Source organism: Citrobacter portucalensis (genome assembly GCF_023374935.1).
Lineage (GTDB): Bacteria > Pseudomonadota > Gammaproteobacteria > Enterobacterales > Enterobacteriaceae > Citrobacter > Citrobacter portucalensis.
Genome location: NZ_CP092466.1, coordinates 3164187 through 3221857, shown reverse-complemented (window position 1 = coordinate 3221857; position 57671 = coordinate 3164187). Strand labels below are relative to the sequence as shown.

Annotated in this window: 60 protein-coding genes and 1 tRNA gene (2 of these 61 cut by a window edge); 37 read left to right on the top strand and 24 right to left on the bottom strand. The window is 50.9% G+C overall.

The window, feature by feature from the left end; all coding sequences use genetic code 11:
- Positions 1-322, top strand: the end of a protein-coding gene (locus tag LY264_RS15780) for a DMT family transporter (protein WP_003832060.1). The gene continues 593 nt to the left of window position 1, outside the view; only the last 322 of its 915 coding nucleotides appear in the window; its start codon lies off the left edge, out of view; the stop codon is at positions 320-322.
- A gap of 58 nt (positions 323-380) precedes the next feature.
- A complete protein-coding gene (gene rutR, locus LY264_RS15775; protein ID WP_003036026.1) occupies positions 381-1019 on the top strand; it encodes an HTH-type transcriptional regulator RutR in 639 nt (212 codons plus the stop codon).
- Here rutR and LY264_RS15770 read toward each other — a convergent pair.
- Positions 1016-1411, bottom strand: a complete 396-nt coding sequence (locus LY264_RS15770; RefSeq protein ID WP_008784323.1) for a lysozyme inhibitor LprI family protein — start codon at positions 1409-1411, stop codon at positions 1016-1018. The genes rutR and LY264_RS15770 overlap by 4 nt on opposite strands.
- A gap of 59 nt (positions 1412-1470) precedes the next feature.
- Positions 1471-5433 carry a trifunctional transcriptional regulator/proline dehydrogenase/L-glutamate gamma-semialdehyde dehydrogenase gene (putA, locus tag LY264_RS15765; RefSeq protein ID WP_048227000.1) on the bottom strand — a complete coding sequence of 1321 codons (3963 nt, stop codon included), beginning with the start codon at positions 5431-5433 and terminating at the stop codon, positions 1471-1473.
- A 422-nt stretch (positions 5434-5855) separates the two neighbouring features.
- On the opposite strand from putA, the gene putP reads away from it, so the two are divergent.
- The 5 genes from putP to phoH all read left to right on the top strand — a co-directional run bounded on the left by putP (position 5856) and on the right by phoH (position 12197).
- Positions 5856-7364, top strand: coding sequence for a sodium/proline symporter PutP (gene putP, locus LY264_RS15760; RefSeq protein ID WP_032942939.1), 1509 nt, complete (start codon positions 5856-5858; stop codon positions 7362-7364).
- A 213-nt stretch (positions 7365-7577) separates the two neighbouring features.
- The gene (gene efeU, locus LY264_RS15755) at positions 7578-8411 is read left to right on the top strand and encodes an iron uptake transporter permease EfeU (RefSeq protein ID WP_003036041.1); all 834 of its coding nucleotides are present in this window, start codon (positions 7578-7580) and stop codon (positions 8409-8411) included.
- A gap of 58 nt (positions 8412-8469) precedes the next feature.
- Positions 8470-9597, top strand: coding sequence for an iron uptake system protein EfeO (efeO, locus tag LY264_RS15750; protein ID WP_048226999.1), 1128 nt, complete (start codon positions 8470-8472; stop codon positions 9595-9597).
- Between the two features lie 5 nt (positions 9598-9602).
- A complete protein-coding gene (gene efeB, locus LY264_RS15745) occupies positions 9603-10886 on the top strand; it encodes an iron uptake transporter deferrochelatase/peroxidase subunit (protein ID WP_048226998.1) in 1284 nt (427 codons plus the stop codon).
- Positions 10887-11408: 522 nt separating this feature from the next.
- Positions 11409-12197: a phosphate starvation-inducible protein PhoH gene (phoH, locus tag LY264_RS15740; protein ID WP_003832078.1), complete on the top strand. Its 789-nt coding sequence runs from the start codon at positions 11409-11411 to the stop codon at positions 12195-12197.
- Between the two features lie 507 nt (positions 12198-12704).
- Here phoH and LY264_RS15735 read toward each other — a convergent pair.
- Positions 12705-12792: transfer RNA gene (locus tag LY264_RS15735), tRNA-Ser, on the bottom strand.
- A gap of 236 nt (positions 12793-13028) precedes the next feature.
- On the opposite strand from LY264_RS15735, the gene ghrA reads away from it, so the two are divergent.
- From ghrA to LY264_RS15715, 4 genes are all read left to right on the top strand, one after another.
- Positions 13029-13967, top strand: coding sequence for a glyoxylate/hydroxypyruvate reductase GhrA (gene ghrA, locus LY264_RS15730; RefSeq protein ID WP_048226997.1), 939 nt, complete (start codon positions 13029-13031; stop codon positions 13965-13967).
- Between the two features lie 210 nt (positions 13968-14177).
- Entirely contained in the window at positions 14178-14915 is a 738-nt protein-coding gene (locus LY264_RS15725) for a phosphatase (RefSeq protein WP_008784332.1), read from the top strand.
- Between the two features lie 23 nt (positions 14916-14938).
- Positions 14939-15493, top strand: a complete 555-nt coding sequence (locus LY264_RS15720; RefSeq protein WP_003832084.1) for a TorD/DmsD family molecular chaperone — start codon at positions 14939-14941, stop codon at positions 15491-15493.
- 101 nt (positions 15494-15594) lie between these two features.
- Positions 15595-16077: a DUF1097 domain-containing protein gene (locus tag LY264_RS15715; protein WP_032934412.1), complete on the top strand. Its 483-nt coding sequence runs from the start codon at positions 15595-15597 to the stop codon at positions 16075-16077.
- 46 nt (positions 16078-16123) lie between these two features.
- Here the strand turns inward: LY264_RS15715 and csgG are convergent, their stop codons facing one another.
- Genes csgG through csgD form a run of 4 tightly spaced genes read right to left on the bottom strand, consistent with a single transcriptional unit; the run spans position 16124 to position 18475 of the window.
- Positions 16124-16957 carry a curli production assembly/transport protein CsgG gene (gene csgG / locus LY264_RS15710; RefSeq protein ID WP_003036082.1) on the bottom strand — a complete coding sequence of 278 codons (834 nt, stop codon included), beginning with the start codon at positions 16955-16957 and terminating at the stop codon, positions 16124-16126.
- Between the two features lie 25 nt (positions 16958-16982).
- Entirely contained in the window at positions 16983-17396 is a 414-nt protein-coding gene (csgF, locus tag LY264_RS15705; protein ID WP_003832089.1) for a curli production assembly/transport protein CsgF, read from the bottom strand.
- A 25-nt stretch (positions 17397-17421) separates the two neighbouring features.
- A complete protein-coding gene (gene csgE / locus LY264_RS15700) occupies positions 17422-17820 on the bottom strand; it encodes a curli production assembly/transport protein CsgE (protein ID WP_003832091.1) in 399 nt (132 codons plus the stop codon).
- A gap of 4 nt (positions 17821-17824) precedes the next feature.
- Complete coding sequence (gene csgD / locus LY264_RS15695) at positions 17825-18475, bottom strand: biofilm master transcriptional regulator CsgD (protein WP_003832092.1); 651 nt, start codon at positions 18473-18475, stop codon at positions 17825-17827.
- 760 nt (positions 18476-19235) lie between these two features.
- Between csgD and csgB the strand changes: the two genes are divergently transcribed.
- The 6 genes from csgB (at position 19236) to LY264_RS15665 (ending at position 23111) form a co-directional block, all read left to right on the top strand.
- Positions 19236-19691: a curli minor subunit CsgB gene (gene csgB / locus LY264_RS15690; RefSeq protein WP_003832095.1), complete on the top strand. Its 456-nt coding sequence runs from the start codon at positions 19236-19238 to the stop codon at positions 19689-19691.
- Between the two features lie 40 nt (positions 19692-19731).
- Positions 19732-20181 carry a curli major subunit CsgA gene (gene csgA / locus LY264_RS15685; protein WP_008784338.1) on the top strand — a complete coding sequence of 150 codons (450 nt, stop codon included), beginning with the start codon at positions 19732-19734 and terminating at the stop codon, positions 20179-20181.
- A 60-nt stretch (positions 20182-20241) separates the two neighbouring features.
- Complete coding sequence (csgC, locus tag LY264_RS15680) at positions 20242-20574, top strand: curli assembly chaperone CsgC (protein WP_048226994.1); 333 nt, start codon at positions 20242-20244, stop codon at positions 20572-20574.
- 150 nt (positions 20575-20724) lie between these two features.
- Positions 20725-21045, top strand: coding sequence for a type 1 fimbrial protein (locus LY264_RS15675; RefSeq protein ID WP_071692200.1), 321 nt, complete (start codon positions 20725-20727; stop codon positions 21043-21045).
- 100 nt (positions 21046-21145) lie between these two features.
- Positions 21146-21688 (top strand): O-acetyl-ADP-ribose deacetylase, encoded by a 543-nt coding sequence (gene ymdB, locus LY264_RS15670; protein ID WP_003832103.1) that lies wholly within the window; start codon positions 21146-21148, stop codon positions 21686-21688.
- Complete coding sequence (locus LY264_RS15665) at positions 21621-23111, top strand: phospholipase D family protein (protein ID WP_375293801.1); 1491 nt, start codon at positions 21621-21623, stop codon at positions 23109-23111. The genes ymdB and LY264_RS15665 overlap by 68 nt, the downstream gene beginning before the upstream one ends.
- 19 nt (positions 23112-23130) lie before the next feature.
- Here LY264_RS15665 and mdoC read toward each other — a convergent pair whose 3' ends face one another.
- Positions 23131-24291: a glucans biosynthesis protein MdoC gene (mdoC, locus tag LY264_RS15660; protein WP_008784343.1), complete on the bottom strand. Its 1161-nt coding sequence runs from the start codon at positions 24289-24291 to the stop codon at positions 23131-23133.
- A 271-nt stretch (positions 24292-24562) separates the two neighbouring features.
- Between mdoC and mdoG the strand changes: the two genes are divergently transcribed.
- The 3 genes from mdoG (at position 24563) to LY264_RS15645 (ending at position 28923) form a co-directional block, all read left to right on the top strand.
- Positions 24563-26098 carry a glucans biosynthesis protein MdoG gene (gene mdoG, locus LY264_RS15655; protein ID WP_103014639.1) on the top strand — a complete coding sequence of 512 codons (1536 nt, stop codon included), beginning with the start codon at positions 24563-24565 and terminating at the stop codon, positions 26096-26098.
- On the top strand, positions 26091-28619 hold the full coding sequence (gene mdoH, locus LY264_RS15650) for a glucans biosynthesis glucosyltransferase MdoH (RefSeq protein ID WP_032941800.1): 2529 nt from the start codon (positions 26091-26093) through the stop codon (positions 28617-28619). Before mdoG ends, mdoH begins: the two co-directional genes overlap by 8 nt.
- Before the next feature lie 100 nt (positions 28620-28719).
- Complete coding sequence (locus LY264_RS15645; protein WP_003036125.1) at positions 28720-28923, top strand: YceK/YidQ family lipoprotein; 204 nt, start codon at positions 28720-28722, stop codon at positions 28921-28923.
- On the opposite strand, the gene LY264_RS15640 is transcribed toward LY264_RS15645, so the two are convergent.
- Positions 28924-29301: a MysB family protein gene (locus LY264_RS15640; protein ID WP_048227052.1), complete on the bottom strand. Its 378-nt coding sequence runs from the start codon at positions 29299-29301 to the stop codon at positions 28924-28926. It lies immediately after the preceding gene.
- 602 nt (positions 29302-29903) lie between these two features.
- Here LY264_RS15640 and LY264_RS15635 point away from each other — a divergent pair.
- The gene (locus LY264_RS15635; RefSeq protein WP_081365273.1) at positions 29904-31325 is read left to right on the top strand and encodes a sensor domain-containing diguanylate cyclase; all 1422 of its coding nucleotides are present in this window, start codon (positions 29904-29906) and stop codon (positions 31323-31325) included.
- Positions 31326-31389: 64 nt separating this feature from the next.
- On the opposite strand, the gene mdtG is transcribed toward LY264_RS15635, so the two are convergent.
- Both mdtG and LY264_RS15625 read right to left on the bottom strand, forming a co-directional pair.
- Positions 31390-32610, bottom strand: coding sequence for a multidrug efflux MFS transporter MdtG (gene mdtG / locus LY264_RS15630; RefSeq protein WP_048226982.1), 1221 nt, complete (start codon positions 32608-32610; stop codon positions 31390-31392).
- Between the two features lie 155 nt (positions 32611-32765).
- The gene (locus LY264_RS15625; protein ID WP_003036136.1) at positions 32766-33686 is read right to left on the bottom strand and encodes a Kdo(2)-lipid IV(A) acyltransferase; all 921 of its coding nucleotides are present in this window, start codon (positions 33684-33686) and stop codon (positions 32766-32768) included.
- Positions 33687-33906: 220 nt separating this feature from the next.
- Here LY264_RS15625 and trhO point away from each other — a divergent pair, with 220 nt between their 5' ends.
- On the top strand, positions 33907-34959 hold the full coding sequence (gene trhO, locus LY264_RS15620) for an oxygen-dependent tRNA uridine(34) hydroxylase TrhO (protein WP_048226980.1): 1053 nt from the start codon (positions 33907-33909) through the stop codon (positions 34957-34959).
- A 45-nt stretch (positions 34960-35004) separates the two neighbouring features.
- On the opposite strand, the gene LY264_RS15615 is transcribed toward trhO, so the two are convergent.
- The 9 genes from LY264_RS15615 to mdtH all read right to left on the bottom strand — a co-directional run bounded on the left by LY264_RS15615 (position 35005) and on the right by mdtH (position 41750).
- Entirely contained in the window at positions 35005-35580 is a 576-nt protein-coding gene (locus LY264_RS15615; RefSeq protein WP_003832130.1) for a YceI family protein, read from the bottom strand.
- Position 35581: 1 nt separating this feature from the next.
- Complete coding sequence (locus LY264_RS15610) at positions 35582-36148, bottom strand: cytochrome b (RefSeq protein ID WP_048226978.1); 567 nt, start codon at positions 36146-36148, stop codon at positions 35582-35584.
- A gap of 262 nt (positions 36149-36410) precedes the next feature.
- Positions 36411-36524 (bottom strand): YceO family protein, encoded by a 114-nt coding sequence (locus LY264_RS15605; protein ID WP_003036148.1) that lies wholly within the window; start codon positions 36522-36524, stop codon positions 36411-36413.
- 55 nt (positions 36525-36579) lie between these two features.
- On the bottom strand, positions 36580-37695 hold the full coding sequence (solA, locus tag LY264_RS15600) for an N-methyl-L-tryptophan oxidase (protein WP_048226976.1): 1116 nt from the start codon (positions 37693-37695) through the stop codon (positions 36580-36582).
- A 113-nt stretch (positions 37696-37808) separates the two neighbouring features.
- Complete coding sequence (bssS, locus tag LY264_RS15595; protein WP_003036154.1) at positions 37809-38063, bottom strand: biofilm formation regulator BssS; 255 nt, start codon at positions 38061-38063, stop codon at positions 37809-37811.
- A gap of 340 nt (positions 38064-38403) precedes the next feature.
- A complete protein-coding gene (gene dinI / locus LY264_RS15590; protein WP_003036157.1) occupies positions 38404-38649 on the bottom strand; it encodes a DNA damage-inducible protein I in 246 nt (81 codons plus the stop codon).
- 65 nt (positions 38650-38714) lie between these two features.
- The gene (gene pyrC, locus LY264_RS15585) at positions 38715-39761 is read right to left on the bottom strand and encodes a dihydroorotase (RefSeq protein WP_048226973.1); all 1047 of its coding nucleotides are present in this window, start codon (positions 39759-39761) and stop codon (positions 38715-38717) included.
- A gap of 105 nt (positions 39762-39866) precedes the next feature.
- A complete protein-coding gene (locus tag LY264_RS15580; protein WP_020996498.1) occupies positions 39867-40427 on the bottom strand; it encodes a lipoprotein in 561 nt (186 codons plus the stop codon).
- 114 nt (positions 40428-40541) lie between these two features.
- Positions 40542-41750 carry a multidrug efflux MFS transporter MdtH gene (gene mdtH / locus LY264_RS15575; RefSeq protein ID WP_071692202.1) on the bottom strand — a complete coding sequence of 403 codons (1209 nt, stop codon included), beginning with the start codon at positions 41748-41750 and terminating at the stop codon, positions 40542-40544.
- A 262-nt stretch (positions 41751-42012) separates the two neighbouring features.
- Between mdtH and rimJ the strand changes: the two genes are divergently transcribed.
- The 4 genes from rimJ to murJ all read left to right on the top strand — a co-directional run bounded on the left by rimJ (position 42013) and on the right by murJ (position 45962).
- Positions 42013-42597, top strand: coding sequence for a ribosomal protein S5-alanine N-acetyltransferase (rimJ, locus tag LY264_RS15570; RefSeq protein WP_003832145.1), 585 nt, complete (start codon positions 42013-42015; stop codon positions 42595-42597).
- A gap of 34 nt (positions 42598-42631) precedes the next feature.
- Complete coding sequence (locus LY264_RS15565) at positions 42632-43279, top strand: YceH family protein (protein ID WP_048226971.1); 648 nt, start codon at positions 42632-42634, stop codon at positions 43277-43279.
- A 1-nt stretch (position 43280) separates the two neighbouring features.
- A complete protein-coding gene (locus tag LY264_RS15560; protein WP_048226969.1) occupies positions 43281-44204 on the top strand; it encodes a Gfo/Idh/MocA family protein in 924 nt (307 codons plus the stop codon).
- A 222-nt stretch (positions 44205-44426) separates the two neighbouring features.
- A complete protein-coding gene (murJ, locus tag LY264_RS15555) occupies positions 44427-45962 on the top strand; it encodes a murein biosynthesis integral membrane protein MurJ (protein ID WP_003832150.1) in 1536 nt (511 codons plus the stop codon).
- 85 nt (positions 45963-46047) lie between these two features.
- Here murJ and flgN read toward each other — a convergent pair whose 3' ends face one another.
- From flgN to flgA, 3 genes are all read right to left on the bottom strand, one after another.
- Complete coding sequence (gene flgN, locus LY264_RS15550; protein ID WP_048214470.1) at positions 46048-46470, bottom strand: flagella biosynthesis chaperone FlgN; 423 nt, start codon at positions 46468-46470, stop codon at positions 46048-46050.
- A 3-nt stretch (positions 46471-46473) separates the two neighbouring features.
- Entirely contained in the window at positions 46474-46767 is a 294-nt protein-coding gene (flgM, locus tag LY264_RS15545) for a flagellar biosynthesis anti-sigma factor FlgM (protein WP_048214469.1), read from the bottom strand.
- 93 nt (positions 46768-46860) lie between these two features.
- Positions 46861-47520 (bottom strand): flagellar basal body P-ring formation chaperone FlgA, encoded by a 660-nt coding sequence (gene flgA, locus LY264_RS15540; RefSeq protein ID WP_048227050.1) that lies wholly within the window; start codon positions 47518-47520, stop codon positions 46861-46863.
- A gap of 157 nt (positions 47521-47677) precedes the next feature.
- Between flgA and flgB the strand changes: the two genes are divergently transcribed.
- From flgB to flgL, 11 genes are all read left to right on the top strand, one after another.
- A complete protein-coding gene (gene flgB, locus LY264_RS15535; RefSeq protein ID WP_003036189.1) occupies positions 47678-48094 on the top strand; it encodes a flagellar basal body rod protein FlgB in 417 nt (138 codons plus the stop codon).
- 3 nt (positions 48095-48097) lie between these two features.
- A complete protein-coding gene (gene flgC / locus LY264_RS15530; protein WP_003036191.1) occupies positions 48098-48502 on the top strand; it encodes a flagellar basal body rod protein FlgC in 405 nt (134 codons plus the stop codon).
- Between the two features lie 11 nt (positions 48503-48513).
- A complete protein-coding gene (flgD, locus tag LY264_RS15525) occupies positions 48514-49212 on the top strand; it encodes a flagellar hook assembly protein FlgD (protein ID WP_003832158.1) in 699 nt (232 codons plus the stop codon).
- A 26-nt stretch (positions 49213-49238) separates the two neighbouring features.
- Positions 49239-50492, top strand: coding sequence for a flagellar hook protein FlgE (gene flgE, locus LY264_RS15520; RefSeq protein WP_048214467.1), 1254 nt, complete (start codon positions 49239-49241; stop codon positions 50490-50492).
- A 20-nt stretch (positions 50493-50512) separates the two neighbouring features.
- Positions 50513-51268 carry a flagellar basal body rod protein FlgF gene (locus tag LY264_RS15515; protein WP_003832161.1) on the top strand — a complete coding sequence of 252 codons (756 nt, stop codon included), beginning with the start codon at positions 50513-50515 and terminating at the stop codon, positions 51266-51268.
- Positions 51269-51281: 13 nt separating this feature from the next.
- The gene (gene flgG / locus LY264_RS15510) at positions 51282-52064 is read left to right on the top strand and encodes a flagellar basal-body rod protein FlgG (RefSeq protein ID WP_003036202.1); all 783 of its coding nucleotides are present in this window, start codon (positions 51282-51284) and stop codon (positions 52062-52064) included.
- 57 nt (positions 52065-52121) lie between these two features.
- Positions 52122-52820, top strand: coding sequence for a flagellar basal body L-ring protein FlgH (flgH, locus tag LY264_RS15505; RefSeq protein WP_016152630.1), 699 nt, complete (start codon positions 52122-52124; stop codon positions 52818-52820).
- A gap of 33 nt (positions 52821-52853) precedes the next feature.
- Entirely contained in the window at positions 52854-53930 is a 1077-nt protein-coding gene (locus tag LY264_RS15500) for a flagellar basal body P-ring protein FlgI (protein WP_032934416.1), read from the top strand.
- Positions 53930-54880 (top strand): flagellar assembly peptidoglycan hydrolase FlgJ, encoded by a 951-nt coding sequence (gene flgJ, locus LY264_RS15495; protein ID WP_016152632.1) that lies wholly within the window; start codon positions 53930-53932, stop codon positions 54878-54880. Before LY264_RS15500 ends, flgJ begins: the two co-directional genes overlap by 1 nt.
- A 64-nt stretch (positions 54881-54944) precedes the next feature.
- Positions 54945-56603 (top strand): flagellar hook-associated protein FlgK, encoded by a 1659-nt coding sequence (gene flgK / locus LY264_RS15490; protein WP_048214465.1) that lies wholly within the window; start codon positions 54945-54947, stop codon positions 56601-56603.
- Positions 56604-56617: 14 nt separating this feature from the next.
- The gene (flgL, locus tag LY264_RS15485; protein ID WP_048226966.1) at positions 56618-57571 is read left to right on the top strand and encodes a flagellar hook-associated protein FlgL; all 954 of its coding nucleotides are present in this window, start codon (positions 56618-56620) and stop codon (positions 57569-57571) included.
- Positions 57572-57647: 76 nt separating this feature from the next.
- Here the strand turns inward: flgL and LY264_RS15480 are convergent, their stop codons facing one another.
- Positions 57648-57671 carry the final stretch of an MFS transporter gene (locus LY264_RS15480; protein ID WP_048226964.1) on the bottom strand. 1176 nt of this gene lie beyond the right edge of the window, so the window shows 24 of its 1200 coding nt (coding positions 1177-1200); its start codon lies beyond the right edge, outside the window — the gene reads right to left on this strand; it ends in the stop codon at positions 57648-57650.

The following is a 57671-nucleotide window of genomic DNA, read 5'->3' as shown; positions in this document are numbered from 1 at the left end:
TATGGCGATGGGACCGGCCGGAGAGACCGTACCACCAATGTCTACCGGATTGCTGGTGGTGGCGCTGGGGCTGGGGATTTTTAGCGCGATTATTCAGGTCACCATGAACTGGGCGCAGCGCAGCGTTTCGCCGACGCGCGCGACGGTTATTTATACCGGTGAACCGGTGTGGGCGGGGATCTTTGGCCGTCTGGCGGGTGAACGCTTACCGCTACTTGCATTGCTTGGTGCGGCATTCATTATTGTTGGCGTACTGGTCAGCGAGCTGAAGTTCAAAAAGAAAAAAGCGCTTGGACAAGAGGCGCCGCCGGAATCGCTTTAATTTAACCATTCACCGCGTGATTTGGTATGCTGACGCCCTCACAAGAAGGAGAGGGCGCATGGTCCAACGCGCAGAGAAAAAAACAGGTAAGCGCTCGCAGGCCGTCAGTGCAAAACGCCAGGCCATCTTAACCGCGGCATTAAATATCTTCTCCCAATATGGGATCCACGGCACGCGCCTGGAGCAGGTGGCAGAGCAGGCGGGCGTGTCAAAAACCAATCTACTTTATTACTACCCGTCAAAAGAGGTGCTTTATATCGCCGTTTTACGGCAGATCCTCGACATCTGGCTAGCTCCATTGAAAGCTTTTCGCGAAGACTTTGCGCCGCTGGTGGCCATTAAAGAATACATCCGCCTTAAGCTGGAAGTGTCGCGCGATTACCCTCAGGCCTCACGGCTGTTTTGTATGGAGATGCTGGCCGGAGCGCCTTTATTGATGGCAGAACTGGAGGGGGATCTCAAAACGCTAATTGATGAGAAATCCGCGCTGATTGCCGGTTGGATCAAAAGCGGAAAACTGGCTCCGGTCGATCCGCATCATCTGATTTTTATGATTTGGGCTTCAACTCAGCACTACGCCGATTTTGCCCCACAGGTAGAGGCGGTGACGGGCGCAACGCTGCGTGATGAAGCCTTTTTTAACCAAACGGTGGAGAGCGTACAGCGGATGATTATTGAAGGGATCCGCGTGCGTTAACTGGCCGGCGGTAACGGGCAGCTTAAATCGCCTTCTTCACACTGCAAGAGCGAGGCGAGAAACGCTTCGCGCTCGTTGGTCTTATCCGTCAGGCACTGGCTGGAAATCATCGCCTGAACGCTACCGCCTTCAGTGCCAGAACTGATTAACGCACAGTCCGCATCGCGCAAAGTTATCCAGGATACTTGCGCTTTTTTCAGTAAATCGCGCTGGGTTGGGGCGGCGCGCTTCAGCGCATTCTGATAAGTTTCATTAAGTTTGGCGTCGGCCGCTTTATACTGCTCTGCCGCACAGGTGTTCATCTCAATCTGCGTGTTCGCGTTGGCGCAGTCATCCGCCAGCGCCTGGCCGCTCAGCAGCAGCGCTGCACATGTCAGTACGATTCGTTTCATGCTTCCCTCTGGCTTCATAAAAAAAGGCCCCGTTACCGGAGCCTTAATTAACCACAACCTTAGCCGATTGTCATCAGGCTGGCGTTCCCCCCAGCAGCGGCGGTATTGACGCTCAGGGAGCGCTCAATATACAACCTTTCCAGCAGGATATTGCTTTCGCCGCGGGCAAAGCCCTGGACCGACACAATCGCCCCTTCGCGGGCCGCCACCGCTTCACACAGTGCGCGAAGCTGATCGGAATCACCGTGGAATATAACCGCATCAAACGGCTGTGTAGTGATGTTGTCCGCTTTGGCAAACTGGATGCGCCCGGAAACTACTGCTGGCAGGCGTTTTGCCAGGTCGCGATGGAATGTATCATCTGGCCACAGGATTAAGCTACCAACGGAAGTTACAGCGGCAACCTGTACCAGCGCATCCTGTTCATCATCGGCGATACACAGCACGCGTTCGCGCGGCAACAGCGTCCAGGTATTGCGCTCGCCGGTGGGTCCTGGCAGCAGGCGTTGCGTTCCGGCCTGCGCCAGTTCACCAAACTGCTGGCAGAGCGCACGCAGTGCTGGACGATCGGTTGCCCATTCGCTAAGCGCTTGCAGCGGCTGAACGAGCGCCGTTTTAAGCTGTGCATCGACAGGGTATTCGGCATCCTGACGGGCAAGCGTAATGCCTAACGCATTTTCCGGACGGTTTGCCAGCAGGCGGTACAGATACAGCGGTCCACCCGCTTTTGGCCCGGTTCCTGACAAGCCTTCACCACCGAATGGCTGCACTCCGACGACGGCGCCGACCATATTGCGGTTAACATACAGGTTCCCCACATGTGCCGAACCCGTGACCTGGGCGATGGTTTCATCGATACGGGTGTGCACGCCCAGCGTCAGGCCATAGCCGGAGGCATTAATTTGCTCAATCAGACTGCCCAGATTGTTGCGGGTGTAACGCACAACGTGCAGTACCGGACCGAACACCTCTTTTTGCAATTCGTCGAAGCTTTCCAGCTCGATAAGCGTCGGCGCGATAAAGGTACCGGTTTGCCATTCACGCGCATCGTCGCTGTTTTCGCGCGCGGCCTGGAACACCGGACGCCCTTTGGCGCGCATGGCCTGAATATGGCGCTCAATATTGGCTTTTGCTTCTTCATCGATTACCGGTCCAATATCGGTGGTCAGGCGGCCCGGGTTACCCATGCGGCATTCCGCCATTGCGCCACGCAGCATTTTCAGCGTATGGTCGGCGACATCGTCCTGCAGACACAGGACGCGAAGCGCGGAGCAGCGCTGTCCGGCGCTGTCAAAGGCAGAAGCCAGAACATCGACCACAACCTGTTCCGTTAACGCAGAAGAGTCGACGATCATGGCGTTCATCCCGCCGGTTTCGGCGATAAGCGGGATTGGACGCCCCTGAGCATCGAGGCGGGTCGCGATATTACGTTGCAACAGCGTGGCGACTTCCGTTGAGCCGGTAAACATGACGCCGCGTACGCGCTCATCGGAAGTGAGCTGTGCCCCGACCGTTTCACCTTGACCAGGCAACAGTTGCACCACGCCTGGCGGCACACCTGCTTCGAGTAAAATGGCAATACCCTGGGCGGCAATCAGCGGAGTTTGTTCCGCGGGTTTTGCCAACACGCTGTTGCCCGCCGCCAGCGCAGCGGCAATCTGCCCGGTGAAAATGGCCAGCGGGAAGTTCCAGGGGCTGATACAGACCACCGGCCCTAACGGACGATGGGTTTCATTATCGAAGTCATCGCGGACCTGACCGGCATAATAGTGCAGGAAGTCTACCGCTTCGCGCACTTCCGCAATGGCGTTGCTGAAGGTTTTGCCCGCTTCGCGCACCAGAATGCCAATTAACTGCTGCATCTGGCCTTCCATCAGAACGGCGGCGCGATGCAAAATAGCGGCGCGCTCTTGTGGCGGTGTGGCGAACCAGATCGGCGCGTTATTTACCGCGTTCTGCAGTGCCTGTTCCACTTCGCTGTGGGTTGCTTCACGCACGTAACCGACAATGTCTTTCGGTTCGGCCGGGTTGACGACTGGGGTCATTTCACCGTCAGCAACCGGATGTTCGAGCATCGGTTTAGCGTGCCATTTTTGCAGCGCGCTGTTGAGCAGGGCGGAGGACAGTGAGGCCAGACGATGTTCGTTCGCTAAATCCAGTCCGCCTGAGTTTTCGCGGCCTTTACCGTACAGGTCACGCGGCAGGGCAATCTTCGGATGTGGCAGACCAGCCTGGCCTTCCTGCTGCGCCAGTTTTTCAACGGCTTCGACCGGATCGGCTACCAGTTCATCCAGCGGCAAGGTGGTGTCAGCAATGCGGTTGACGAATGAAGTGTTGGCGCCGTTTTCCAGCAGACGACGCACCAGATACGCCAGCAGGGTTTCGTGTGTACCTACCGGCGCATAAATACGGCATGGACGGTTCAGCTTACCATCCGCTACTTTGCCCGTAACCTGCTCGTACAGGGGTTCGCCCATACCGTGCAGGCACTGGAACTCATACTGACCAGGATAATAGTTTTGCCCCGCTAACTGATAAATCGCCGCCAGCGTGTGGGCGTTATGGGTGGCGAACTGCGGGTAGATCAGATTCGGTACCGCAAGCAGTTTTTTCGCACAGGCCAGATAGGAAACGTCGGTGTAGACCTTACGGGTATAGACCGGATAACCTTCCAGGCCATCCATCTGGGCACGTTTGATTTCGCTATCCCAGTAGGCGCCCTTAACCAGACGGATCATCAGGCGACGGCGGCTGCGCGTGGCGAGATCAATCAGGTAGTCGATGACATACGGGCAGCGCTTCTGGTAGGCCTGAATAACAAAGCCGATACCGTTCCAGCCCGCCAGTTCAGGTTCAAAGCACAGTTTTTCCAGCAGATCGAGGGAGATCTCCAGTCGGTCGGCCTCTTCAGCATCGATATTGATACCGATGTCGTACTGGCGGGCCAGCAGAGTAAGCGACTTCAGACGCGGATAGAGTTCATCCATCACGCGGTCATACTGCGCGCGGCTATAACGCGGATGCAGCGCCGACAGCTTGATAGAAATGCCCGGCCCTTCATAGATGCCGCGACCATTTGAGGCTTTACCAATGGCGTGGATTGCCTGTTGGTACGAAACCATATAAGCCTGCGCATCGGCGGCAGTCAGAGCTGCTTCGCCCAGCATGTCGTAAGAGTAGCGGAAACCTTTTTCTTCCAGTTTACGGGCGTTAGCCAGCGCTTCGGCGATAGTCTCTCCGGTGACGAACTGCTCGCCCATCAGGCGCATTGCCATGTCGACGCCTTTACGCACCAGTGGTTCACCGCTCTTGCCGATAATACGGTTGAGTGAGCGTGAAAGGCTGGCTTCATTATGCGTAGAAACCAGACGACCGGTAAACAACAGCCCCCAGGTCGCCGCGTTGACGAACAGGGACGGGCTGCGTCCAATGTGCGACTGCCAGTTGCCGTTGCTGATTTTGTCGCGGATCAACGCATCGCGGGTTGCCTTATCTGGAATACGCAACAGGGCTTCGGCCAGGCACATCAGCGCGACCCCTTCCTGCGAAGAAAGTGAGAATTCCTGCAATAAACCCTGTACCATCCCGGCGCGGCCGCTGGCGGTCTTTTGGTTACGCAGTTTGTCAGCCAGATCGTACGCCAGCTTGTGCGCTTGCTCCGCGATGGGTTGCGGCAGACGAGCCTGCTCCATCAGCATCGGCACAGCATCGGTTTCGGCTCGGCGGTACGCGGCGGTGATTGCTGCGCGGGAAACTGACTGCGGCAGGATTTGTTCGGCAAATTCCAGGAAAGGTTGATGCGCTTCATTCTGCGGCGTGGTTGACTCCTCACCCTCATTCGCGGCACCCGCCAGCAGGGCCGGCAGTTCAGGAAGCGCGTCGTCATTTTCCAGTCTTTCGAGATAATTAAAGATGGCTTGCTTGATCAGCCAATGTGGCGTGCGATCGATTCGTGATGCTGCTGTTTTAATGCGCTCGCGAGTGGCGTCATCCAGTTTAACCCCCATCGTGGTGGTTCCCATGCCGTTTACTCCTGTTGTACTGAAATACGGGTCTGATAGTTACCGAGAAATATCCACTATGTTGCAACTTTGTGCAACCGTGTTAAATGTGACTTGGTTTACAAGCTTGGAAATGAATGAAATGTTAATAAATATGAGTCTTATGATGTGGGCTGTAAAAATTACAGAATCTTTTTCTCTGCGGTAGTTAACACTTTTAAAAGGTGCAACCGGAAAAAGTGTGAGAGAGTGCAACCTACAGAAAAATGCTATCTACTCTGGATCAAATTTGATGTAAATGGTGTGTTAAATCGATTGTGAATAACCATCGCTTCCGGCAGGATACGGTCGCCCTGGTCAACATAGATATCTTTGCCACGTTCCGGCAGGGTAATAAAACGGCAAGCCACGGCATTGCTGATACATAATTTTGGAGAGTTTTGATGGCTATTAGCACACCGATGTTAGTGACATTCTGTGTCTATATTTTCGGCATGATATTGATAGGGTTTATTGCATGGCGTTCAACCAAAAACTTTGACGATTACATTCTGGGTGGACGCAGTCTGGGTCCATTCGTGACCGCGTTATCCGCCGGGGCATCTGACATGAGCGGCTGGTTGCTGATGGGTCTGCCTGGCGCGATTTTCCTGTCGGGGATTTCAGAAAGCTGGATCGCCATCGGCCTTATTTTGGGCGCCTGGATCAACTGGAAACTGGTGGCCGGACGTTTACGCGTACACACCGAATACAATAACAATGCGCTGACGTTACCGGATTACTTTACCGGTCGCTTTGAAGATAAAAGCCGAATTCTGCGTATTATCTCCGCGCTGGTTATTCTGCTGTTTTTCACTATCTATTGTGCTTCCGGTATTGTGGCAGGGGCACGTCTGTTTGAAAGCACCTTTGGCATGAGCTACGAAACAGCACTGTGGGCGGGCGCGGCCGCGACGATCATTTATACCTTTATTGGTGGTTTCCTGGCGGTTAGCTGGACCGATACCGTCCAGGCCAGCCTGATGATCTTTGCTCTGATCCTGACGCCGGTGATGGTAGTCATTGGTGTGGGTGGATTCGACGATTCGCTGGAAGTGATTAAACAAAAGAGCATTGAGAACGTGGACATGTTCAAAGGGCTGAATTTTGTTGCCATCATTTCCCTGATGGGCTGGGGTCTGGGCTACTTTGGTCAGCCGCATATTCTGGCGCGCTTTATGGCTGCAGATTCCCACCATAGCATCGTTCATGCTCGCCGCATTAGCATGGCCTGGATGATTCTGTGTCTGGCAGGTGCTGTGGCCGTGGGCTTCTTTGGTATTGCTTACTTTAACAACAACCCACAGCTTGCCGGTGCCGTTAACCAGAACGCCGAGCGTGTGTTTATTGAACTGGCGCAAATCCTGTTCAACCCGTGGATTGCCGGTATCCTGCTGTCTGCGATCCTCGCTGCGGTTATGTCGACCCTGAGCTGCCAGCTGCTGGTGTGCTCCAGCGCAATCACCGAAGATTTGTACAAAGCGTTCCTGCGTAAAAATGCCAGCCAGAAAGAGCTGGTGTGGATTGGCCGCATCATGGTGCTGGTCGTGGCGCTGGTGTCTATCGCGCTGGCGGCGAACCCGGAGAACCGTGTACTTGGTCTGGTAAGCTACGCCTGGGCGGGCTTCGGCGCTGCGTTTGGTCCGGTAGTCCTGTTCTCCGTAATGTGGTCGCGTATGACCCGCAACGGTGCGCTGGCAGGGATGATCATTGGTGCGGTGACGGTGATCGTCTGGAAGCAGTTTGCCTGGCTGGGTCTGTATGAAATCATCCCGGGCTTTGTTTTCGGCAGCATCGGTATTGTGGTCTTCAGCCTGTTGGGTAAAGCGCCTTCAACTGCTATGCAGCAACGTTTTGCCGAGGCTGATGCGCATTATCACTCAGCTCCGCCATCGCGTTTACAGGCAGAATAATCTGCCTCTGTCTTCAAGCCCGCCGCGAGCGGGCTTTTTTATTGCTTCCGTTGTAAATCTGCTTTAACCATTACCCGCTTAGCCTTTTACATTCATTCATCATTCTCAAAACATTCTGCTTGAGTTTTTCTTTTCTGTAATGATAATCACTATCACTGTAATTTACTTTTCTTTTCATCAATTGACCGAGAATAACGTTTAAGGGTTCTTCGCATGTTTGTTCCATTTCTAATTATGTTGCGCGAAGGGTTAGAGGCCGCGCTGATTGTCAGCCTGATTGCCAGCTACCTGAAACGGACTCAGCGTGGTCGATGGATTGGTGTGATGTGGATTGGTGTTCTGCTGGCGGCGGCCTTATGCCTGGCGTTAGGGATTTTCATCAACGAAACCACCGGTGAATTTCCGCAAAAAGAACAGGAGCTGTTTGAAGGCATCGTGGCGGTCATTGCCGTGGTGATCCTTACCTGGATGGTGTTCTGGATGCGTAAAGTTTCGCGCAACGTCAAAGTCCAGCTTGAACAGGCTGTCGATAACGCGTTGCAACGTGGCAACCATCACGGCTGGGCGCTGGTAATGATGGTCTTTTTTGCCGTTGCCCGAGAAGGGCTGGAATCGGTGTTCTTCCTGTTGGCGGCATTCCAGCAGGATGTAGGCATCTGGCCGCCGTTAGGCGCGATGCTCGGGCTGGCTACCGCGGTGGTTCTGGGTTACCTGATTTACCTCGGCGGTATTCGCCTCAACCTCGGGGCATTCTTTAAATGGACCAGCCTGTTCATTTTGCTGGTGGCTGCCGGTCTTGCCGCTGGGGCGATCCGCGCTTTCCACGAAGCTGGGTTGTGGAATCATTTTCAGGATGTGGCGTTTGACCTGAGCAGTGTGCTGTCGACGCATTCGCTGTTTGGCACATTGATGGAAGGCATTTTCGGCTATCAGGAAGCGCCAAGCGTTAGTGAAGTCGCTGTCTGGTTTATCTACCTGATTCCGGCGTTGATTATGTTTGCGTTACCGCCGCGTTCAGGCACTACGGCATCGCGTACCGCACCTTGATAAAAACGCGATGCAGAATACTTTTTAGTTACAACATACTTATTTATAGGGATAGGTTATGACGTTTAATTTTCGCCGTAGTGCGCTGCAGCTAGGTATCGCCGCGCTGTTTGCCTCCGCTTTTAATGCACAAGCTGCCGATATTCCGCAGGTGAAAGTCACGGTTAACGACAAACAATGTGAACCGATGATTATCACGGTTAATGCCGGGAAAACGCAGTTCATCATCCAGAACCATAGCCAGAAAGCGCTGGAGTGGGAGATCCTCAAAGGCGTTATGGTGGTTGAAGAGCGCGAAAACATTGCACCAGGCTTTAGCCAGAAAATGACCGCTAACCTCCAGCCTGGCGAATATGATATGACCTGCGGTCTGTTGACTAACCCGAAAGGCAAACTGATCGTAAAAGGTAGCGCAACGTCGGATGCCGCGCAAAGCGATGCTCTGCTGAGTCTGAGCGGCGCGATTACCGAATACAAAGCCTATGTGACAGCCGAAACCGCGCAGTTGGTTGCGGGCACTAAAGCCTTTACCGATGCGATTAAAGCAGGCGATCTGGAAAAAGCAAAATCCCTGTATGCGCCAACGCGTCAGCACTACGAGCGTATTGAACCGATTGCTGAACTGTTCTCCGATCTCGACGGCAGCATTGATGCGCGGGAAGATGATTACGAACAAAAAGCCGCCGATCCGAAATTTACCGGCTTCCATCGTCTGGAAAAGGCGCTGTTTGGTGACAATTCCACCAAAGGTATGGATAAGTACGCCGACCAATTAAACAGCGATGTTCTTGACCTGCAAACGCGTATTAGCGAGCTAGCCTTCCCACCGTCTAAAGTGGTGGGTGGCGCGGCTGGACTGATTGAAGAAGTTGCTGCCAGCAAAATCAGTGGGGAAGAAGATCGCTATAGCCATACCGATCTGTGGGATTTCCAGGCCAACGTCGATGGCGCGCAGAAAATTGTCGATCTCTTGCGTCCTCAGTTGCAAAAATCCAATGCTGAACTGCTTGCGAAGGTGGATGCGAACTTCAAAAAGGTCGATACCATTCTGAGCAAGTACCGTACCAAAGACGGCTTTGAAACCTATGACAAACTGACTGATGCCGATCGTAATGCACTGAAAGGGCCAATCACGACGCTGGCGGAAGATTTGTCGCAATTACGCGGTGTTCTGGGTCTGGATTAAGCACTATGCAGCAAGATAATGAAAACGGCGTGAGCGAACCGTCACGCCGACGTTTACTGAAAGGGATGGGCGCCCTGGGTGGGGCGCTGGCGCTGGCGGGTGGGTGTCCGGTTGCCCACGCGCAAAAACCACAAAGCGCGCCGGGCACGTTGTCTCCGGATGCACGTAGTGAAGCGCAGCCGTTTTATGGTCAGCATCAGGCGGGGATCCTGACGCCGCAGCAGGCATCAATGATGCTGGTGGCATTCGATGTTCTTGCCAGCGACAAGGCCGATCTTGAGCGTTTATTCCGGTTGCTGACCAGCCGGTTTGCGTTTCTGACCACCGGTGGACCGGCGCCGGATACGCCGAATCCGCGTCTCCCCCCTATGGATTCCGGTATCCTCGGCGCATACATTGCGCCAGACAACCTGACGATGACGTTGTCAGTCGGCTCCTCGCTGTTTGATGAACGCTATGGATTGAAATCGCAGATGCCGAAAAAGCTGCAAAAAATGACCCGTTTCCCGAATGATTCACTGGATGCGGCGCTGTGCCATGGCGATGTGCTGCTGCAGATTTGTGCCAACACCCAGGACACTGTCATCCACGCGTTGCGCGATGTCATTAAACATACGCCCGATCTCCTTAGCGTGCGCTGGAAACGTGAAGGTTTTATTTCCGACCACGCCGCACGTAGTAAAGGCAAAGAGACCCCGGTCAATTTGCTTGGCTTTAAAGACGGCACCGCGAATCCGGACGCTACGGATGCGAAGTTGATGCAAGACGTGGTGTGGGTTACGGACGGGCAGGGCGAGCCTGCCTGGGCACAAGGCGGAAGCTATCAGGCCGTCAGGCTCATTCAGTTTCGCGTTGAGTTCTGGGATCGTACGCCGCTGAAAGAGCAGCAAACGATTTTTGGTCGCGATAAACACACCGGCGCACCGCTGGGTATGCAGCATGAGCATGATGTGCCTGACTATGCCAGCGATCCTGAAGGCGATGTGATTGCGCTCGACAGCCATATCCGTCTCGCAAATCCGCGTACGAAAGAGACCGACTCCAGCCTGATGATGCGTCGTGGCTACAGTTATTCGCTCGGTGTGACTAATTCCGGTCAACTGGATATGGGACTGTTGTTTGTCTGCTATCAACACGATCTGGAAAAAGGCTTTTTGACGGTGCAGAAACGCCTGAACGGCGAAGCGCTGGAAGAGTATGTCAAACCGATTGGTGGGGGATACTTCTTTGCTTTGCCGGGTGTTAAAACCGCAGACCGTTATTTGGGACAATCCCTGCTAGAAGCCTGATAGTGATGCCCCGCCGTTTGGCGGGGCTTTTCCTGACATATTGATGAAGGAACAAACTATTTTTTATGATCGGTATGCGACTGAAATAATTCTGTCATCTCTGGGCAAGAAACTGTCTCTGGTGATAAGATAGAATTTAAGTTAACAACAAGTAAAAATATTGTTGCATCTGCGAAAGGTTATGATGTAATTATAAGTAATAGCGGTAGTTCCCGGCGGTGATTGTCATTCACTATGGAGATCGCGAATGGAAAAGTCCTGTACTGGACATGTTTTTCACAGTAACAGCAGTACCTTACGCGGACGTTTCTCTTCCGGTAGCCTCCTCGTCACCGCTAAATCTCTCTCTCATTCACTTCTTATCTTCGCAACTGACGCCCTGTACGGTGCGCGTAGCTGTGCGTGGCGTCTTATCCGAAAGCAAGCAATGGCTTACAAGGAAGCCAACCCTCAGATGTTCGTGCGCATAATCGTGCCGCCAACGGCGCGTGTGATGTATACCTACAACTCAAGGTGCTATCCATGGGAAGACAAAAAGCAGTGATCAAAGCTCGTCGTGAAGCAAAACGTGTGCTGAGGCGGGATTCGCGTAGCCATAAGCAACGTGAAGATGAATCGGTCACCTCGCTTGTGCAGATGGGCGGCGTAGAAGCGATTGGTATGGCGCGTGACAGTCGCGACGCCTCGCCAATCACGGCGCGGAATGAAGCTCAGGCGCACTACCTGAATGCTATCGAGAGTAAACAGCTGATCTTCGCCACCGGTGAAGCCGGGTGTGGTAAAACCTGGATTAGCGCGGCAAAAGCAGCAGAGGCCCTGATCCATAAAGATGTGGACAGGATCATTGTAACCCGTCCAGTTCTGCAAGCTGATGAAGACCTCGGCTTCTTACCTGGAGATGTTTCCGAGAAGTTTGCTCCCTATTTTCGCCCCGTGTATGACGTGCTTGTCAAACGGCTGGGAGCCTCCTTCATGCAATATTGCCTGCGACCTGAGATTGGTAAGGTGGAAATCGCGCCGTTCGCCTATATGCGTGGACGTACATTTGAAAATGCAGTGGTCATTCTTGACGAGGCTCAGAACGTCACTGCTGCGCAAATGAAGATGTTTTTGACCCGCCTCGGGGAGAATGTGACGGTGATTGTGAATGGGGATGTGACCCAGTGCGATCTACCAGCCCACGTTCGCTCAGGGCTTAGCGATGCGCTGGCCCGTTTCGAAGAAGATGAGATGGTTGGGATTGTTCGTTTCAATAAAGACGATTGCGTCCGCTCTGCGCTCTGTCAGCGGACGCTCAACGCTTACAACTGATAAGTACTCCGTCTTCAAGGCCCGGGAAACCGGGCTTTGTTGTTTGACGCCAATACATGACCGGTCGGGGCTTCTCATCCCCCGCAGATGTGCAATATGCGAAAAAAAGCCCGTACTTTCGTACGGGCTCTTCTTAAAATATGGCGGTGAGGGGGGGATTGACTCGCTTTGCTCGCCCCTGCGGGGCAGCCCGTTCGCTGCGCTCCCGGTCTGTCCAACTGGCTGCGCCAGTAGTCGAACCCCGGTCGGGGCTTCTCATCCCCCCGTAGATGTGCAACATGCAAAAAAAAAGCCCGTACTTTCGTAAGAGCTCTTCTTAAAATATGGCGGTGAGGGGGGGATTGACTCGCTTCGCTCGCCCCTGCGGGGCAGCCCGTTCGCTGCGCTCCCGGTCTGTCCAACTGGCTGCGCCAGTAGTCGAACCCCGGTCGGGGCTTCTCATCCCCCCGTAGATGTGCAACATGCGAAAAAAAAGCCCGTACTTTCGTACGAGCTCTTCTTAAAATATGGCGGTGAGGGGGGGATTCGAACCCCCGATACGTTGCCGTATACACACTTTCCAGGCGTGCTCCTTCAGCCACTCGGACACCTCACCATATTGTTGTTCCTGTGCTACCGGAACGGGCGCTAATGTAGGGGAAACACCGCCCCGCCGTCAATCAACTTTTTGAAAAAAATGTGCATTTACACAAACTTCAAGCAACATGGAGCATAAATAAGCGGGAATTGTTTTTTTTGCCAGCACCCTAAAATTTGCTACTCTGATGTTCCCTCGAAAAATGATGATAATAAGTGCGAGAAAGTTCCGCACAACAATGTTCAGGAGACAATATGGATATAATTTTCTATCACCCAACATTCGATACGACCTGGTGGATTAATGCGTTGGCAAAGGCAATACCTGGTGCGAACGTACGTGAGTGGAAAGCGGGTGATAATGCACATGCTGACTATGCGCTGGTCTGGCATCCGCCGGTTGAAATGCTCGCAGGACGAAAATTAAAAGCCGTATTTGCGCTGGGCGCGGGCGTCGATTCTATTCTCAGTAAACTCAATGCTCATCCGGAAATGTTGGATGCGTCGACCCCGCTTTTCCGTCTGGAAGATACGGGTATGGGCCTGCAAATGCAGGAATATGCTGTCAGTCAGGTGCTGCACTGGTTTCGTCGCTTTGATGATTATCAGGCATTGAAAAATCAGGCGAAATGGCAGCCGTTGCCAGAATATACTCGCGAGGAGTTTACCGTCGGGATCATGGGGGCTGGGGTATTGGGCGCAAAAGTTGCCGAAAGCCTGCAGGCATGGGGATTCCCACTGCGCTGCTGGAGTCGTACGCGTAAATCCTGGTCTGGCGTGGAAAGCTTCGCCGGTACTGAGGAACTGGGCGCGTTTTTGAGTCAAACTCGCGTGCTGATCAACCTTCTGCCTAATACGGCAGAAACCGTAGGCATTATTAACGCTGATTTACTTAGCCAATTGCAGGATGGCGCCTACGTGCTGAACCTTGCACGCGGTGTTCATCTCAATGAAGACGATCTTCTGGCATCGCTGGAAAGCGGCAAGGTGAAGGGGGCCATGCTGGATGTTTATAGTCGTGAACCGCTGCCAGAAAACAGCCCATTATGGAAACATCCGCGTGTGGCGATGACGCCACATATTGCCGCAGTTACCCGTCCGGCAGAAGCGGTGGACTATATCTCCCGCACGATTATGAACCTGGAGAACGGGCAAGTCGTAACAGGTCAGGTCAATCGCGTTCGGGGATATTGATGGTAACCCGGCAAGTGCCGGGTTTCAGCTAAAATACCCGTCATACTTCAAGCTGCACGTGCGTTAGCTACGGTTGTTCACCCGAATCACATACTTAAGGGAGTGATTCGGGTATCACTCCCTTGCCACCTGCCTGCGACTCGAATTTTTAGGGTATTAATGGCGGAGATACCTGCTATCCTTGACGAAAAATGACTACAGGAGAGAGTTATGTATCCCGTTGACCTGCATATGCATACCGTCGCCAGCACCCACGCCTACAGCACCTTAAGTGATTACATCGCGGAAGCTCGTCGCAAAGGCATCAAGCTATTTGCCATTACCGATCATGGACCGGACATGGCGGATGCACCTCACCACTGGCACTTTATCAATATGCGTATTTGGCCGCGTGTCGTGGATGGCGTGGGGATCCTGCGTGGAATAGAAGCCAATATTAAGAATATTGAAGGTGAAATTGACTGTTCAGGTCCGATGTTTACCTCCCTGGACCTCATTATTGCGGGCTTCCATGAGCCGGTTTTTGCACCTCATGATAAAGACACCAATACCCAGGCAATGATAGCTACGATGGCCAGCGGTAATGTGCACATCATCAGTCATCCGGGAAATCCAAAATATCCTGTTGATATTAAAGCAATTGCGCAGGCGGCGGCAAAGTACCAGGTTGCACTGGAAATCAATAACTCTTCGTTTTTGCATTCGCGTAAGGGCAGTGAGGATAATTGCCGTGCGGTTGCTGCGGCTGTGCGTGATGCTGGTGGATGGGTGGCGTTAGGGTCGGATTCACATACCGCTTTCACGCTGGGAGAATTTGGCGAATGCCGTAAAATCCTGGATGATGTTAATTTCCCTGAAGACAGAATTTTAAACGTCACACCTAAACGTCTATTGGCGTTTCTGGAATCGCGAGGCATGGAGCCGATCGCGGAATTTGCTGAACTGTAATTGTTACTAACTGGAATATATCAATGAACGAGTTTTCTATCCTGTGTCGTGTACTGGGCTCGCTGTTTTACCGCCAACCGCAGGACCCTTTACTGGTTCCCCTGTTTACCCTGATTAGTGAAGGTAAACTGTCCGCCAACTGGCCGCTGGAACAGGACGAACTGCTCACCCGTTTACAGAAGAGCTGCGATATGCCCCAGCTGGCTGCAGATTACAACGCGCTGTTTGTCGGTGACGAGTGTGCAGTGCCGCCTTATCGTAGTGCCTGGGTAGAAGGGGCGAAAGAATCCGATGTTCGTGCATTTCTTTCAGCCCGGGGCATGCCGCTTGCTGATACACCGGCAGATCACATTGGTACGCTGTTGCTGGCGGCTTCATGGCTTGAAGACCAGTCTGCGGAAGATGAAAGTGAGGCGCTTGAAACCTTGTTTGTAGACTACTTGCTGCCCTGGTGCGGTACGTTCCTTGGTAAAGTTGAAGCGCACGCGAACACGCCTTTCTGGCGTACGATAGCACCGCTGACGCGTGATGCCATTGGTGCGATGTGGGACGAATTGCAGGAAGATACAGACGAATAAATGTGATGTGAATCACTTAATAATGCAACTCAATTTATAAGCTTGCATAAATTGTGTGCGCGATCTCATTACCATGCCGTTTTTCTGCTAAGATGCGCGGCATGAACATACTTCTCTCAATTGCAATCACAACGGGCATTCTCTCTGGGATCTGGGGATGGGTGGCCGTTTCTCTTGGTTTACTCAGTTGGGCTGGCTTTCTGGGTTGCACGGCTTATTTCGCCTGCCCGCAAGGTGGGTTAAAAGGACTGTGGATCTCGGCGTGTACGCTGCTAAGCGGTGTGGTGTGGGCGTTGGTGATTATTAACGGTAGTGCTCTTGCTCCGCATATGGACATTATTGGTTATGTCATGACAGGAATTGTCGCGTTTCTGATGTGTATCCAGGCAAAGCAATGGTTGCTTTCCTTTGTACCGGGCACGTTCATTGGCGCATGTGCAACATTTGCAGGGCAGGGCGACTGGCGACTGGTTGTACCGTCACTGGCACTGGGCCTCGTATTCGGCTATGCAATGAAAAACAGTGGTCTGTGGCTGGCATCTCGCCGTGAAAATAGAATATCGTCGACGCTGACCAGTAAATAAAAAAGCGTGAGGGTTTTCCTCACGCTTTGTATGCTGTATAGACACATCAGGATTCTGGCGGTACCGACATATGGCGGTATTTAACCAGAATGTCATTATCAACTTGTTTCTTATCCTGCAAATCCCACAATCCGCGATCGATGCCGTCATTAATCAGGAAGATGACGCCCGTTTCAATCGCTGACATCAGACAAAGCATAACTGGTTCGTTAGAGGTGTAGCCAATTTCACCTTCCAACAGACGCTGGTAGTCAATAAAGCGGAACACCCCAGCCTGTACTTCATAAGACAGAATGGTTTTACTGGTATTCACTGACGACAGGATCTCACCGGTGCTGACGTTAACTACGCGCAGGTTTACCGCTATCTGGTCGAGCTGGTATTGCGTATCGGCGCCAATACCAAAATAACGTGCACCGACACCACCCGATTTAACGTTGCTTTCATAACCGATAATTGACCCTTCAACCATGACGTTTGCCGCGGTCAGGGACTGTAGCGGGATCCGGTTATTAATCGCAACCGTACCGTTTTCCTGAGCTGCACGAATGATTTTGCGTTCGTTAAGCAAGTTCTGTAACCCCTGACGTTCCAGTGGGACGAACCAACGAGAATCTTTCAATGCGGTGACAAGCATAGCCGTGGCGCTTTGCGGGACGGCGGTTGAGAAGTTACTTGCCGGGTAAGGTTTAAATTGGCCAGTCTCATCCTGAATGTTGTATACCGACACAAAGATCTTACCTGTAGGCATAGGCAGATGCGTCAAGTCTTTATAGCTTTGGGCTCGGGGCATTAATGTCGGCTTAGCGGCTTCTTGAGGCGGAGCTGTTAAACATCCGCTGAGTAAAATTACTGCCACCATGATAAGTAAACGCTGCATGATTATTTCCTTTCGTGGCTATAACTTAGAAGTCGGTCGACTGTGTTTGTAAACCCGACACTTCAATAGTCGAAGTTTTCCCCGATTTCCTGTCGGTGACATTCAATTGCAGTTGTCCGTCCCGGTTGGCGATATCAATGATAAAATCATTGGTCACCATTCTTCCTGGTTTACCGGTATTAATGTTGGTGAGTAGGCCACCGAGAATTTGTGACTGAATCGCCTGAGTAAAGTTATCCAGAGCTGACGGGGTTTCAATACCGTAATCGTCATAGCTTGGATCTTTATATGAGTTCTGGGCCTGGGCGCTGTTCAACAGAAAAGCACCATTATTCGGGTTGCCACCAAAGTTTGGGTTGCGAAACTGGAACGTCATGTTTCCGGCCCAACTTAATGGTGAAATTAGCATGAGCAAAACCACTGCATGTTTAACACGCATGAAAGCCTCCGGACAAAATCATGTTTTAGAATTCATCACGCGCTAAATCGCTAGTGCTTAATAGTGTTTGATCTATTTGCCGGCGATTTAATGCTTCTTCAGTTTCTGCCAATGCGAAGACAACTATTTTGTCGAAGTCTCTTTTCGTTGGGAATAAAAAAGTCTGGAAGATAACGTCTTGATTGACCGTTATGGTGATCCAACTTCCCCAACGCGCACTGGGTCTTTCATTAATGGTTAAGTTTCCTGTGTACTCACTTTCCCACTTATCACTAAAGGCCCGATAAAAATCATGACCGATTGAAGAGACAGTGTGGTCAGTTAACAGTCCGGGAACCTCCACCTCTACGGTTGTCGCTGCGTGCAGACTCCCGGCAGCAAAGAATAAATTTGCTGCCACAATCCAGGTCAAATAGCGTTTCATGGCTTTATCGCCTGAGGTTATCATTGGCCCATGAGACCGCCTGCGTACGATTTTTGACAGCTATCTTTTTGAAAAGATTATAAAGATGTGTTTTTACCGTATTTTCACTGATAAACAGTGAGCGAGCGATTTCAATATTTGAGGCGCCGATACGCAATTTATTAAGTATTTCTTTTTCACGGTGCGTCAGCAGTGCCGACTCCGTGCTGTTATAACGATAATTTCCAGAGTGCGTGATCAGATAACTGGCAAGCTTTTGCGTGAAGTAACATTCACCGCGCAAGATACCCTGCAAGCCGCTTACGACACGCTGCTCGTCTTCAGTTGCGTAAAACACACCATTGATATGCGGCCAGTTTTCGATATCCCGATAAGGGTAATCATCAGGAGTATTCAACAATAACGTCTTTATATTGTTGTTTTTTCTACTCAAATTATCTTGCCAGTAATGGATCAGTTTTTTGTCTGCCTCCATCATATCCAGTAAAACAATGCAGCTGGAGGATATATCATCCAGAGAACGTTGAATATTATGTAGTTTTCCGGTGAGTGCCAGTGATTGCTTTAAATGCTGTAATAATGCAGTTGCCTGCAAAGAAGGTTTCGTGATCAACAATAATGTATGACCATGAATACTATGGACTTCATTAAACATGATGAAACTCCACTTTTTAGTCGCACACCTGACAGCTGTCTCTACTAAAATAGAGGCACCAGAAGTACTGACAGATGTTGCACTGCTGTGTAGAAATAAAATATCGACCCAAAGGGGTGAAAATATTAAAACAAATGGACTTCAACTGATTTCAATCTAGCTATTACAAATCTTAAAGCAAGTGTTAAACATGTAACAACTTGTAAAATTATATATTAAAATGTGATTTTATGGTTTTATTGGAGTTTAGATTTGATAGGAAAGTTGTACATTTTACCTTTGCTGCATAGATTTAAAAAATCATACAAATTATAGTAACGCATTGATTTTTTATAAATTAATTAATGATTATTGAGTTTTAGATTTCTAATGAATTCTAAAATCTTTGTCTCAATTTACGTTGGTCAATTTTAGATGGAAAAAAATGACCTTTGTCACGACTTGTACGGATGACTATCGTGACGCTGTACTGCGAGGCCCTGATATCGTGCAAAATGCACTTTCTCAGTGACTGCATAGAAATTCATTCCTGATAGCAAAATAAAAATAAAAGCCAGACCTGAAGCGGTGTTATTCACTGTTAATTAGTACTTTGGTGTGAATCCGGATATAAAAATACCACTCGCGGGTGAGTTATTTAAAATGTTTCCACGGACATACTCTTCATCGTAACGTGACGTTAACAAATGCAAGTCATGTTAACAACAATTTGAGTGGTAATTAATTTAACTTCATGTACGACCAGGTCCAGGGTGACAACATGAAAAACAAGTTGTTATTTATGATGTTTACAATACTGGGTGTGCCTGGGATTGCATCCGCAACCAGTTATGATTTAGCTAATTCAGAATATAACTTTGCGGTAAATGAATTAAGTAAGTCTTCATTTAATCAGGCAGCCATTATTGGTCAGGTTGGTACTGCTAATAGTGCAAATACTCGCCAGGAGGGCACCAAGTTATTGTCGGTCATTTCGCAAGAAGGTTCAGGTAACCGGGCGAAAACAGAACAGACGGGATCAAATAACTTTGCATATATTGATCAAACGGGTAGCTCTAATGATGCGAGTATTAAACAAAGCTCTTACGGTAATACGGCGATGATTATCCAGAAAGGCTCTGGTAATAAAGCCAATATTACCCAGTACGGTACACAAAAAACAGCAGTTGTGGTGCAGAGACAGTCGCAAATGGCAATTCGCGTTACTCAACGCTAATCCATAAACGACGTTTAAATCAATCCGATGGGGGTTTACCATGAAACTTTTAAAAGTGGCAGCATTCGCAGCAATCGTAGTTTCTGGCAGTGCTCTGGCAGGTGTTGTTCCGCAATGGGGCGGTAATCATCATGGTGGCGGTAGCAACTATGGCCCAGACTCTTCAATGAGTATTTACCAATTTGGCTCTAGTAACGTTGCGAATGCGCTGCAAAGTGATGCACGTAAATCAGACGTGACTATCACACAACACGGACATGGTAACGGTGCGACCGTCGGCCAAGGTGCTGATGACAGTACCATTAGCCTGAAACAGACCGGCTTCCAGAACAGTGCTGATATCAATCAGTGGAATGCAAAAAATGCTGATATCAGCGTAACTCAGTTCGGTGGTCGTAACGGTGCTGTGGTTAATCAGACAGCGTCTGACTCCAATGTGCTGATTCAGCAGGTTGGTTATGGCAACAATGCTACAGCTAATCAGCACTAATTCAGTTTTCTGACTGATAATAAACAGGGCGAAAGCCCTGTTTTTTTTCGGGAGAATATTATGCACACGCTATTACTCATTGCCGCGTTGGCAAATCAAATAACATTCAGTACAACTCAGCAAGGTGACATGTACACCATTATTCCTCAGGTGACATTAGCTCAACCGTGCGTATGTGAAGTGCAAGTCCTTGCCGTACGTAAAGGAAAGGGCGGACAAAGTCAGTCACAGCAGAAAACAAGCCTTTCGGTCCCTGCTAATCGGCCAATTGAATTAACAAAAATGAGCTTTAATATTTCACCGGAGGATTCGGTCAAAATTATCGTTACCGTTTCTGACGGGCAGTCTCTGCATCTGTCGCAACAATGGCCTGACTCAAACAGTCACCCATAATTTTTTGCCGGATTTGCATTAAGGGTGTGGCTGGGAGTGCGGTGCTGTTCTATCAATATAGAAACGAACAAACGTTTTATATGATCGTAACTCGCAGCGGTGAAGGATCATTGCGATCCCTCAAGGATGATTAATCATTGAGGAACCCTTATGTGTACATTATTAAAGCGTATTTTAAATACCGGTTTGTGGGCTTTTTCTCTTTTAACCCTCCCCGCAATAGCGACGCAAATCTCACCCGGCGGGGTTATTCATTTTCGTGGTGCAATAGTTGAAGCACCTTGCGACGTTAACACTCGACAACAACAGATTGAATTGTCATGTATGCGTGATGGCACGATGAATAATAGTCTCTACGACCTGCAACAGGTCACGACAGCGCCTCAGAGTGTGCAACAAATTGCCACGGTGAAAATGCATTACCTCAATGAACACAAAAGCATGGCTATTCTGAATATTGAATATAAATGAATCATTCTGGCGTAGGTATGCACGCTTATGGCTAAAAAGTGAGATTTCAAGGAAAACCCTGCTGTACACTTAACGGAGAGTGTTTTGTCAGGGGGAACTTATGCAATCGCGTGTTCATGTGTTACAGGGCGACATTACGACGATCGCGGTAGATGTGATCGTCAATGCGGCCAACTCCTCGTTACTGGGAGGAGGTGGAGTCGATGGCGCGATTCATCGTGCTGCCGGGCCTGCGTTGTTGGAGGCCTGCAAACAGGTTATACAACAACAGGGAGAATGCCCGACCGGGCATGCCGTTATCACGCTGGCTGGCGCGCTTCCGGCAAAAGCAGTTATTCACACCGTCGGACCCGTCTGGCAAGGCGGTGATCACCACGAGGCTGAACGACTTGAAGAGGCCTATCTAAATACATTGCAACTGGCCTTAGCTAATGGTTATCAATCCATTGCTTTTCCTGCTATAAGCACCGGAGCTTATGGTTACCCACGTGCTGCAGCGGCAGAGATCGCGGTGAAAACGGTGTTGAAATTTATCACCCGACGTACGTTACCCGATCAAATATACTTCGTGTGCTTTGATGAAGAAAACGCTCGACTATACAAGAGATTACTTACCCAACAAGGCGATGAACGCACGGACTGATATGACGCGACTTGAGCGTGCCATTACGCCGCTATGCGTAAACCACCCGGGAGAATGCGGCATTCTGACGTTGGATGACAGCCTGGATGCGTTTGCTGCTCGCTATCGGTTGACGGAAATGGCGGAACGTACCCTGGATGTTCAGTATTACATCTGGGAAAGCGACATGTCCGGGCTATTGTTATTTTCCGTTTTGCTGGCCGCAGCGAAGCGGGGCGTCCGGGTGCGTTTGTTGCTGGATGATAACAACACGCCAGGTCTGGATGACACGCTGCGTTTGCTGGACAATCACCCTAATATTGAAGTCCGCCTGTTTAATCCCTTTTCCTTTCGCATCCTGCGTGCCCTGGGCTATTTAACCGATTTTGCCCGGTTGAATCGACGTATGCACAACAAAAGTTATACCGCTGACGGCGTCGTAACTCTTGTGGGGGGGCGAAATATAGGCGATGCCTATTTTGGCGCAGGCGAACAACCACTGTTTTCCGATCTGGACGTTATGGCTATTGGACCGGTTGTCCAGGATGTTGCAGACGACTTTGAGCGTTACTGGCACTGCCGCTCGGTTTCAACATTGCAAAACGTACTTGAGGTGGCTGAACCAGCTTCTACGCAAAAAATCGAACTTCCTGAATCCTGGTATAATGATGACATCACGCGTCGCTATCTACATAAGCTGGAAACCAGCCAGTTTATGACCCATCTCGATCAGAGGTCGCTGCCGCTAATTTGGGCGAAAACGCGCTTGCTGAGTGATGATCCTGCAAAAGGAGAGGGGAAAGCGCCGCGCCACTCACTATTACCGCAGCGTTTGTTTGACGTGATGGGATCTCCGACCGAGCGTATTGATATTATTTCCGCCTACTTTGTACCAACTCGCGCCGGTGTGGCGCAGCTCCTGAGACTGGTGAGAAAAGGCGTTAAGATCGCAATTTTAACTAATTCTCTGGCGGCGAATGATGTCGCAGTCGTTCACGCGGGCTATGCGCGTTGGCGAAAAAAACTCCTGCGCTACGGCGTGGAGTTATACGAGCTCAAACCAACCCGCGATAGCGTTTCAGCAGTACACGACCGGGGATTAACCGGTAATTCAGGCTCCAGCCTGCATGCGAAAACCTTCAGTATTGACGGTCGTAAAGTGTTTATCGGTTCGCTTAATTTTGATCCCCGTTCAACGCTGCTCAATACGGAAATGGGGTTTGTGATTGAGAGTGACGTACTGGCTGAGTTGATTCATAAACGTTTTATGCAAAGTCAGCGTGATATGGCCTGGCAACTACGTCTTGACCGTTGGGGCAGAATCAACTGGGTTGATCGGCTTTCTGGCAGCGAACAGGTACTGAAAAAAGAACCCGCTACAGGATTCTGGAAGCGGATTCTGGTGAGGCTTGCATCTGTGCTGCCCATTGAATGGCTGCTCTGAACCATTCAATACAAGAAAACTAACCGGCAACCGCCTTGTTTTTATCCTGCTTAATGGGCGGTTTACCCGAAAAGAGAAACTTCAGCACCGGGATCCGTAAATGGATTTCGTACAGTATGACCGCAATTCCAACCACAAAAAGCAGACCGCAGAGAAAACCCAGCAGATTAGACTTGATATGCGGTGTGATATACGCGCCAAAAAACAGCGTTAGCGGGTGGTGCACCAAATAGATGAACAGCGACGCGTTGACAAAATAGGTCACGCGAGCCGACTGGAAATTCAGTAAACGGTGGCCAAGCGAGAAGACAACGTTCACCATCCATAGCCCCATGACCATGGTAATGACATATTCGGTTTCATACATCCAGGCATCGCCGTTGCCGTAACGTTGATTGAGCAGGTATGCGACAAATGCGAATGCGGCGCCTAACGTGCAGCCGCGCGATGGCGTGGTAAACAGTGCTTTCAGATTCGGATTGATAAACGCCAGCGCACCGAGCATAAAGAAAGGCACATAGAACAACGTTTGCATAACGATAAAATTAAACATGCCATCGCTGAGAATCGAAGGGTAGAGGATGAAAATCGTTCTTCTGACGGCGGCATAGCCGACACCCAACAATATAAAAATCAGCGTTAATTTGGTCATCGACACCCCCGATGCAGAGGTACCGTCTCCACGCGATAGTCTGTTTTTCATCTGGGTAAATACCCACATGCTCAGGGTCGTTAACACCACTAGAACCAGCAAAAACCACAGATGGGAAATCAGTTCCCAGGCCAGCGCATTGTATTTGTCGTAGCCGCTGAGGGTATGCCAGCTGTCTGCTTTTCCCTTCACGTATTGCAGCATGATAAATTGCGGCAGCGTAAGCAGCGGAATCGCGGTCAGCATAGGGATCCCCACGCGTTCTACACGCACCTTCCACCAGCGTTTTAACGGATAGCGCAAAAAAAGCATGTAGGAAAAATAACCTGAAATGACAAAGAAGACCTGCATGCGAAATGCATGGATAAAGTCGTTAAAAAGGGTTAACCACCAAGACGGTTCTGCGCTGTTCACGTGCCAGGTGTGGGTGGAGTAGATCAATGAAATATGGAATGGGATCCCTAACAACATTAGCCAGGCACGGATGGAGTCAAGAAAATATTCACGTGGTGGTGATACAGAGCTCATAGACAGTTACGTATTCTCAGACTTTTCGTCTTATCCCTAAGACGAATAATGGTTACATTCGAGGGCAACCCTACACGAAGTCCAACAACCTGTCTCCAGGATAAGCACGCAAAGTGAAAACAGGCAGATGAACCTGCTTAAACCATGAGCCAGCGCGCGAACAATACAGGGATTCAGTTGTCGGAGTACCCGATTATCCATTAAAATGGATCGGATCAATATAAGCACACAAAGGGGGAAGTGCTTACTAATTATGAAACATAAACTACAAATGATGAAAATGCGTTGGTTGGGTGCAGCAGTCATGTTAACGCTGTACACATCATCGAGCTGGGCGTTCAGTATTGATGATGTTGCAAAACAAGCTCAATCCTTAGCCGGGAAAGGCTATGAGGCGCCAAAAAGTAACTTGCCCTCCGTTTTCCGCGACATGAAATATGCGGATTATCAACAGATCCAGTTCAATCGCGATAAAGCGTACTGGAGCAATCTCAAGACCCCATTTAAGCTCGAGTTCTACCACCAGGGTATGTACTTCGACACGCCGGTCAAAATCAACGAAGTTACCGCCACGGCGGTGAAAAGAATCAAATACAGCCCGGATTATTTTAATTTTGGCGATGTTCAGCATGATAAAGACACGGTAAAAGATCTCGGCTTCGCCGGGTTCAAAGTGCTGTATCCGATCAACAGCAAAGATAAAAACGATGAAATCGTCAGCATGCTCGGTGCCAGCTATTTTCGCGTTCTGGGTGCAGGTCAGGTCTACGGCCTGTCAGCGCGTGGCCTCGCGATTGATACCGCTCTGCCTTCTGGTGAAGAATTTCCCCGCTTCCGTGAGTTTTGGATCGAACGTCCGAAACCGACTGATAAACGTTTAACCATTTATGCTTTGTTGGATTCTCCGCGTGCAACCGGAGCGTATCGTTTTGTCATTATTCCAGGTCGTGACACGGTCGTGGATGTTCAGTCCAAAGTATACCTGCGCGACAAAGTGGGCAAACTGGGTGTGGCACCGTTAACCAGTATGTTCCTGTTTGGACCGAACCAGCCGTCTCCGGCGACAAACTATCGTCCGGAACTGCATGATTCTAACGGTTTGTCTATCCACGCGGGCAATGGGGAGTGGATTTGGCGTCCGCTGAATAACCCGAAACATCTCGCGGTGAGCAGCTTCGCAATGGAAAACCCGCAAGGATTCGGACTGTTGCAGCGTGGCCGTCAGTTCTCGCGTTTTGAAGATATCGACGATCGTTACGATCTGCGCCCAAGCGCCTGGATCACGCCAAAAGGTGACTGGGGTAAAGGTAAGATTGAGTTAGTTGAAATCCCAACTAACGATGAAACGAACGATAACATCGTTGCGTACTGGACGCCGGATCAACTGCCTGAAGCGGGCAAAGAGATGAACTTCAAGTACACTTTGACGTTCACGCGTGATGAAGACAAGCTTCATGCGCCGGAAAGCGCCTGGGTACAGCAGACTCGTCGTTCTACCGGTGATGTAAAACAGTCCAACCTGATTCGTCAGCCTGACGGTACCATCGCGTTTGTGGTGGACTTTACCGGCACAGATATGAAAAAGCTGCCGCAGGATACCCCGGTTACCGCACAAACCAGTATTGGCGACAACGGTGAAATCGTTGAAAGCACTGTGCGCTATAACCCGGTATCTAAAGGTTGGCGTTTGATGCTGCGCGTGAAAGTGAAAGACGTGAAGAAAACCACTGAAATGCGTGCTGCCTTGGTCAATGCCGATCAGACGCTGAGTGAAACCTGGAGCTACCAGTTACCTGCCAATGAATAAGACAACTGAGTATATTGACGCAATGCCGCTTTCGGATATCGAGAAAGCGGCACTGCCGAAAACTGACATCCGCGCCGTTCATCAGGCGTTGGATGCCGAGCATCGTACTTACTCGCGCGAAGATGATTCACCGCAGGGTTCTGTGAAAGCTCGCCTTGAGCAAGCATGGCCGGATTCTTTGGCTAAAGAGCAGTTGGTTAAGGACGATGAGGGCCGCGATCAGCTGCAGGCGATGCCAAAAGCAACGCGTACCTCTATGTTCCCCGATCCCTGGCGTACCAACCCGGTTGGTCGTTTTTGGGATCGCTTGCGTGGGCGCGATGTGACGCCGCGTTATCTTTCGCGTTTGACGAAAGAAGAACAGGAGAGCGAGCAAAAATGGCGTACCGTAGGCACCATCCGCCGCTATACGCTGTTGATTCTAACGCTGGCGCAAACGGTCGTAGCAACCTGGTATATGAAGACGATCCTCCCGTATCAGGGGTGGGCATTTATTAATCCGGTAGACATGATGGGGCAGGATTTATGGGTCTCCTTTATGCAATTGCTGCCCTACATGCTCCAGACCGGCATTCTTATTTTGTTTGCTGTGCTTTTCTGTTGGGTGTCTGCGGGATTCTGGACTGCGCTGATGGGCTTCTTGCAACTGTTGATTGGACGAGATAAGTACAGTATCTCGGCCTCAACGGTTGGGGACGAACCGCTGAATCCTGAACACCGTACCGCGCTGATTATGCCTATTTGTAACGAAGACGTTGATCGCGTATTTGCGGGACTGCGCGCTACGTGGGAATCGGTCAAAGCAACGGGCAACGCCGAACATTTCGATGTTTATATCCTGAGCGACAGCTACAACCCTGATATCTGCGTAGCAGAACAAAAAGCGTGGATGGAGCTGATTGCCGAAGTGCAGGGCGAAGGGCAGATTTTCTACCGCCGTCGTCGTCGTCGTGTGAAGCGTAAAAGCGGCAACATTGATGACTTCTGTCGCCGCTGGGGAAATCAGTACAGCTACATGGTGGTGCTGGACGCTGACTCAGTGATGAGTGGTGACTGTCTGAGCGGCCTGGTGCGTCTGATGGAAGCGAATCCGAATGCCGGGATTATCCAGTCTTCACCGAAGGCTTCCGGTATGGATACGCTGTATGCGCGCTGCCAGCAGTTTGCGACCCGTGTTTATGGACCGCTGTTTACCGCCGGGCTTCACTTCTGGCAGTTAGGGGAATCACACTACTGGGGCCACAACGCAATTATCCGCGTGAAGCCATTTATCGAGCACTGTGCGCTCGCGCCGTTACCGGGCGAAGGCTCGTTTGCGGGATCGATCCTCTCCCATGACTTCGTGGAAGCGGCATTGATGCGTCGTGCTGGCTGGGGCGTGTGGATTGCCTACGATCTGCCGGGCTCTTATGAAGAGCTGCCGCCGAACCTGCTGGATGAACTCAAGCGTGACCGCCGCTGGTGCCACGGCAACCTGATGAACTTCCGTTTGTTCCTGGTGAAAGGGATGCACCCGGTTCACCGTGCGGTATTCCTGACCGGTGTAATGTCCTATCTGTCTGCGCCGCTTTGGTTTATGTTCCTCGCGCTCTCTACCGCATTGCAGGTGGTGCATGCGTTGACGGAGCCGCAGTACTTCCTGCAACCGCGTCAGCTGTTCCCGGTATGGCCGCAATGGCGACCTGAACTGGCGATCGCGCTGTTTGCTTCAACGATGGTGCTGCTGTTCCTGCCGAAGCTGCTGAGTATCTTGCTCATCTGGTGTAAAGGGACGAAAGAGTACGGCGGGTTTATCCGCGTTACGCTGTCGCTGCTGCTGGAGGTTCTGTTCTCCGTGCTGCTGGCGCCGGTGCGTATGCTGTTCCACACCGTCTTCGTTGTAAGCGCCTTCCTCGGTTGGGAAGTTGTGTGGAATTCACCGCAGCGTGATGACGATTCGACCCCGTGGGGTGAAGCGTTTATGCGTCACGGTTCTCAGTTACTGCTGGGGCTGGTGTGGGCTGTGGGTATGGCCTGGCTGGATCTGCGTTTTCTGTTCTGGCTGGCACCGATTGTCTTCTCGCTGATCCTGTCACCGTTTGTTTCCGTGATTTCCAGCCGTTCCACGGTGGGGTTACGTACCAAGCGCTGGAAGCTGTTCCTGATCCCGGAAGAGTATTCTCCGCCGCAGGTGCTGGTGGATACCGATACCTATCTGGTGATGAACCGTAAACGTACGCTGGACGATGGCTTCATGCATGCGGTGTTTAATCCGTCGTTTAACGCACTGGCCACGGCTATGGCGACTGCACGCCACCGCGCCAGCAACGTGCTGGAGATTGCACGCGATCGTCATGTGGAACAGGCACTGAACGAAACGCCGGAGAAACTGAATCGCGATCGCCGCCTGGTGTTGTTGAGCGATCCTGTGACCATGGCGCGTTTACATTACCGTGTCTGGAATTCACCTGATAAGTATTCTTCGTGGGTGAACTACTATCAGGGACTGACACTGAACCCGCTGGCGCTCAGGAAAAAATAAGCGTTCTGTAACGTGAAAATACCGGCCTGGTGCCGGTATTTTTTTATATTGAATAGAATGAGTCGTGAGGTAGCCGGTGCGAATATTGGCTGTAGGAATAATGATCTTCTTCCTGAGCGGATGCGGCAGCATTATTAGTCGTACCATCCCAGGGCAAGGACACGGAAACCAATACTATCCTGGCGTGCAATGGGATGTTAGGGACTCCGCATGGCGCTACGTCACTATCCTCGATCTGCCATTTTCGCTGGTGTTTGATACGTTGCTGCTGCCGCTCGACATACATCATGGACCTTACGAGTAATTATCGCTCATCCCATTCATCGGCTGCGGCCTGTCCCTCTTCAGTATCAAGGGGAGGTTCCAGCTGGAATTCACCTTCATCCCACTCGTGAAGCGTATTTTCTTCCTGCCACTCCTGGCGGATTTCAATTTCATCATAGTCGCCATCAAAAACGCTCTGGGCCGCTTCTCCGCTCAGGATTGGAAGACATTCACCATCTACATCATCCTCGTCAGCAAAGAATTCCGCCTGCCACATAATGTCGCCATCCTGTAGCACGTATTTTTGGACGCTTAGCTGTTGAACGCTGGCGTTGTCTGACTCAAGGTCAGGGTTATCAGCCAGAAACACTTCACGAGCTGCATCAATAGCCTCTTCCAACGTGGCATAAAAATTCATGTCATTCTTTGCCATATTTCTTCTCCTAAGGCGAACAATAAAGAGGGATGATTCAATCTATAGACGGCGATCCGCAGAGCGTCAAACCCGCTAGCTGCGTGACTAACCCAATCAGATGATTACTGCCTGCAATGCCTACGAGACCAGGTGAAAGTAACTTCGGTAGTTTATGAAAAAATTTACATTGGCAGATACTGAAGTCGATGTAATATCAGGAAAAAAATTCAAGAAAAAAGAGTAATGTATGTGGTTTGCAATGTAGTAATGAAAATCAAAAAAATAAAAGCTGGCGTTGTATAAGAAAATCTTCAGTGTTAAACGTCATTTTTTATGTGTTTTAGAGGGGGAATGCGATTGCTTATGAATTAATATTGCATAACTCAATCAAAGTAAAGGAGAAAATTAATGCCCAATACGGAAGTGTTGCAGAGGTAATCAATGAAAGTGGCTAAACTTAGTGGTGTCTTTGGTAGTGACAAAGTATCTTTTGTGTGTGTTTTTTTTGAATGGTGTGAGTGATACTAACATAGTATACATAATAAAAAATTATTAATGACAAAGGTTATAAATCTATAAGAAACCATTAAATAAGAAATGAATTAATGTCATTGAAGTTGTGCGGGTTTAATAGTTTGCAAAATCTTATGCTTTATTATATAAAATGCAAAATTAAGAATGCCCTCAAGGTTGTTATGGATAACGGTAATTCAAATAATGGAAAGTTAATGGCTTTCTATATAATCTGTTTGGCTATCTATGTTCTTGGCGGTTTGTGTCTTACGCAATTTAAATTAACGATGCAAAGTGTCCCGCAAACAGTATATCTGATTATAATTGTAGGATTGTTCTTTTTATATGGGATAATTTTTCTGTTTATGTTGTTTCAGTATCTTTGTAGAAAAGATCTCACCTGCCTCATGATATTAGGTATGGCGTTTCTTGGAAATAACATTTTTTTCGTCGAGACTATCTACATCGTTCAGGACTTGATTAATGATTATGCTTCAATCGAAAAAAGAACTAACGATATTGCTATATTCTATTACTTTCGGCAGATTAGTTTCATCGCTCTGCTATTTATTTCATTGAAATCTTATAAAGTATCCTCGACAGTTATTGAAACCAAAGAAAGAGAACCTTGCTATATCGTTCTGTCTTGTATAATCATGCTTGTTATCGCGGTGGTGGCGCACGCTCTGGCCAGTTACAACCCTAATTTTACACTCGAGATCACAAGCCTGAAGCCTGATAATGTCACTGTGCACTGGCATATTGGGTACATTTATTCGCTTATTGTATTCTGGGGACTGGTCCTGTTGTATTTAATCATTAAAACCAGAACGCATAACATCCTGTGGAAAAGTATAGGGCTACTGTGTTGCTCAGCAATATTGACCAATGTACTACTTCTGAGCCTGGATGAATATAGCATGTATATTTGGTATGTTAGCCGGGGGATTGAGGTAATAAGTGCCCTGTGTATAATCTCAATACTGATGTACAACACCTTCATCATCTTAAAAAAAGAAACGGATTCAGCTATTAAAGACGCAATGACTAAAATATATAATCGTAAACTATTCTATAAGTCATTAAAATCATCATTAGCAAAAGGCGCAGTATGTGTAATGGTTCTGGATATTGATAAATTCAAACGGATTAACGATACCTACGGTCATCAGGAGGGTGACAGAGTAATAATCAGTATTGTTGATATTATCAATAAATCAATCAGAGATACGGATATTTTTGCCAGAGTAGGTGGCGAAGAATTTGCGATCCTTCTTAAGTGTAACGATAAAGATGAGGCAATTGTTGTTGCAGAGCGAATTAGGCGAAATGTAGAGAATGGTACGACAATACCAAACTCATATGAGTTAAAGGAAAAAATGACGATCAGTATCGGTGTATATTGCAGCAAAATTGATGATGAATCTGCGGATAAAGTTGTTTCATACGCCGATGCCGCTTTGTATGAAGCCAAAAATTCTGGCAGAAATAAGGTGTGTTACTATTATCATTAAGGTTGAAATATACGCCGTGTAAGATAAGTTTATTATTCCGAACCGGCGAATACAAATACACAAATCATCCCACGATCTCTGTACTCCGACGACGGCGCAGGCTATTCCACGAGTACAGGGCGTTAAACAGTACGACGCCCGCGGTCACGCAGAAAACAGCGCGAAAGCCGTAATTGGCGGATATTGCCGCCCCCATTAATGGTCCCGTTACGTTGCCGATGTCGCGAAATGACTGGTTGTAACTGAAAATACGTCCAGCTATTTGATTGGTCGAGTTGTAAACCAGCAGCGTTTGTACCGCCGGGAGCAGAGCGCCGTCGGCCGCACCCAATAAAAAGCGCAGAACACCAAGCTGCCAGGGCGTATGGACAAATGACATTGGAATAAGCAGTAACACAGAAACGATCAGCGCGACGATCAGGATCTTCTCCGGGCCAATTCGATCGCCTAATCTGCCAAGCTTCGGGGCGCTGATTAATGCCGCAACGCCGGGGACAGAGGCTATCATCCCACTGATAAACGCAATATTGCTGACGTTGCCAGCCAACTCTCGAACGTACAGGGTCAGTATTGGCGCGATAGAACCGGTGGCTACCTGAATGATCAAAGTGGTGATAAACAGGCTCAGCACCAGTTTGGGGTTCTTTAAAGAGGCCACGACTTCACGAATGTGCAGCATCTCTTTCTTGCTCACTGGCTGGAAACGCTCGCGGATAAAAAATAGCGTCAGGATGAAGCAGACCAGCAGCACGCTGGCGGTAATGAAAAATACAGGGCGTAATCCGTACTGATCCGCGAGCAGTCCGCCCGCTAGCGGCCCGAGCAGTGCGCCACTAACGCCACCGGTTGAAAGCGTTCCCAGTGCCCAGCCGCTTTTATTGCGTGGAACCTGGGTGGCGATCAGTGCATTCGCATTGGGGATGAATCCACCAAGCAGCCCTAACAAGGCGCGCAGGATTAAGAACTGCCAGATATTTTGCGCCAGTCCCATCAGCAGCATCACAATTGCCATGCCCAACGCGGAACGCAGCAGCATGATTTTTCGTCCTTTGCGATCGGCAAGGCCACCCCAGAAAGGAGAGGCAATGGCTGAAAAGAGAAAGGTAATGCTGAAGACCAGGCCTGACCACATATTCAGGGCGCTATGGCCCGTGACGCCGAGACTCTCGACGTAAAGGGGCAAAAAGGGCATGACCAGGCTAAATGCTGCGCCGGTTAAAAAACAACCTAACCAGGCAACGGTGAGGTTGCGTTTCCAGTTTATGGGGGCATCTGAGGGTGACATAGCGATCCGCAGTGTGATGCGCTGTTTGCGCTATCGATTGAATACAAGTAAGCAGGCTAATTATGCGCCTGGTTGATAGTTGCTGCAATGCGGATAGCAGTTAAACCTAAAGCGGGCAGGGAAGGTGTTGCAGCCCACAGGACTGCAACCGTGTTTTAGTACAGGGAAGGGGAGCCTTCAGGACGCGTCTTGAAGCGACGATGCAGCCACATATACTGTTCTGGCGCCATCATTATGCATTGCTCAACAATTTTGTTCATCCACGCGGCAGTGGTTTCTGCGTCGTCCAACGGTGGTGAGCATTCTGGAGGCAACATAATCAATTGATACCCTTTACCGTCAGGTTTGCGGCGGGGAACAAACGGTACCAGGCAGGCATTGGACATGCGCGAAAGCATCCAGGTCCCTGAGGTTGTTGCGGCTTGTTCAACGGCAAAAAGTGGTACAAACACGCTGGCGCGAGGGCCGTAATCATGATCCGGCGCGTACCAGACCACTTCGCCCTTTTTCAAGGCTTTAATCATCCCTTTCAGGTCTTTACGATCGAGCATTGATTTATTCGAGCGCATGCGGCCCCAGGTTTGTAGCCAGTCCAGCAGCGGATTGTCGTTAGGGCGATACACACCAATACCCGGCTCCTGCAAGCCAAACTGGCGCGCACCCAGTTCCAGAGTCAGAAAGTGCAGACCCACTAACAGAATCCCGCGTTTTTGCGCCTGAACGTCACGGATATGTTCCATTCCGATCACTTCCGTCCAGCGCGAAATACGCTTATCGGACCAAAACCAGGCCATCCCGGTTTCCATTACGCCCATGCCTACGGATTCGAAGTTCTTGACGACCATCTGCTGGCGTTCCTGCTCACTCATCTGCGGGAAGCACAGTTCCAGATTTCGGGAAACAATTTTTGCCCGACGTTTCATCAAACGTAGCGCCAGTCGACCTAACGCACAGCCCAACTTAAAGAGGATGGGGTACGGTAACTGCACGATTAACCAAAGGATGCCAATACCCAGCCAGGTTAACCAATAACGTGGATGCAGTAACGCAGCCGAAAACTTGGGTAAATTCGTCATGTCTATCCTGTCTTCAAACGACCAATTCCCTGTATTGTCGCATTTTTTCGCGCGTATCAAAAATTTGTGACGGGAGAACGGTGATTAATTCCGCAATTGTTGTTGCGATTTTATCGTGAAGTATGAAATGTAGCGTAAAATGTGTGGATGTAAATTGGCGATGTTTGCTTTATTATGCCGCCGATTTTCATTTATTCCTTATTTGCAGGATACGTACACCATGCCAGTGTTACACAACCGCATTTCGAACGACGCCCTCAAAGCCAAAATGCTGGCCGAGACCGAGCCGCGCACGACGATCTCATTCTATAAATATTTCACCATTGCCAATCCTCAGCACACGCGTGATGCGCTGTACCAGATGTTCACCGCATTGAACGTCTTTGGGCGAGTATATCTTGCCCATGAAGGAATTAACGCGCAAATCAGCGTACCGCAAAGCAACGTCGAGGCATTTCGCCAGCAACTATATGCGTTTGATGCTGCATTGAAGGATTTACGTCTGAATATAGCGCTGGATGATGACGGTAAATCGTTCTGGGTACTGCGTATGAAAGTCCGCGAACGTATCGTGGCGGATGGTATTGACGATCCAGACTTTGACGCCAGCAACGTGGGGGATTATCTCAAGGCTGCAGAAGTAAACGCCATGCTGGACGATCCTGACGCGGTATTCATTGATATGCGCAACCACTATGAATATGAGGTGGGTCATTTCGAGAATGCGCTGGAGATACCGGCAGACACGTTCCGCGACCAGTTGCCGAAAGCGGTTGAAATGATGCAGGCGCATAAAGATAAAAAAATCGTGATGTACTGCACGGGTGGGATCCGCTGTGAGAAAGCCAGCGCCTGGATGAAACACAATGGATTTAGCAAAGTCTGGCACATTGAGGGCGGTATTATTGAGTATGCCCGCAAGGCGCGTGAACAGGGGCTTCCGGTACGTTTTGTCGGTAAAAACTTTGTCTTTGATGAGCGTATGGGCGAAAGGATCTCTGAAGATGTTATCGCACATTGCCATCAGTGCGGCACGGCGTGCGATAGCCATACTAATTGCAAAAATGATGGCTGCCATCTGTTGTTTATTCAGTGCCCGGCTTGTGCGCAGAAATATAAAGGCTGCTGTAGCGAGCTGTGTAGCGAAGAGAGTGAGTTGCCGGAAGAGGAACAACGGCGTCGTCGTGCGGGGCGTGAAAATGGCAATAAAATCTTCAATAAATCACGCGGTCACCTGAATACCAAACTGGGTATTCCAGACCCTGCGCAATAACATGATGCCGGATGAGGGGCAGAACCTCATCCGGTAATTCATGCGTTACTTCTGCTGAACACCTTCCACTGAGATGATCAAATCGACTTCCTGCGATGCAGGGCCGAGATCGGTGGTGATGTTGAAATCCTTAAGCTTAATCTTACCTTGTGCTTCAAAACCAGCGCGCGTACCGCCCCAGGGATCGCCACCCTGACCGATGAGCTTCGCGTCAAGCGTAACCGGTTTGGTAACGCCGTTCAGGGTCAAATTACCGGTGATATCCAGGTCATTCCCCTCTTTTTTCACGCTGGTGGAACTGAAGGTCGCCTGCGGGAATTTTGCCACGTTAAGGAAATCTGCACTGCGCAGATGCTTGTCGCGTTCGGCGTGATTAGTGTCAACGCTGTTGGTGTTGATGGTTACGTTAACCTTATCGGCTGCGGGATTTTTCTCATCAAAGGTAAACGTACCGTCGAAATCTTTGAAAGTGCCGTACAGCCAGCTGTAACCCAGATGCTGAATACGGAAATTAACAAAGGCATGCTGTCCTTCCTTGTCAATTTTGTAATCTGCCGCCACGGCCGACCCGGTGGTGAATAAAAGAGAAGCGAGTGTAAGTCCCAGCAGGTTTTTTTTCATTTTAAGCTCCATAGTCAGATGACGATTTTCCCAACATGCGATTGAGGGTATCGTCGTTATCAATAAAGTGATGTTTCAGGGCCATCAGTCCGTGTAGTAGGGATAAAATCACCACGATCCACGCAAGCCACAGGTGCAAGCTACCGGCGAGGTCGGCCTGGGTACCCGCATTGGCCAGGGTGGCAGGAATGTCAAACCAGCCAAAGACGCTTATCGCTTTGCCATCTGCGGTGGAAATCAGATATCCACTGATGACAATCGAAAAGAGCAGCAAATAAAGTGCGAGGTGACCCAGTGCCGCTGCGATACGGGTCAAACGGGAGTAGCTTGCCAACGCAGCAGGCGGAGGGGAGAACAACCGCCAGACAACGCGGATAACCAGTCCCATCATGAGTAGGATGCCGATGCTTTTATGCAGTTCGGGGGCCTGGTGATACCAGCCGTCGTAATAGCTGAGCGTGACCATCCATAACCCCAACGCAAACATGCCATATACAGCAATCGCAATCAGCCAATGTAATGTGGCTGACACTACGCCATAGCGCTGTGGAGTATTATTGAATTGCATAAGCACACCGATTGATATTTCAGAAGTGAATGAAAATGGCGTGTAAAAGACATTAATGCAACTAATAAATAACAATAGTGATGATATTTATTTTTTGTTCAATAAAGTTGACTGATTGTTGAGGTAATCATCAAGGGATTAGTGCGAAAATATGTGGCGGGGCTTAGTCTATGGGATGTTATGGTTTTTGTTATTATTCAGTTTATTGCAATGAAAATTAAGCTAATCTCAATTTTTGTCAATTATTGTCAGCGCGCAGGAATCAGAAAAACATAATATATATTACATCCATAATGGCCAGCAGTGACCATAAAATAATGTAGAGCATAAGATGCTCGCGAATATTATTAACCAGATAGTGAAAGATACGGCGCATTGACGTTATTCCTGTCATTAAAAATGGCCTCACCAACGAGGCCATTCATTTATTATCACTTAAAACGGCTTAGCCTGAAGGGGGTCAGGTCAAAGTCAGACGGTTTGTCCTGAGCGAAGTCTGCCGCAATCTCTCCCAGTACAGAGGCAAACTTAAAGCCATGTCCGCTCAGTCCGGTAATGATCAGCGTGTTGTCATGTTCCGGCAGAGTATCAATTATAAAGTCTTCATCTGGTGAATTATCGTAAGTGCAGGATGCGCCGTGCAGGCAACAGCCAACGCCAGGCAGAATTGTGCGCAGGAATGGGAAGGCTTCAGAACCGTCGCTGGCTACAGCGGCAAATGGCTTACGCTCTTCTGCAGAATGGATTACCTGTCCGCCATTGTGCTTACCAATTTTCAGCTCGTCGTTTTCAGCCGGGAAACCGTAGTATTGATCGCCATTTGGCAGCTCGCCGGTGAAAGCCGGGAAGTTATTCTTAACGCTGTAGCGCCCATCGGCCTGATACCAGGCGAACACTTTGCGCACCGGTTGTATCGGTAGTTCAGGGACTAAAGCCTGCACCCAGGTACCGGCGCTGATCACTACTTTTTTCGCATGGTAGTCACCGTCAGCCGTTTCTACCGTGATGCCATCATCACCGTGATGAATTGCGCTGACCGGGCATTTAAACAGTTGCGCACAGCCTGCTTCTTCCGCCAGACGGATCCAGGTTTTAATTGCTAACTCACTGCGTAAAAAACCGGACTCCGCTTCAAACAGACCGATATAGTTGTCAGGAACGCGAATTTCCGGCCAGCGAGCCATGATGGCCGCTGCATCTAATTGTTCAACGTTAAGTTGCCACTGTTTTGCGCTTTGCGCTGCAGTTGCTATGAAGGTTGACCCTGCCGGACCGAGGTTGATAACTCCGGAGCGAACAAAAATCGGTTCTTCATTATGGGTGGACAGTTCATCCCACAATGTTTGCGCACGTAGCACCAGCGGAACGTATTTTTCGCCTTCGCCATAAGCATGACGAATTAATCGAGTATCGCCGTGGTGGCTGCCCTGTTGATGTGGTGGCATATGCGCATCGATCATCAGAACCTTCAGACCGGCACGAGTGGCATAGTATCCAGCTGCGGCGCCTACCGAACCGCTGCCAATAATGATTAAGTCGTATTTCATCCGCTTCTCTCTGCAATCGCGATAGTAGAAGGGTAAATAACTGACCTGGAATATTCAACCTGGAAATAAGAAAGGCACCGCTAAGGTGCCTTTGATGGTTGGATGTATCAGGTTTAATGTCGCTGATACTCATTTACCTGGTAATCGCCAGATTCAATTTTGGCGATTCCTGCTTCTAATATCGAAATAAATTGCCTGGCAACATCAGTGGTTAACCAGAGCGTTTGACCAACTTCAGTCCCATCCGGGTCAGGGCGGTTCGGGGTTTGGTAGTGCAAACGCAGCATCAGCGCATCGTAGCTATCAACAGTGCTGATGTCCCACCCTACAAGCGGATGAGTCTGAATGACTTCATTATTCTTTTCCATCATGCCCCCTAATTCGTGTTACTAGACAACGGTTTTCGAGGTTCAATGCGTTTTTTTCTGAAGCAACTTCAGTATATCAATAAATAAGGGTATTCATTGAAAATTTAAAGAGGGAAGGGCATAAAATTTTTGTTTTCAGCGTTATCTGACTAAGAAACCGACATGTTATTCATTTTTTTTTAGTATGTTGCACAATTATTTTGTTGTTTTGGTTAAAAGATAATCGGTGGGTTAATATTAAATTAAATGCTCGTCAGAAGAAATGCGCGATTGATTACAAGATAGCGTGTATAAAAAAGCCGGGGCGACCCGGCAAACAAACATCACTGCATATCGTTATTTATTCGTTGATGAACCAGTCATCCGCGCTTTCCCAGGTTTCCTGTAGGATCTCGCTGATGCGTTCTTTGTCCTCTTTGGTCGCGCCAATAACCGACAGATTGTTTGCGCCGGCATAACGGACGGTAACGTTACCTTCGTTATCCGGAAAATGGTGCTGAATACGGCGGGAGAGTTCACCTGCCAGTGCGTCAATTGCACCGGCAGGTAAAGGTGAAGTTTTGGCAATAGTGACTTCAATACGCATAGTAGCCCCCTGTTGAACATGCTGTTTATTTATACAGTTATTCGAATCAGTTGGCTACACTTTTTTTAGCTTTTTACTGACCAGCGTACCGTTTCGCCACCCAGGAAAGGCACCAGCGTATCGTCTTCCAACGCTATGCTCTCAGGAACAAGGTGCTCCATGCGTTCCAGCTCAATAAAGGTCTCATTTACCGGCAAACCATAGAACTGTGGGCCGTTGAGTGAGCAGAAGGCTTCGAAATGGTCCAGCGCATTCATCTCTTCAAACACGGTGGCATAGCTGCCTAGTGCGGTCGGTGCATTAAAGCATCCAGCACAGCCACAGCTTGACTCTTTGCGATGACGTGCGTGCGGCGCTGAGTCGGTACCGAGGAAGGCGCGCGTAAACCCGCTGGCAACCAGTTCACGCAGCGCCTGTTGGTGGACGTTACGTTTGAGGATCGGCAGGCAGTACAGGTGAGGACGAATCCCGCCAACCAGCATGTGGTTGCGGTTAAACATCAGGTGCTGTGGCGTAATAGTCGCTGCCAGAAGCTCGTTACCGTCGCGCACGTATTCGGCAGCATCTCTGGTAGTGATATGCTCGAATACTACTTTCAGCGATGTCAAACGCTGGCGCAGCGGTTCCATCACCGTTTCAATAAAGCGCGCTTCGCGATCGAAAATATCGATATCTGCATGCGTCACTTCGCCGTGCACCAGCAGCGGCATACCCAATTTTTCCATCCTCTCCAGCACCGGCATGATGGCGTCAATAGAGGTTACGCCATGCGTCGAGTTGGTGGTGGCATTGGCCGGATAGAGTTTTGCTGCGGTGAAGACGCCTTCGTTAAATCCACGTTCCAGCTCGTTGGGATCCAGCGTATCCGTTAAGTAGCAGGTCATTAATGGTGTGAAGTCGTGTCCGGCAGGTACCGCGTCAAGAATGCGCTGGCGATAAGCAATAGCCGCGTCAACCGTGGTGACGGGCGGTGCCAGGTTCGGCATGACAATGGCGCGACCATAAATTTCACTGGTGTAGGGCACGACAGTTTTTAACATGTCGCCATCGCGAAAGTGAAGATGCCAGTCGTCTGGGCGGCGGATCTTTAAAACCTGGGATGGTGCAGTCATCAATATGCTCCGGCTGAGGATAGTCTTTTTTGCCGGAAACAAAGGATAAGCGGAAACGTTTTCGTTTGCACGAAAAAAAAGGGCGCATCGGCGCCCTCAGTTTTATTAGTCGGTGAACGGGATGATGATTTCCCCCGGTTTCACCTCAATTCCCTTCGCCAGTTTTTTCGCCAGAGCTTCACCCTGGCTACTGTCATCCTGCAGAATGTAGGCTGGCTGCTGGTTGAAATAGTTACGCAGCGACTGGTTTAAATAAGGCATCAGCGTTTGCAGTACCGACTGCATTTTTTCTGGTGTCACGGTCGCATCCACGACTTCCATCTCTTGCAGATAAATTGCGCCTTTCTCTTTGTTAAATACCGGTAAGGCTTTTAACTTCAGCTTCATGGTTGCTTTCTGGCTGCCAAACAGGGAATTCATGTCCAGGTTGGCGTCACCGGTCAGGGTCACTTTATTGGGTTCTTCACGGCCAATCTGACTGGCGAGATTATTTAGTACGATGTGTGCTTCAGCAACGCCGGGCAAGCCGATATCTTTAGAAAAGTTATTATGCTTTGCCAGGGCCTGATTAATTTCTTGCTCGCTAACTGTGTATTGCGTGAGTTGATTACAACCAACCAACAGGCCGCTGACAATCAGTGCAGCGGCAAAAAAAAACTTTTTCATGGGGTTCCTCAACATGATGCATGTGGCGTAATCGTGACACAAAGCATCATCGAGTACCAGCGTCCCGGACGCCAGCAGAAAAAACTGAAAAGCGCCCGGAAGCAGGTTCGGCTATCAGGCGTCTGGCTCCAGCATGCCTCTCGTTGGGCGTTTGAGACTGAATTGCCAGCCCAGCGCCAGGAAGGTGATGAGGCCGATAATACCGAGCATCATCCAGGGCAACTCAGGCTGTGCCAGGGCCTTGCCCATGTCAAACAGCCAGCCGCCGCCGATATATCCAATTGCGCCACCGATAGCGAGCCCCAGTCGACTGAAGCCCATATAGCTTCCTCGGGCACGTGCATTCGCCAGTGAGGCGCTAAGGGTTTCACGCGCGGGTTCGGCGATGATCGAGCCAATATAGAACGTACAGATCAGGGTGAACAACTGCTGCAAATTCCCCACCAGACCGATCGGCATCATGCTCAGAGACATCACCAGCAGACCGGCCATCAGACGATGTTCAAGGCGAAAACGTTTTTCACTCCAGCGGGCAATTGGGTAGAGCAGCGTCAATGAGAGGCACGCCTCGATGGCATACATCCATTTCACAGCGGCCGGTGAACCTGCGATGTCGTTCACCATGATTGGCAGCATCAGCATCGCCTGTACCGCCAGCATGTAATAGCCCGCCAGCGTCAGCACATAGGTGACAAAGCGCTTGTCATGCATCACGTGGCTCATCCCTTCGCGCACTGGAATTTTCACCGTCGACAGCTTCCATGCCGGGAGCAGCCAGGCGTTAAACGCCGCGCACAGAACGAACAAAATTGCGCCGGTGGCACAGACGAGACGAAAATCGTATTGCAATAACCAACTGCCAAGCAACGCGCCAACCACGGCCCCGGCGCTATCCTGCATCATCAGAATAGAGAAAAAGCGCCCACGCTTTTCCGGGCGGATCAGTTTAACCACCAGCGCCGAGCGGGGTGGGTCGAATAGTGTACCGCCCAGTCCGGAGAGAAAGCAGGAAAACCACAGCAGCCACGGCTCATGGGCAATGCCCATGGTGGCGAACCCGGCAGCGCGCATCAGCATGCCGGTGACGATCATCGGTTTTGCACCGAAACGGTCCGCAATAGCACCGCCGAAAATACCCAACCCCTGCTGGATAAATTGACGTAATCCTAGTGCAATACCGACCATCACGGCGGCCCAGCCCATTTGGTCGACGAAACGAATTGAGATCAGCGGGAAAACGACGAAGAAACCCAGCACGACCAGCATATTATCGATGAGAAGGAAGTATTTACCCAGGTTCCTTGCCTGCGAGACTTGCGACATTTCCCCTCCAGGGAAAAACTCGTCACTCTGGATAGAGTTTAAAAGATAAGCACCTCCTATTCTGCGGTGTCGTCATCGCTTTTCCCACCCTTCGCGGGACAATATTTTTTTATCAAAAGTCCGTCTTGATAGAGAGTTTTCATCAAAATGTGTGAATAATTCAAAAAATGGCATTTTGCTCTTTTCACAGGGCGTATTCGCACAGGTATAGTAATGCGAATAGCGTATTGATGAAGACGTTACGGGAAGGAGTAGGTATAGAATGTTTGGCTATCGCAGTAACGTGCCAAAAGTGCGCTTAACCACCGACCGCCTGGTCGTGCGTTTAGTGCATGAGCGTGATGCCTGGCGTCTGGCAGATTATTACGCAGAAAATCGTCATTTCTTAAAACCCTGGGAACCTATTCGCGATGAAAGCCACTGCTATCCGTCCGGCTGGCAGGCGCGTCTGAGCATGATCTCTGAGTTTCATAAACAGGGCACCGCCTATTATTTTGCGCTGCTCGATCCGGACGAAAAAGAGATTATCGGCGTTGCGAACTTCTCAAACGTGGTGCGGGGATCCTTCCATGCCTGTTATCTCGGCTACTCCATTGCGCAGAAATGGCAGGGGCAGGGGCTAATGTATGAAGCCTTAACCTCGGCCATTCGTTATATGCAGCGCACGCAGCATATTCACCGCATTATGGCTAACTACATGCCACATAATAAGCGCAGCGGTGACCTGCTGGCGCGACTGGGTTTTGAAAAAGAAGGGTATGCCAAAGACTACCTGCTGATTGACGGGCAGTGGCGCGATCACGTGCTGACGGCGTTGACCACATCAGAATGGACCCCCGGCCGCTAAGTTTCAGATGCAGCCATGATTAATGGAGAAGACGATGAAATACGAATTAACCGCCACCGAAGCACGAGTGATTGGCTGTTTATTAGAAAAACAAGTGACCACGCCGGAACAGTACCCACTCTCCGTTAATGGAGTCGTAACAGCCTGCAATCAAAAAACGAATCGTGAACCGGTGATGAACCTGTCGGAATCGGACGTGCAGGAGCAGTTGGATAACCTGGTTAAGCGACATTTTCTGCGCACGGTGAGCGGTTTTGGCAATCGCGTCACGAAATATGAGCAGCGTTTCTGCAACTCTGAATTTGGCAATCTGAAGCTTAGTGCCGCAGAGGTGGCCATAATCACCACACTGCTGCTGCGGGGCGCTCAGACGCCTGGTGAACTGCGTAGCCGCGCATCCCGTATGTACGAATTCAGCGATATGGCCGAAGTGGATTCGACGCTGGAAAATCTGGCGAACCGGGAAGATGGGCCTTATGTGATCCGCCTGGCGCGTGAGCCGGGCAAACGTGAAAGTCGCTATATGCACCTGTTTTGTGGTGAGGTTGATGAAGCCATTACCGCGGCAGATGAACTCCCTGTAGCCTCCGGCGATCTGCAGGCGCGCGTGGAAGCGCTGGAAACGGAAGTCGCAGAGCTTAAGCAGCGACTTGATTCCTTGCTGGCGCACCTGGGAGACTAACGTGAATAAATTACGTATCGGCGTAGTCGGCCTTGGTGGTATTGCACAAAAGGCCTGGCTACCCGTGCTAGGCACCTCCGCGGACTGGACGCTACAAGGCGCATTTTCACCTTCACGCGATAAAGCACAGCGTATCTGTGACACCTGGCGAATACCCTACGTGGATTCATTGAAGAATCTGGCGCAAACCTGCGACGCGGTTTTCGTCCATTCCAGTACCGCGACGCACTATGCGGTAGTTAGTGAATTGCTGAATGCCGGAGTTCACGTGTGTGTGGATAAACCGCTGGCGGAAAACCTGCACGAGGCTGAGCAACTGGTCGAGCTGGCCGCGCGGAAAAAACTCACGCTGATGGTCGGGTTTAACCGTCGATTTGCACCGCTGTACCAGGATCTCAAAACCCAGTTGAGCACCGCAGCGTCTGTACGTATGGATAAGCACCGTACGGATAGCGTTGGGCCGCACGATCTGCGCTTCACTCTGCTGGACGACTATCTGCACGTGGTCGATACCGCTTTGTGGCTGGCGGGAGGGCAGGCGCAGTTAAAAAACGGCACGCTGCTGACCAATGAATCTGGTGCGATGCTCTACGCCGAGCATCATTTTTCTGTCGGTCAAATGCAGATAACGACCAGTATGCATCGCCGTGCCGGTAGCCAGCGCGAGAGCGTGCAGGCGGTGACGGACGGCGGCCTGATTGACGTAACTGATATGCGGGAATGGCGGGAAGAGCGTGGGCAAGGTGTTGTTCATAAGCCGATAGCGGGCTGGCAAACGACCTTAGAACAGCGTGGTTTTGCCGGATGTGCCCGTCATTTCATTGAGTGCGTGCAAAATCAGACGGTTCCCCAGACGGCAGGCGAGCAGGCGCTACTGGCCCAGCGTGTTGTTGAAAAGCTGTGGCGGGAGGCGATGGCTGAATAACCCCCTGTAACATCTGGCGGTAGTAATTCATTGTAATCCAGGTACTATATGCCCACTCAAAATAACACCTCTTTTCAACCATAGGCTGGTTTGTCGGCCTGATAAGGTGCCAGGGGGTCGCCATCAGGCACAGCAAAAGTGTCGGATGGCGGCGAGAATGCCTTATCCGACCTACGGGCAGGTTTGTCGGGGTTTTGCCTCAGAGTCTGGAATACAACATAGATGAATTTATTAAAGTCGCTGGCAGCCGTCAGCTCGATGACGATGTTTTCACGTGTGCTGGGTTTTGCGCGTGATGCGATTGTCGCCAGAATCTTTGGTGCAGGGATGGCGACAGATGCCTTTTTTGTGGCATTCAAACTTCCTAACCTGTTGCGCCGAATTTTTGCCGAAGGCGCATTTTCGCAGGCATTTGTGCCGATTCTTGCTGAGTACAAAAGCAAGCAGGGGGAAGATGCTACCCGCGTGTTTGTTGCCTACGTTTCCGGACTGTTGACGCTGGCGCTGGCCGTGGTGACAGTAGCCGGGATGTTGGCTGCGCCATGGGTGATATTAGTCACCGCGCCGGGATTTGCCGACACAGCGGATAAATTTGCGCTGACCACTCAACTGCTGCGGATCACTTTTCCCTATATTCTACTGATTTCATTGGCCTCACTGGTTGGTGCGATCCTTAATACCTGGAACCGCTTTTCCATTCCTGCGTTTGCCCCGACCTTTCTGAATATCAGCATGATCGGCTTCGCGCTATTTGCGGCGCCCTATTTTAACCCGCCGGTGCTGGCTCTGGCGTGGGCCGTTACGGTTGGCGGCGTGCTACAGCTGATTTATCAGCTTCCGCACTTGAAGAAAATTGGCATGCTGGTACTGCCGCGCGTGAACTTCCGTGATGCAGGGGCGATGCGTGTCGTCAAGCAAATGGGGCCAGCGATCCTTGGGGTATCTGTCAGCCAGATTTCACTGATCATCAATACGATTTTCGCCTCGTTTCTGGCCTCTGGCTCAGTTTCATGGATGTATTATGCCGACCGTCTGATGGAGTTTCCGTCCGGTGTTCTGGGCGTGGCGCTGGGGACTATCCTGCTGCCATCGCTGTCCAAAAGCTTTTCCAGCGGTAATCATGATGAATATTGTCGTCTGATGGACTGGGGCCTGCGCTTGTGTTTCCTGTTGGCATTACCGAGTGCCGTAGCGTTGGGTATTCTGGCCAAACCGCTGACGGTATCTCTGTTCCAGTACGGTAAATTTACCGCCTTTGATGCCGCGATGACCCAGCGTGCGCTGGTGGCGTACTCGGTAGGTTTGATTGGCTTGATCGTGGTGAAAGTGTTGGCTCCGGGCTTTTACTCGCGCCAGGATATTAAAACGCCAGTGAAGATTGCCATTGTGACGCTGATTATGACCCAGGTGATGAACCTTGCGTTTATCGGGCCGTTAAAGCATGCCGGATTGTCGCTGTCGATTGGTCTGGCGGCATGTCTGAACGCTTCACTGCTTTACTGGCAACTGCGGAAACAGAAAATCTTTACCCCACAACCGGGCTGGAGCTGGTTCCTGGCGCGTCTGGTGATTTCCGTGCTGGTGATGTCTGCGGTGCTGGTTGGGATGCTCTACATCATGCCGGATTGGTCGCAGGGAACGATGTTGTGGCGTCTGCTGCGTCTGATGGCGGTCGTGGTGGCAGGCATTGCCGCTTACTTCGCAGCACTCGCCGTACTGGGCTTTAAAGTAAAAGAGTTTGTGCGCCGGACGGCGTAATGGATCAATGCCGGATGGCGGCATAACGCCGTATCAGGCCTACAAAAGGCGTAGGCCTGATAAGCAAAATGTTATCAGGCTGACATCAAATAGAGAATTTTTTCCCGCTGCGGTGCGCAGCAGAGGTTTGACCGTTTGCGCCATACAACGCCGGTTCCTGGTGCGGTTTCAGCACTTGTATTGCTTGTTGATTACGCTCGATCTGCCCTTCCAGCAGCCAACCGTTGTGCTGGTTGAGGTCGCGTAAATGCTGTGTTTTCTTGGTGATAGTTTGCCAGCGTTCAGCAATCTCATCATTTGCGCTGCGCGTGGCGTCATGCTCCAGGCGGCGCTGCTGCTCAAGATAATCAAGGGTTGCCAGCAAGGAGCTTTTTTCTTCTGTAATACGCTGTAGCTGGCTGCCGTTGATATGCCCTGCGGAAAGCTGCTGCTGTTCAGCATCCATTACCGTTTTCAGGTCATTGAGGACGGTCGTCATCTGGTCAAGTATTTCTGACAAACGAGTCATACTTTATTTACTCTGTAGGTAGCTCTGCGCCTCGCGAATCAGCGAGTCGGCAATTTTTCCGGTATCCATTTTCAATTCACCGTTACGGATTGCGGTTTTCAGTGCTTCCACGCGTTCCATATTGATGTCATTGCTGCCGGGCTGCATCAGTTTGGCCTGGGCGTCGCTCAGCATGACGCTGGTGCTGGTGGTCGCGGTGGTTTTTTCCTTCAGCGCTTTTTGTACCGGCGCATCGCTGGTTTCACGCGGCTGAACGGTGCTTACTGGCTTCAATGGTGAGGTACGATCAATGCTCATTTTATTTTTCCTCATCGAGGGGTTACGCTATAGCGGCCCGCTGTAATCATTGGTTGTTTATCTATCGGCACACGCTAAAAAATCTTTAACCTATTATAGGTTAATAAGAATATTCCCATCAGAATCGACGACGCCGCTCACCACCTGGCCTGAAATCATCCGCACTCGCGCGTTCTGTGCGACTGCGGCGTTGTTCAGTGCTTTACCTTCGGCATTGACCCGAAAACCATCTCCGTTGGCAATAACCAGTACGCGCTGACCGGCCTTGATCCGCCATGCCTGGCGCAACATCGAAAGCTGTATCGGTTGGCCCGGCACCAGATCGCGCAGGCTCACTGCATCCTGCACCTGACTTATATCCAGCACCGCGCGCGGCGGTAGTTGGTCCAGTCGACCACGTTTCAGCGTTACGCTGGCCGGAGTCAGTGCGCTACCTCGCGCTACAGGCGCGGCGGCTACTACGTAGTTTCCCGTCGCCTGCACGTTCACCTGCAGATAACGTTTCTCGTTGGCACATCGGGCCAGCACATTCACATTCCCCCACAGTTTCGCGCTACCTGACACGCTTAATGCTGGTTGTTCGCAGTTGGGCAATAAGTTTGGTGACGTTCGTATAGTGACCACCACCTCATCGCTAAATCCGGCCAGGCGCTGGGAAAACCATGCCGTTAGCTGCGAATTCAGGTCTTGCGCCAGCGTCATAGGGCTGAACAGCAGTGCTGCCACGACTATTCCACGTTTAAACGTTTGCATCAAAACCTCGCGCTTTTTCAGGTAGTGGCAGGATTTTACCTGTGTGACGCAGTCATCAACGCAACAAATAGCGACGCATTTTGCGTTTATTCCGGCGATAACGCGCGCGTAATGGGATTTAAGCTGTCGGCTGAATTTTGTCATTTGCGGAGGAGATATGCTCGATAAGCTCGACGCCGCCTTACGTTTTCAACAGGAAGCGCTGAATTTGCGCGCCCAACGCCAGGAAATATTGGCGGCCAACATTGCCAATGCCGACACGCCGGGGTACCAGGCGCGCGATCTGGATTTCGCCAGTGAATTAAAAAAAGTCATGGTGCGAGGACGGGAAGAAACCGGCGGCGTTTCGTTGACGCTGACCTCTGCACAACACATCCCAGCCCAGACCGTTTCTGCGCCGTCTACGGAGCTGCTCTACCGTATTCCTGACCAGCCGTCTCTTGATGGCAACACGGTAGATATGGACCGGGAGCGCACGCAATTTGCAGACAACAGCCTCAAATATCAAATGGGGCTGACGGCGCTGGGTGGACAAATCAAAGGCATGATGAACGTGCTGCAAGGAGGGAACTAATTCGTGGCGCTGTTAAATATTTTTGATATCGCAGGTTCTGCGCTGACGGCTCAGTCTAAACGCCTGAACGTCGCGGCCAGCAACATGGCGAATGCGGATAGCGTCAGCGGACCCGACGGTCAGCCGTATCGCGCGAAGCAGGTTGTTTTTCAGGTAGATGCTGCGCCAGGTGCGGCAACCGGTGGCGTAAAAGTTGCTGACGTCATTGAAAGTCAGGCGCCGGATAAGCTGGTTTATGAACCCGGTAATCCGCTGGCCGATGCGAACGGCTACGTAAAAATGCCGAATGTGGACGTTGTTGGCGAGATGGTCAACACCATGTCTGCCTCACGTAGCTACCAGGCAAACGTCGAAGTGCTCAACACCGTGAAAAGCTTGATGCTTAAAACGCTGACGCTAGGCCAGTAAAGGAGGCGCACATGTCTATTGCTGTAAAAATGAATGACCCGAGCACAACGGGGGTTAATGCTGCCACGGGGAACAGCTCCCTGACGGGCAGCAACGCCGCTGACCTGCAAAGCAGCTTTCTTACGCTGCTGGTTGCACAACTGAAAAACCAGGACCCTACCAACCCGTTGCAAAACAACGAACTGACTACCCAGTTGGCGCAAATCAGTACCGTGAGCGGGATTGAGAAACTGAACACTACGCTGGGATCGATCTCTGGGCAGATCGACAACAGTCAGTCGCTGCAGGCCAGTACGCTGATTGGCCACGGTGTCATGATCCCGGGTACGACCATTCTGACCGGTAAAGGGACAGAAGAAGGTGCCAAAACCACGACAACACCATTTGGCGTTGAGCTGCAGCAACCGGCAGATAAGGTTACCGCAACCATTACCGATAAAGACGGCAAAGTGGTACGCACCATTGACATTGGTGGATTGAAAGCGGGCGTTCATACCTTTACCTGGGACGGCACCATGACCGATGGCACGGATGCACCAAGCGGTTCTTACAACGTGTCAATTGCTGCCAGTAATGGCGGAACGCAACTGGTGGCGCAGCCGCTTCAGTTTGCGCTGGTGCAGGGCGTTATTCGCAGTAACGGCGGTAATACGCTGGATCTGGGCACCTATGGAACCACCACCCTCGACGAAGTACGGCAGATAATTTAAGCCTTCACACTTATCAGGAGTAAGTCATGGCCTTTTCTCAAGCGGTCAGCGGTCTGAACGCTGCAGCGACCAACCTCGATGTCATTGGTAACAACATCGCCAACTCCGCTACCTACGGTTTTAAATCGGGCACGGCATCTTTTGCCGATATGTTTGCCGGTTCCAAAGTCGGTTTGGGCGTTAAAGTTGCGGGTATTACTCAGGACTTTACCGACGGTACTACCACCAACACCGGACGTGGGCTGGATGTTGCTATCAGCCAGAACGGTTTTTTCCGTATGGTAGACAGCAACGGTTCCGTTTTCTACAGCCGTAACGGTCAGTTCAAGCTCGATGAAAACCGCAATATCGTTAACATGCAGGGGCTGCAGCTGACGGGCTATCCGGCTACCGGTACACCACCGACGGTTCAGCAGGGGGCGAACCCGGCACCGATCACTATCCCGAATACGCTGATGGCGGCTAAATCCACCACCACTGCGTCAATGCAGGTCAACCTGAACTCCACTGACAAGGTTCCTACCAAGACCCCGTTTAACCCAAGCGATGCCGATTCCTACAACAAAAAAGGCAGCGTTACCGTTTTCGATAGCCAGGGTAATGCCCATGACATGAACATTTTTTATGTCAAAAACGCGCAGAGCAACACCTGGGAAGTCTTCACTCAAGATGCTTCTACTGGGGATGCTGAGAAATCAGCCGGGTTTATGCGTTTTGATAATAATGGTTTGTTTTTAGGTATTAGCGCCACGGCAGCCGAAGTACCACCGACGGCTCCAGCCGTCTGGCCAAAGGATATCAAAATTACAACCGGTCCGATCAATGGCGCAGTTCCGGCGAACTTCTCCCTGAGCTTCCTGAACTCCATGCAGCAGAACACCGGTGCCAACAACATCGTTGCCACGAATCAGAACGGCTACAAGCCGGGCGATCTGGTGAGCTACCAGATTAACAATGACGGTACGGTGGTTGGTAACTACTCCAATGAACAGCAACAGGTTCTGGGGCAGATCGTGCTGGCAAACTTTGCCAACAACGAAGGTCTGGCGTCTCAGGGCGATAACGTTTGGGCGGCGACTCAGTCTTCCGGCGTGGCGCTGCTGGGTACCGCAGGCGAAGGCAACTTCGGCAAGCTGACCAACGGTGCGCTGGAAGCGTCAAACGTGGATTTGAGTAAAGAACTGGTGAATATGATTGTCGCCCAGCGTAACTATCAGTCGAACGCGCAGACCATCAAAACCCAGGATCAGATCCTCAACACGCTGGTCAACCTGCGCTAAGCGCCTGACGGGATGGCTTAATGGATCACGCAATTTATACCGCCATGGGCGCGGCCAGTCAGACGCTGAATCAACAGGCGGTGACGGCCAGCAACCTGGCAAACGCCTCCACGCCAGGATTTCGTGCGCAGCTCAATGCACTGCGCGCGGTTCCTGTAGAAGGATTGTCTTTACCGACGCGTACGCTGGTGGTGGCCTCCACGCCGGGGGCTGATATGACGCCCGGTCAGATGGACTATACCTCCCGCCCGCTGGATGTGGCGCTGCAACAGGATGGTTGGTTGGCTGTGCAGACCGCAGACGGTAGCGAAGGATATACACGTAACGGCGCTATTCAGGTAAGCCCTACGGGTGAACTGACTATTCAGGGACACCCGGTAATTGGCGAAGCCGGACCGATAGCCGTACCAGAAGGCTCGGAAGTCACCATTGCGGCGGACGGGACAATTTCTGCACTTAACCCAGGCGATCCGGCTAATACGGTCGCGCCAGTGGGACGGTTGAAGTTGGTGAAGGCTACAGGGCTTGAAGTGCAACGTGGCGATGACGGTATGTTCCGTCTGACCCAGGCCGCGCAGGCTACCCGCGGTGCAACGTTACAGGCCGACCCCAGCATCCGTGTGATGTCGGGCGTGCTGGAAGGCAGTAACGTTAAACCGGTTGCTGCGATGAGCGACATGATCGCCAACGCCCGCCGCTTTGAAATGCAGATGAAAATTATCAGTAGCGTGGATGATAACGCGGGCCGCGCCAACCAACTGCTGTCGATGAGTTAATACAGGACATTTTATGATCAGTTCATTATGGATCGCCAAAACCGGCCTGGATGCACAGCAAACCAACATGGATGTGATTGCCAACAACCTGGCAAACGTCAGCACCAACGGATTTAAACGCCAACGTGCCGTGTTTGAGGATCTGTTGTACCAGACGATTCGTCAGCCTGGCGCACAGTCTTCTGAGCAGACCACACTGCCGTCTGGTTTGCAGATTGGTACCGGTGTACGTCCGGTTGCGACCGAGCGTTTACACAGTCAGGGTAACCTGTCGCAGACTAACAACAGTAAAGATGTGGCGATTAAAGGCCAGGGCTTTTTCCAGGTCATGTTGCCCGATGGTACGTCCGCTTATACCCGCGACGGTTCTTTCCAGGTGGATCAGAACGGTCAGTTGGTGACGGCGGGTGGTTTTCAGGTTCAGCCTGCCATCACCATTCCGGCTAACTCGCTCAGTATCACCATTGGACGCGACGGTATTGTCAGCGTGACCCAACAGGGGCAGGCGGCGCCTGTTCAGGTAGGGCAGCTTAACCTGACAACCTTCATGAACGATACCGGTCTGGAAAGCATTGGTGAGAATCTGTACACCGAAACGCAGTCATCCGGTGCGCCGAATGAGAGCACGCCAGGGCTGAACGGCGCGGGTCTGCTGTATCAGGGCTATGTTGAAACCTCTAACGTCAATGTGGCGGAAGAGCTGGTAAACATGATCCAGGTTCAGCGCGCTTACGAAATCAACAGTAAAGCGGTATCGACCACTGATCAGATGCTGCAAAAACTGACGCAACTCTAAAGTGGAGTCCGGTGGGGTGAAAACCTCACCGGCACACTGATTTTGAAGATGACCGCAATGCGAAAATACGCGCTTCACCCATACCCAATTTTAGCCCTGCTGGTGGTTTCACTAACAGGATGTGCCTGGATCCCGGCCACGCCGCTCGTGCAGGGCGCAACGTCTGCTCAGCCGGTTCCAGGCCCGACGCCGGTGGCGAATGGCTCAATCTTCCAGTCGGCGCAGCCGATTAACTACGGTTATCAGCCGCTCTTCGAAGACCGCCGTCCGCGCAATATTGGCGATACGCTGACCATCGTATTGCAGGAAAACGTCAGCGCGAGCAAAAGCTCCTCGGCAAACGCCAGCCGCGACGGCAAGACCAACTTTGGTTTTGATACCGTACCGCGCTACCTGCAAGGGCTGTTTGGTAACGAACGTGCCGACGTAGAAGCCTCCGGCGGCAACACCTTTAACGGTAAAGGCGGTGCGAACGCCAGCAATACCTTCAGCGGTACGTTGACCGTGACGGTCGATCAGGTACTGGTGAATGGCAATTTACATGTCGTGGGTGAAAAACAGATCGCCATTAATCAGGGCACTGAGTTCATTCGCTTCTCCGGGGTCGTTAACCCGCGCACCATCAGTGGCAGCAACTCCGTACCGTCAACCCAGGTTGCGGACGCGCGTATTGAGTACGTCGGTAACGGCTACATCAATGAAGCGCAGAATATGGGCTGGTTGCAGCGTTTCTTCCTTAACTTGTCGCCGATGTAAGCGAGGTACCCAGTGTTTAAATCTTTTGTTGGAATGGTACTGGTGCTGATAACCACCTTTGCGCATGCTGACCGTATTCGTGACCTGACCAGCGTTCAGGGGGTGCGGGAAAACTCGTTGATAGGTTATGGGCTGGTAGTCGGTCTGGATGGTACGGGTGACCAGACCACCCAGACGCCGTTTACGACGCAAACGCTCAATAACATGCTTTCGCAGTTGGGGATAACCGTGCCAACTGGTACCAATATGCAGCTGAAAAATGTGGCGGCGGTGATGGTTACCGCGTCGTTTCCTGCATTCGGTCGTCAGGGACAAACCATCGACGTAGTGGTCTCCTCTATGGGGAATGCCAAAAGCCTGCGCGGCGGTACGCTGCTGATGACCCCATTAAAAGGGGTCGATAGTCAGGTATATGCGCTGGCTCAGGGGAATATTTTGGTGGGCGGTGCGGGCGCGGCTGCAGGTGGCAGTAGCGTGCAGGTTAACCAGCTCAATGGTGGACGCATTACCAACGGCGCGATTATCGAACGTGAATTACCCAGCCAGTTCGGCGGTGGTAACACCATTAATCTGCAGCTCAATAATGAAGATTTCACGATGGCGCAGCAGATTACCGACACCATCAACCGCTCGCGTGGCTTTGGTAGCGCAACAGCGTTGGATGCCCGAACCATTCAGGTGCGCGTGCCAAGCGGCAACAGCTCGCAGGTGCGTTTCCTCGCTGATATCCAGAATATTGAGGTGAACGTCACGCCGCAGGATGCGAAAGTGATTATCAACTCGCGCACCGGATCTGTCGTCATGAACCGTGAAGTGACGCTGGATAGCTGTGCCGTGGCACAAGGCAACTTGTCGATCACGGTGAACCGCCAGGCGAACGTCAGCCAACCGGACACACCGTTTGGTGGTGGACAAACCGTGGTGACGCCACAAACCCAGATTGACCTGCGCCAGAGCGGTGGTTCACTGCAAAGCGTGCGTTCCAGCGCCAACCTGAACAATGTGGTGCGTGCGCTGAATGCGCTGGGGGCAACGCCGATGGATCTGATGTCCATTCTGCAATCGATGCAGAGCGCGGGTTGCTTACGCGCCAAACTGGAAATCATCTAATGATTGGTGACAGCAAACTGCTGACCAGCGCTGCCTGGGATGCGCAATCACTGAACGAACTGAAAGCGAAAGCGGGTCAGGATCCGGCGGCGAATATCCGTCCGGTCGCCCGTCAGGTTGAAGGGATGTTCGTGCAGATGATGCTGAAAAGCATGCGTGAAGCGCTGCCGAAAGATGGCGTGTTTAGCAGCGATTCAACGCGCTTGTATACCAGTATGTATGATCAACAAATTGCGCAGCAAATGACCGCAGGCAAAGGACTGGGGCTGGCTGAAATGATGGTCAAGCAGATGACTGAAGGGCAAGCGCAACCTGCGGATGACGCGCCGCAGGTGCCGATGAAGTTTTCACTGGAAACGGTGACCAGCTATCAAAATCAGGCATTGACGCAACTGGTCCGCAAAGCCATCCCCCGGGCGACGGAAAGCAATGATGAGCCGCTGTCAGGTGACAGTAAAGACTTCCTCGCCCAGCTATCGCTGCCGGCTAAGCTGGCCAGCCAGCAAAGCGGCGTCCCGCATCATCTGATTCTGGCACAGGCGGCGCTGGAATCCGGATGGGGGCAGCGACAAATTCGCCGTGAGAACGGTGAACCGAGCTTTAACATTTTTGGTGTGAAGGCTTCGGGAAGCTGGAAAGGTCCAACCACTGAAATCACCACGACTGAATATGAGAACGGTGAGGCGAAAAAGGTGAAAGCCAGATTCCGCGTCTATAGCTCTTACCTTGAGGCGTTGTCGGATTATGTCGGTCTGATATCGCGTAACCCGCGCTATGCGGCAGTGACCGCTGCCGCGACAGCCGAGCAAGGGGCGCAGGCATTGCAAAATGCGGGTTACGCCACGGACCCTAACTATGCGCGAAAATTAACCAGCATGATCCAGCAGTTGAAATCGATGAGTGAAAAAGTGAGCAAAACCTACAGCACGAACATCGATAATCTCTTTTAAATAGCTCAAGTCTACCGACCTGCTGCCGATAATAACGAGTATTGAAGGATTACAAGGAACCTCCATGTCCAGCTTGATTAATAACGCGATGAGTGGACTCAGCGCAGCGCAGGCCGCGTTGAATACTGCCAGTAACAACATCTCCAGCTATAACGTTGCCGGATATACCCGACAGACGACAATTATGGCGCAAGCGAACAGCACGCTGGGTGCGGGGGGCTGGGTAGGCAATGGTGTCTATGTTTCTGGTGTACAACGTGAATATGACTCCTTTATCACTAACCAGTTGCGAGCAGCGCAGAACCAGAGCAGCGGTCTGACGACACGTTATGAGCAAATGTCAAAAATCGACAATCTGCTCTCCAGCAAAACCAGTTCTATTTCGACCTCCATGCAGGACTTTTTTACCAGCCTGCAAACGCTGGTCAGCAACGCCGAAGATCCGGCGGCACGCCAGGCGCTAATCGGTAAAGCTGATGGATTGGTAAATCAGTTTAAAACGACCGACCAGTATCTGCGCGATCAGGATAAGCAGGTCAATACCGCGATTAAAGCCAGCGTTGATCAGATCAACAACTATTCGAAACAAATTGCCAGCCTCAACGACCAGATTTCTCGTATGACAGGCGTCGGCGCAGGTGCGTCTCCTAACGACCTGCTTGACCAACGCGATCAGCTGGTCAGTGAACTGAATCAGATTGTCGGTGTTGAAGTCAGCATTCAGGATGGAGGCACTTACAACCTGACCATGGCCAACGGCTATTCGCTGGTGCAGGGCAGCAATGCACGTCAACTGGCGGCAGTGCCTTCCAGCGATGATCCTAATCGTACAACCGTGGCCTACGTTGATGGCGTTGCCGGAGCTGTTGAAATTCCGGAGAAACTGCTGAATACCGGTTCACTGGGTGGACTGCTCACCTTCCGTTCTCAGGAGCTGGATCAGACGCGTAATACCCTCGGCCAACTGGCGCTTGCATTTGCCAGTGCATTTAACGCTCAGCATAAAGAAGGTTTTGATGCCAACGGCGATCAGGGTAAGGATTTCTTTGCTATCGGCAGCCCGGAAGTCTTCAACAACGCGAAAAATACGGGCACAGGATCGTTAAGCGCTAAGATCACTGACAGCTCCGCTGTACAGGCGACAGATTATAAAATCGTTTTTGATGGGAAGGACTGGCAGGTTACTCGCCTGGCGGATAATACCAGCTTCAAAGCCACCGTTACCGGTGGAAAAATGTCCTTTGACGGGATGGAAATCACCGTTAATGCTGGCGCGAAAGCTAATGACAGTTTTACTGTAAAACCCGTGAGTAACGCTATCGTTGATATGAAAGTTATGGTGACCGATGAGTCGAAAATCGCCATGGCTCAAGTGTCTAAAAATGATACGGACCCCACCATCGATAAAGGCAAGAGCGACAACCGTAACGGTCAGAAACTGTTAGATCTGCAAACCAAAGCGACTGTCGGCAATAAGACCTTCAACGATGCATATGCCACGCTGGTAAGCGATGTCGGGAACAAAACCGCTACGCTGAAAACCAGTGCCACCACCCAGAACAACGTGGTGACACAGCTTTACCGGCAGCAACAGTCTATTTCCGGCGTTAACCTCGACGAAGAGTACGGTAATTTACAGCGTTTTCAGCAGTATTACCTGGCTAACGCGCAAGTGCTGCAGACCGCGAATGCGTTGTTTGATGCACTGATTAATATCCGCTAAGGGAGAGGGACACAATGCGTATCAGCACCCAGATGATGTACCAGCAGAATATGCGTGGCATCACTAACTCTCAGGCTGAATGGATGAAGTTCGGCGAGCAGATGTCAACGGGCAAACGCGTGATCAACCCATCAGACGATCCGATTGCCGCCTCGCAGGCCGTGGTACTTTCTCAGGCTCAGGCGCAGAACAGCCAATATACGCTGGCACGCTCATTCGCGACGCAAAAGGTGTCGCTGGAAGAGAATGTTCTGAGCCAGGTGACGACGGCAATTCAGGCTGCACAGGAAAAAATCGTTTATGCCGGGAACGGAACGTTAAGTGATGACGACCGTGCATCGCTGGCCACCGACCTACAGGGGATCCGCGATCAGCTGATGAACCTGGCAAACAGTACCGACGGTAATGGTCGCTATATTTTCGGTGGATATAAAACAGAATCCGCACCGTTTGCCCAGGCAGATGGCGCTTACAGCGGCGGTACAACAAACGTTACCCAACAGGTCGATGCCTCCCGAACCATGGTGATTGGTCATACTGGCGATAAAGTATTCGCCAACCTGACAAGCAACGCGGTACCGGAACCTGGTGGCGGCACTCAGGAAAAGAACCTGTTTAAAATGCTGGATAGCGCGATTGCAGAGCTCAAAATCCCGATTGCGGGTGATGATGTGGCAAAAGACAAAGCCGCTGCTGCCATTGATAAAACCAACCGTGGCCTGAAAAACTCGTTGAATAACGTCCTGTCCGTTCGTGCAGAATTAGGTACGCAGCTGAGTGAATTAAGCTCGCTGGATTCACTGGGCGCCGATCGTGCATTAGGCCAAACCCAGCAGATGAGTAATCTGGTGGATGTCGACTGGAACGCCGCGATCTCGTCTTATGTCATGCAGCAGGCTGCGCTACAGGCATCCTATAAAGCATTTACCGATATGCAGGGAATGTCGTTGTTCCAGCTTAATCGGTAATAACTCTTTTTGAACATATCTTGAAACTGGGTATGTTTGTCTGCCCGCTCCTTTAACACCCCGGAGCGGGCATTTTTTAGGCAACCGACGTCTTACTAAG

Coding starts and splice junctions, on each gene's coding strand:
- flgN (WP_048214470.1), bottom strand. CDS start 46,470: ATGACTCGTTTGTCAGAAATACTTGACCAGATGACGACCGTCCTCAAT.
- LY264_RS15610 (WP_048226978.1), bottom strand. CDS start 36,148: ATGCAATTCAATAATACTCCACAGCGCTATGGCGTAGTGTCAGCCACA.
- csgE (WP_003832091.1), bottom strand. CDS start 17,820: ATGAAACGCTATTTGACCTGGATTGTGGCAGCAAATTTATTCTTTGCT.
- putP (WP_032942939.1), top strand. CDS start 5,856: ATGGCTATTAGCACACCGATGTTAGTGACATTCTGTGTCTATATTTTC.
- csgA (WP_008784338.1), top strand. CDS start 19,732: ATGAAACTTTTAAAAGTGGCAGCATTCGCAGCAATCGTAGTTTCTGGC.
- trhO (WP_048226980.1), top strand. CDS start 33,907: ATGCCAGTGTTACACAACCGCATTTCGAACGACGCCCTCAAAGCCAAA.
- LY264_RS15640 (WP_048227052.1), bottom strand. CDS start 29,301: ATGAATTTTTATGCCACGTTGGAAGAGGCTATTGATGCAGCTCGTGAA.
- csgF (WP_003832089.1), bottom strand. CDS start 17,396: ATGCGTGTTAAACATGCAGTGGTTTTGCTCATGCTAATTTCACCATTA.
- LY264_RS15605 (WP_003036148.1), bottom strand. CDS start 36,524: ATGCGCCGTATCTTTCACTATCTGGTTAATAATATTCGCGAGCATCTT.
- flgE (WP_048214467.1), top strand. CDS start 49,239: ATGGCCTTTTCTCAAGCGGTCAGCGGTCTGAACGCTGCAGCGACCAAC.
- LY264_RS15580 (WP_020996498.1), bottom strand. CDS start 40,427: ATGAAAAAGTTTTTTTTTGCCGCTGCACTGATTGTCAGCGGCCTGTTG.
- solA (WP_048226976.1), bottom strand. CDS start 37,695: ATGAAATACGACTTAATCATTATTGGCAGCGGTTCGGTAGGCGCCGCA.
- flgM (WP_048214469.1), bottom strand. CDS start 46,767: ATGAGCATTGATCGTACCTCACCATTGAAGCCAGTAAGCACCGTTCAG.
- flgK (WP_048214465.1), top strand. CDS start 54,945: ATGTCCAGCTTGATTAATAACGCGATGAGTGGACTCAGCGCAGCGCAG.
- pyrC (WP_048226973.1), bottom strand. CDS start 39,761: ATGACTGCACCATCCCAGGTTTTAAAGATCCGCCGCCCAGACGACTGG.
- efeU (WP_003036041.1), top strand. CDS start 7,578: ATGTTTGTTCCATTTCTAATTATGTTGCGCGAAGGGTTAGAGGCCGCG.
- mdtH (WP_071692202.1), bottom strand. CDS start 41,750: ATGTCGCAAGTCTCGCAGGCAAGGAACCTGGGTAAATACTTCCTTCTC.
- LY264_RS15635 (WP_081365273.1), top strand. CDS start 29,904: ATGTCATTGAAGTTGTGCGGGTTTAATAGTTTGCAAAATCTTATGCTT.
- LY264_RS15715 (WP_032934412.1), top strand. CDS start 15,595: ATGAACATACTTCTCTCAATTGCAATCACAACGGGCATTCTCTCTGGG.
- flgB (WP_003036189.1), top strand. CDS start 47,678: ATGCTCGATAAGCTCGACGCCGCCTTACGTTTTCAACAGGAAGCGCTG.
- csgD (WP_003832092.1), bottom strand. CDS start 18,475: ATGTTTAATGAAGTCCATAGTATTCATGGTCATACATTATTGTTGATC.
- flgD (WP_003832158.1), top strand. CDS start 48,514: ATGTCTATTGCTGTAAAAATGAATGACCCGAGCACAACGGGGGTTAAT.
- LY264_RS15615 (WP_003832130.1), bottom strand. CDS start 35,580: ATGAAAAAAAACCTGCTGGGACTTACACTCGCTTCTCTTTTATTCACC.
- LY264_RS15725 (WP_008784332.1), top strand. CDS start 14,178: ATGTATCCCGTTGACCTGCATATGCATACCGTCGCCAGCACCCACGCC.
- mdoG (WP_103014639.1), top strand. CDS start 24,563: ATGATGAAAATGCGTTGGTTGGGTGCAGCAGTCATGTTAACGCTGTAC.
- mdoH (WP_032941800.1), top strand. CDS start 26,091: ATGAATAAGACAACTGAGTATATTGACGCAATGCCGCTTTCGGATATC.
- rimJ (WP_003832145.1), top strand. CDS start 42,013: ATGTTTGGCTATCGCAGTAACGTGCCAAAAGTGCGCTTAACCACCGAC.
- LY264_RS15675 (WP_071692200.1), top strand. CDS start 20,725: ATGTGTACATTATTAAAGCGTATTTTAAATACCGGTTTGTGGGCTTTT.
- phoH (WP_003832078.1), top strand. CDS start 11,409: ATGGGAAGACAAAAAGCAGTGATCAAAGCTCGTCGTGAAGCAAAACGT.
- LY264_RS15515 (WP_003832161.1), top strand. CDS start 50,513: ATGGATCACGCAATTTATACCGCCATGGGCGCGGCCAGTCAGACGCTG.
- bssS (WP_003036154.1), bottom strand. CDS start 38,063: ATGGAAAAGAATAATGAAGTCATTCAGACTCATCCGCTTGTAGGGTGG.
- csgG (WP_003036082.1), bottom strand. CDS start 16,957: ATGCAGCGTTTACTTATCATGGTGGCAGTAATTTTACTCAGCGGATGT.
- putA (WP_048227000.1), bottom strand. CDS start 5,433: ATGGGAACCACCACGATGGGGGTTAAACTGGATGACGCCACTCGCGAG.
- flgA (WP_048227050.1), bottom strand. CDS start 47,520: ATGCAAACGTTTAAACGTGGAATAGTCGTGGCAGCACTGCTGTTCAGC.
- flgL (WP_048226966.1), top strand. CDS start 56,618: ATGCGTATCAGCACCCAGATGATGTACCAGCAGAATATGCGTGGCATC.
- ymdB (WP_003832103.1), top strand. CDS start 21,146: ATGCAATCGCGTGTTCATGTGTTACAGGGCGACATTACGACGATCGCG.
- rutR (WP_003036026.1), top strand. CDS start 381: ATGGTCCAACGCGCAGAGAAAAAAACAGGTAAGCGCTCGCAGGCCGTC.
- csgB (WP_003832095.1), top strand. CDS start 19,236: ATGAAAAACAAGTTGTTATTTATGATGTTTACAATACTGGGTGTGCCT.
- flgH (WP_016152630.1), top strand. CDS start 52,122: ATGCGAAAATACGCGCTTCACCCATACCCAATTTTAGCCCTGCTGGTG.
- LY264_RS15625 (WP_003036136.1), bottom strand. CDS start 33,686: ATGACGAATTTACCCAAGTTTTCGGCTGCGTTACTGCATCCACGTTAT.
- LY264_RS15645 (WP_003036125.1), top strand. CDS start 28,720: ATGATCTTCTTCCTGAGCGGATGCGGCAGCATTATTAGTCGTACCATC.
- mdoC (WP_008784343.1), bottom strand. CDS start 24,291: ATGAGCTCTGTATCACCACCACGTGAATATTTTCTTGACTCCATCCGT.
- efeB (WP_048226998.1), top strand. CDS start 9,603: ATGCAGCAAGATAATGAAAACGGCGTGAGCGAACCGTCACGCCGACGT.
- ghrA (WP_048226997.1), top strand. CDS start 13,029: ATGGATATAATTTTCTATCACCCAACATTCGATACGACCTGGTGGATT.
- flgJ (WP_016152632.1), top strand. CDS start 53,930: ATGATTGGTGACAGCAAACTGCTGACCAGCGCTGCCTGGGATGCGCAA.
- flgG (WP_003036202.1), top strand. CDS start 51,282: ATGATCAGTTCATTATGGATCGCCAAAACCGGCCTGGATGCACAGCAA.
- LY264_RS15770 (WP_008784323.1), bottom strand. CDS start 1,411: ATGAAACGAATCGTACTGACATGTGCAGCGCTGCTGCTGAGCGGCCAG.
- mdtG (WP_048226982.1), bottom strand. CDS start 32,610: ATGTCACCCTCAGATGCCCCCATAAACTGGAAACGCAACCTCACCGTT.
- LY264_RS15720 (WP_003832084.1), top strand. CDS start 14,939: ATGAACGAGTTTTCTATCCTGTGTCGTGTACTGGGCTCGCTGTTTTAC.
- efeO (WP_048226999.1), top strand. CDS start 8,470: ATGACGTTTAATTTTCGCCGTAGTGCGCTGCAGCTAGGTATCGCCGCG.
- LY264_RS15500 (WP_032934416.1), top strand. CDS start 52,854: ATGGTACTGGTGCTGATAACCACCTTTGCGCATGCTGACCGTATTCGT.
- murJ (WP_003832150.1), top strand. CDS start 44,427: ATGAATTTATTAAAGTCGCTGGCAGCCGTCAGCTCGATGACGATGTTT.
- LY264_RS15565 (WP_048226971.1), top strand. CDS start 42,632: ATGAAATACGAATTAACCGCCACCGAAGCACGAGTGATTGGCTGTTTA.
- csgC (WP_048226994.1), top strand. CDS start 20,242: ATGCACACGCTATTACTCATTGCCGCGTTGGCAAATCAAATAACATTC.
- dinI (WP_003036157.1), bottom strand. CDS start 38,649: ATGCGTATTGAAGTCACTATTGCCAAAACTTCACCTTTACCTGCCGGT.